At 59.5% G+C, this 57,671-nt stretch carries 47 protein-coding genes and 1 pseudogene (1 of these 48 running past the window's edge); 16 read left to right on the forward strand and 32 right to left on the reverse strand.

Going from position 1 to position 57,671, the window contains the following annotated elements:
- Positions 1-147 precede the first annotated feature (147 nt).
- Both OXE05_04920 and OXE05_04925 read right to left on the reverse strand, forming a co-directional pair.
- Positions 148-951 (reverse strand): hypothetical protein, encoded by an 804-nt coding sequence (locus OXE05_04920; GenBank protein MCY4436659.1) that lies wholly within the window; start codon positions 949-951, stop codon positions 148-150.
- Positions 948-2,723 carry an Ig-like domain-containing protein gene (locus OXE05_04925; protein ID MCY4436660.1) on the reverse strand — a complete coding sequence of 592 codons (1,776 nt, stop codon included), beginning with the start codon at positions 2,721-2,723 and terminating at the stop codon, positions 948-950. Before OXE05_04925 ends, OXE05_04920 begins: the two co-directional genes overlap by 4 nt.
- A gap of 832 nt (positions 2,724-3,555) precedes the next feature.
- Between OXE05_04925 and leuC the strand changes: the two genes are divergently transcribed.
- The 3 genes from leuC (at position 3,556) to leuD (ending at position 5,826) form a co-directional block, all read left to right on the forward strand.
- Positions 3,556-4,956 (forward strand): 3-isopropylmalate dehydratase large subunit, encoded by a 1,401-nt coding sequence (leuC, locus tag OXE05_04930; GenBank protein MCY4436661.1) that lies wholly within the window; start codon positions 3,556-3,558, stop codon positions 4,954-4,956.
- An 82-nt stretch (positions 4,957-5,038) separates the two neighbouring features.
- Positions 5,039-5,167 carry a hypothetical protein gene (locus OXE05_04935; GenBank protein ID MCY4436662.1) on the forward strand — a complete coding sequence of 43 codons (129 nt, stop codon included), beginning with the start codon at positions 5,039-5,041 and terminating at the stop codon, positions 5,165-5,167.
- 50 nt (positions 5,168-5,217) lie between these two features.
- On the forward strand, positions 5,218-5,826 hold the full coding sequence (gene leuD, locus OXE05_04940; protein MCY4436663.1) for a 3-isopropylmalate dehydratase small subunit: 609 nt from the start codon (positions 5,218-5,220) through the stop codon (positions 5,824-5,826).
- A gap of 433 nt (positions 5,827-6,259) precedes the next feature.
- Here leuD and OXE05_04945 read toward each other — a convergent pair whose 3' ends face one another.
- Positions 6,260-7,255, reverse strand: coding sequence for a TerC family protein (locus tag OXE05_04945; GenBank protein ID MCY4436664.1), 996 nt, complete (start codon positions 7,253-7,255; stop codon positions 6,260-6,262).
- Positions 7,256-7,571: 316 nt separating this feature from the next.
- On the opposite strand from OXE05_04945, the gene OXE05_04950 reads away from it, so the two are divergent.
- A complete protein-coding gene (locus tag OXE05_04950) occupies positions 7,572-8,768 on the forward strand; it encodes an ATP-binding protein (protein ID MCY4436665.1) in 1,197 nt (398 codons plus the stop codon).
- Between the two features lie 24 nt (positions 8,769-8,792).
- On the opposite strand, the gene panC is transcribed toward OXE05_04950, so the two are convergent.
- The 11 genes from panC to OXE05_05005 all read right to left on the reverse strand — a co-directional run bounded on the left by panC (position 8,793) and on the right by OXE05_05005 (position 21,488).
- The gene (gene panC, locus OXE05_04955; protein ID MCY4436666.1) at positions 8,793-9,635 is read right to left on the reverse strand and encodes a pantoate--beta-alanine ligase; all 843 of its coding nucleotides are present in this window, start codon (positions 9,633-9,635) and stop codon (positions 8,793-8,795) included.
- A 231-nt stretch (positions 9,636-9,866) separates the two neighbouring features.
- Positions 9,867-10,739 (reverse strand): 3-methyl-2-oxobutanoate hydroxymethyltransferase, encoded by an 873-nt coding sequence (gene panB / locus OXE05_04960; protein MCY4436667.1) that lies wholly within the window; start codon positions 10,737-10,739, stop codon positions 9,867-9,869.
- Positions 10,736-11,611, reverse strand: coding sequence for a DUF2520 domain-containing protein (locus OXE05_04965; protein ID MCY4436668.1), 876 nt, complete (start codon positions 11,609-11,611; stop codon positions 10,736-10,738). The genes panB and OXE05_04965 overlap by 4 nt, the downstream gene beginning before the upstream one ends.
- 98 nt (positions 11,612-11,709) lie before the next feature.
- Positions 11,710-12,240 (reverse strand): hypothetical protein, encoded by a 531-nt coding sequence (locus OXE05_04970; GenBank protein MCY4436669.1) that lies wholly within the window; start codon positions 12,238-12,240, stop codon positions 11,710-11,712.
- A 347-nt stretch (positions 12,241-12,587) separates the two neighbouring features.
- Complete coding sequence (locus OXE05_04975) at positions 12,588-13,070, reverse strand: GNAT family N-acetyltransferase (GenBank protein MCY4436670.1); 483 nt, start codon at positions 13,068-13,070, stop codon at positions 12,588-12,590.
- Positions 13,071-13,632: 562 nt separating this feature from the next.
- Positions 13,633-14,376: a 3-oxoacyl-ACP reductase FabG gene (locus OXE05_04980; GenBank protein MCY4436671.1), complete on the reverse strand. Its 744-nt coding sequence runs from the start codon at positions 14,374-14,376 to the stop codon at positions 13,633-13,635.
- A 13-nt stretch (positions 14,377-14,389) separates the two neighbouring features.
- Positions 14,390-14,767 (reverse strand): hypothetical protein, encoded by a 378-nt coding sequence (locus OXE05_04985; protein ID MCY4436672.1) that lies wholly within the window; start codon positions 14,765-14,767, stop codon positions 14,390-14,392.
- Between the two features lie 154 nt (positions 14,768-14,921).
- A complete protein-coding gene (locus OXE05_04990) occupies positions 14,922-15,887 on the reverse strand; it encodes a branched-chain amino acid transaminase (protein ID MCY4436673.1) in 966 nt (321 codons plus the stop codon).
- Between the two features lie 154 nt (positions 15,888-16,041).
- Positions 16,042-17,847 (reverse strand): ABC transporter ATP-binding protein, encoded by a 1,806-nt coding sequence (locus tag OXE05_04995; protein ID MCY4436674.1) that lies wholly within the window; start codon positions 17,845-17,847, stop codon positions 16,042-16,044.
- A complete protein-coding gene (locus OXE05_05000; protein ID MCY4436675.1) occupies positions 17,847-19,724 on the reverse strand; it encodes an ABC transporter ATP-binding protein in 1,878 nt (625 codons plus the stop codon). Before OXE05_05000 ends, OXE05_04995 begins: the two co-directional genes overlap by 1 nt.
- Before the next feature lie 303 nt (positions 19,725-20,027).
- Complete coding sequence (locus tag OXE05_05005) at positions 20,028-21,488, reverse strand: FxLYD domain-containing protein (GenBank protein ID MCY4436676.1); 1,461 nt, start codon at positions 21,486-21,488, stop codon at positions 20,028-20,030.
- A gap of 178 nt (positions 21,489-21,666) precedes the next feature.
- On the opposite strand from OXE05_05005, the gene OXE05_05010 reads away from it, so the two are divergent.
- Positions 21,667-22,383: a hypothetical protein gene (locus OXE05_05010; GenBank protein MCY4436677.1), complete on the forward strand. Its 717-nt coding sequence runs from the start codon at positions 21,667-21,669 to the stop codon at positions 22,381-22,383.
- Positions 22,384-22,433: 50 nt separating this feature from the next.
- On the opposite strand, the gene OXE05_05015 is transcribed toward OXE05_05010, so the two are convergent.
- Positions 22,434-23,591, reverse strand: a complete 1,158-nt coding sequence (locus OXE05_05015; GenBank protein ID MCY4436678.1) for an L-rhamnonate dehydratase — start codon at positions 23,589-23,591, stop codon at positions 22,434-22,436.
- A gap of 346 nt (positions 23,592-23,937) precedes the next feature.
- Positions 23,938-25,137 carry an L-rhamnonate dehydratase gene (locus OXE05_05020; protein ID MCY4436679.1) on the reverse strand — a complete coding sequence of 400 codons (1,200 nt, stop codon included), beginning with the start codon at positions 25,135-25,137 and terminating at the stop codon, positions 23,938-23,940.
- A gap of 500 nt (positions 25,138-25,637) precedes the next feature.
- Here OXE05_05020 and OXE05_05025 point away from each other — a divergent pair, with 500 nt between their 5' ends.
- Together OXE05_05025 and OXE05_05030 are read left to right on the forward strand one after the other, a co-directional pair.
- Complete coding sequence (locus OXE05_05025; GenBank protein MCY4436680.1) at positions 25,638-26,396, forward strand: isoprenylcysteine carboxylmethyltransferase family protein; 759 nt, start codon at positions 25,638-25,640, stop codon at positions 26,394-26,396.
- 351 nt (positions 26,397-26,747) lie between these two features.
- Entirely contained in the window at positions 26,748-27,194 is a 447-nt protein-coding gene (locus tag OXE05_05030) for a DUF192 domain-containing protein (protein MCY4436681.1), read from the forward strand.
- Positions 27,195-27,343: 149 nt separating this feature from the next.
- On the opposite strand, the gene OXE05_05035 is transcribed toward OXE05_05030, so the two are convergent.
- The 5 genes and pseudogenes from OXE05_05035 to OXE05_05055 form a co-directional block, all read right to left on the reverse strand.
- Positions 27,344-27,763: a DUF1640 domain-containing protein gene (locus OXE05_05035; protein ID MCY4436682.1), complete on the reverse strand. Its 420-nt coding sequence runs from the start codon at positions 27,761-27,763 to the stop codon at positions 27,344-27,346.
- Between the two features lie 162 nt (positions 27,764-27,925).
- Entirely contained in the window at positions 27,926-28,489 is a 564-nt protein-coding gene (locus OXE05_05040; GenBank protein MCY4436683.1) for a cob(I)yrinic acid a,c-diamide adenosyltransferase, read from the reverse strand.
- 527 nt (positions 28,490-29,016) lie between these two features.
- Positions 29,017-29,922: a fructose-bisphosphate aldolase gene (locus OXE05_05045; GenBank protein MCY4436684.1), complete on the reverse strand. Its 906-nt coding sequence runs from the start codon at positions 29,920-29,922 to the stop codon at positions 29,017-29,019.
- 219 nt (positions 29,923-30,141) lie between these two features.
- Positions 30,142-30,560 (reverse strand): annotated as a pseudogene (locus OXE05_05050) (DUF1801 domain-containing protein).
- Between the two features lie 102 nt (positions 30,561-30,662).
- On the reverse strand, positions 30,663-31,514 hold the full coding sequence (locus tag OXE05_05055) for a PHP domain-containing protein (protein MCY4436685.1): 852 nt from the start codon (positions 31,512-31,514) through the stop codon (positions 30,663-30,665).
- Positions 31,515-31,638: 124 nt separating this feature from the next.
- Here OXE05_05055 and OXE05_05060 point away from each other — a divergent pair, with 124 nt between their 5' ends.
- The gene (locus tag OXE05_05060; protein ID MCY4436686.1) at positions 31,639-32,271 is read left to right on the forward strand and encodes a class I SAM-dependent methyltransferase; all 633 of its coding nucleotides are present in this window, start codon (positions 31,639-31,641) and stop codon (positions 32,269-32,271) included.
- Positions 32,272-32,651: 380 nt separating this feature from the next.
- Here OXE05_05060 and OXE05_05065 read toward each other — a convergent pair whose 3' ends face one another.
- From OXE05_05065 to OXE05_05080, 4 genes are all read right to left on the reverse strand, one after another.
- Positions 32,652-33,422: a hypothetical protein gene (locus tag OXE05_05065; GenBank protein MCY4436687.1), complete on the reverse strand. Its 771-nt coding sequence runs from the start codon at positions 33,420-33,422 to the stop codon at positions 32,652-32,654.
- A gap of 177 nt (positions 33,423-33,599) precedes the next feature.
- Positions 33,600-34,616: a GDSL-type esterase/lipase family protein gene (locus OXE05_05070; protein MCY4436688.1), complete on the reverse strand. Its 1,017-nt coding sequence runs from the start codon at positions 34,614-34,616 to the stop codon at positions 33,600-33,602.
- Between the two features lie 628 nt (positions 34,617-35,244).
- On the reverse strand, positions 35,245-36,468 hold the full coding sequence (gene argJ / locus OXE05_05075; GenBank protein MCY4436689.1) for a bifunctional glutamate N-acetyltransferase/amino-acid acetyltransferase ArgJ: 1,224 nt from the start codon (positions 36,466-36,468) through the stop codon (positions 35,245-35,247).
- A gap of 231 nt (positions 36,469-36,699) precedes the next feature.
- The gene (locus tag OXE05_05080; protein MCY4436690.1) at positions 36,700-37,416 is read right to left on the reverse strand and encodes an MBL fold metallo-hydrolase; all 717 of its coding nucleotides are present in this window, start codon (positions 37,414-37,416) and stop codon (positions 36,700-36,702) included.
- 184 nt (positions 37,417-37,600) lie between these two features.
- Here OXE05_05080 and OXE05_05085 point away from each other — a divergent pair, with 184 nt between their 5' ends.
- Positions 37,601-40,078, forward strand: a complete 2,478-nt coding sequence (locus OXE05_05085) for an AMP-binding protein (protein MCY4436691.1) — start codon at positions 37,601-37,603, stop codon at positions 40,076-40,078.
- Positions 40,079-40,243: 165 nt separating this feature from the next.
- Here OXE05_05085 and argC read toward each other — a convergent pair whose 3' ends face one another.
- The 6 genes from argC to OXE05_05115 form a co-directional block, all read right to left on the reverse strand.
- The gene (gene argC, locus OXE05_05090) at positions 40,244-41,272 is read right to left on the reverse strand and encodes an N-acetyl-gamma-glutamyl-phosphate reductase (protein ID MCY4436692.1); all 1,029 of its coding nucleotides are present in this window, start codon (positions 41,270-41,272) and stop codon (positions 40,244-40,246) included.
- Positions 41,273-41,649: 377 nt separating this feature from the next.
- Complete coding sequence (gene uppP / locus OXE05_05095; protein ID MCY4436693.1) at positions 41,650-42,522, reverse strand: undecaprenyl-diphosphatase UppP; 873 nt, start codon at positions 42,520-42,522, stop codon at positions 41,650-41,652.
- Between the two features lie 19 nt (positions 42,523-42,541).
- Entirely contained in the window at positions 42,542-43,327 is a 786-nt protein-coding gene (locus tag OXE05_05100; GenBank protein MCY4436694.1) for an inositol monophosphatase family protein, read from the reverse strand.
- A gap of 185 nt (positions 43,328-43,512) precedes the next feature.
- On the reverse strand, positions 43,513-44,055 hold the full coding sequence (locus OXE05_05105; GenBank protein MCY4436695.1) for a transposase: 543 nt from the start codon (positions 44,053-44,055) through the stop codon (positions 43,513-43,515).
- Between the two features lie 113 nt (positions 44,056-44,168).
- On the reverse strand, positions 44,169-46,277 hold the full coding sequence (locus OXE05_05110; GenBank protein MCY4436696.1) for an acetylxylan esterase: 2,109 nt from the start codon (positions 46,275-46,277) through the stop codon (positions 44,169-44,171).
- A 396-nt stretch (positions 46,278-46,673) separates the two neighbouring features.
- Positions 46,674-47,378, reverse strand: a complete 705-nt coding sequence (locus OXE05_05115; GenBank protein ID MCY4436697.1) for an MFS transporter — start codon at positions 47,376-47,378, stop codon at positions 46,674-46,676.
- Between the two features lie 306 nt (positions 47,379-47,684).
- On the opposite strand from OXE05_05115, the gene OXE05_05120 reads away from it, so the two are divergent.
- Both OXE05_05120 and OXE05_05125 read left to right on the forward strand, forming a co-directional pair.
- Positions 47,685-48,659, forward strand: a complete 975-nt coding sequence (locus OXE05_05120) for a GNAT family N-acetyltransferase (protein ID MCY4436698.1) — start codon at positions 47,685-47,687, stop codon at positions 48,657-48,659.
- Between the two features lie 318 nt (positions 48,660-48,977).
- Positions 48,978-50,264 (forward strand): extracellular solute-binding protein, encoded by a 1,287-nt coding sequence (locus OXE05_05125; protein MCY4436699.1) that lies wholly within the window; start codon positions 48,978-48,980, stop codon positions 50,262-50,264.
- Between the two features lie 69 nt (positions 50,265-50,333).
- On the opposite strand, the gene OXE05_05130 is transcribed toward OXE05_05125, so the two are convergent.
- Positions 50,334-51,929, reverse strand: a complete 1,596-nt coding sequence (locus tag OXE05_05130) for a fused MFS/spermidine synthase (protein ID MCY4436700.1) — start codon at positions 51,927-51,929, stop codon at positions 50,334-50,336.
- Positions 51,930-52,107: 178 nt separating this feature from the next.
- On the opposite strand from OXE05_05130, the gene OXE05_05135 reads away from it, so the two are divergent.
- The 5 genes from OXE05_05135 to OXE05_05155 form a co-directional block, all read left to right on the forward strand.
- Entirely contained in the window at positions 52,108-53,451 is a 1,344-nt protein-coding gene (locus OXE05_05135; GenBank protein MCY4436701.1) for a glycerate kinase, read from the forward strand.
- A gap of 77 nt (positions 53,452-53,528) precedes the next feature.
- Positions 53,529-54,005 (forward strand): LysM peptidoglycan-binding domain-containing protein, encoded by a 477-nt coding sequence (locus OXE05_05140; protein MCY4436702.1) that lies wholly within the window; start codon positions 53,529-53,531, stop codon positions 54,003-54,005.
- Positions 53,950-55,542, forward strand: a complete 1,593-nt coding sequence (locus OXE05_05145; protein MCY4436703.1) for a hypothetical protein — start codon at positions 53,950-53,952, stop codon at positions 55,540-55,542. The genes OXE05_05140 and OXE05_05145 overlap by 56 nt, the downstream gene beginning before the upstream one ends.
- Positions 55,543-55,547: 5 nt before the next feature.
- Positions 55,548-57,044 carry a pyruvate kinase gene (gene pyk / locus OXE05_05150; GenBank protein MCY4436704.1) on the forward strand — a complete coding sequence of 499 codons (1,497 nt, stop codon included), beginning with the start codon at positions 55,548-55,550 and terminating at the stop codon, positions 57,042-57,044.
- 2 nt (positions 57,045-57,046) lie between these two features.
- Positions 57,047-57,671 carry the 5' end (the start) of a hypothetical protein gene (locus OXE05_05155; GenBank protein MCY4436705.1) on the forward strand. The gene runs 1,703 nt beyond the window's last position, so 625 of the gene's 2,328 nt are visible here — the first part of the coding sequence; it begins with the start codon at positions 57,047-57,049; its stop codon lies off the right edge, out of view.

Below are 57,671 nucleotides of genomic sequence, written 5' to 3' on the forward strand. Positions count from 1 at the left end.
CGGTCTTGCCCTGGCCGCCGGGCAAAAGAGGCGCCAATACCTCCCACGCCCGGTCGGAAATATCGTGGCGGCGGTGCGCCGGCGCTGCGGCTGTTGCTGACATAGCTCCCATCCTGCTACATTGGTTACTACCTCAGCTTACCACCACTACCTTACTTTGACGACACACCCTAAGAAGCCGGCCAGCAAGCGGTACATGGGTTTAAGCGGCGGATACGGGCTAAGGGCGTCCTGGAAAGTGAGGTCCAGCGGCAGAGCAGCCGGCACAACGCGCACATCTCGGGCGGCTGCGAAGGCTACCGACGCCGGTTGTCCGGCGGGGCCCGGCACGGATTGCAGCATCAGCGGCGGCGCATGCAGTGCCGACACGTAGCTGGCATGGGTGGTCACGCGGCGGTATTCGTCCTGATTAATCTTCAGTTTGCCGCTCACGGTGATCATGAGCGGAAGCGGCTCCGGCCACTGAAGGGTGAGAGGCTCGAGCCGGACGGTCTCGTTGCGTATGCCAAAGACCCTCCCGGCTGCCACTGCTGCCGGCTGCCAACGGATTTGCGCCGGACCGTAGACAAGCCGCAGAACCACGGTCTCGCCGGGGCTGAGCGTGCCGTCGTCGACAGCCTGGCGACCAATCCCCAGTGAAGGTGACTGCCAGTGCAGATTGGTCAGCAGCCAGTACCGGCTGGTGTTCGTGACGATGAGCGTGTAGTGGGCGTCCTGCCCGGCGGCTACCGGCTCTTCGCTGCCTCTCAGTTCGACCTGCAGCGGCGAGCCCCGCCCCGACATTGCTGAAGCGAGGACTTCGCCTTCAATGCTGTCTTCGCCCATGACGTTGCTTTGGTCCTGAGCCGCCGTCGGCTCGTGTCCACCCACGGAGGTTTCGGCTCCCGGGGCCCGCGCGTCTGCCAAGTGGTTCAAGGCCACCGCGCCGGTCTGCTCGCTGGCCACGATCACAGAGGGTATTGTCGGTTCCCGGCGAGACTTTGCCGACTGGGAGGGTATCTGCACAACAGCGGACTTGCTGGGGGGAGCCAACCGAGGTCGCCTACTTGGCGACGAATGCGCAACGAGGGAATCCGCCAGTGCAAGCCGGTCAGCCACCGATACCGGCTGGCATTCGTGATAACGAGCGTGTAATGGGACATTTGCCCATCGCTTGCGGGATCCTGGCTCCTTCTCAATTCGACGCGCAGCAGCGCTGTAGACGGCGGTCCCGCCGTCGCTTTGACGCTGACTTCGTCTCTGACGCCAACTTCGTCCTCAACGCTGGCCTCGTCTGCGGTCTCCGTCTCTGGTTCGCCGAGGGTCAAGAGCATTCCTGGCGCCAACGCCCGCACGTCCACTACGTGAGTAACGGTCGCCGCGACGGTCTCTTGGCTGTCGGCGATGACCGTGAGGGGCAGCGACGCCGGCCAGGGTACCGCCATGCGCGTCGGCTGGGTGGTAGTGCCGTCACCAAGGACCTGGGATAGCGCGAGTCCCGCCGCGTCGCGGCGGGGGCTGAGCGGTCCATAGGCGAGTTTCATGCGGATCGACCGGCCAGGCTCGAGCTCGCCGGGACGTTCCCACGGCCAGCCGGTGGGAAGCATCTGGGGACCTATCGCCAGCGTCGGCAACCGCCAGGTGATGTTGGTCAGAGTCTGTCCTCCCGCGTTCTTCAATGTCAGGGTACAGCGGAGGGTGTCTCCCTCGGTCAGCGGGCCGGGCGGGCACGTCAGCGTGACGGTCAAACGCGGTGGCCGGTTGCTCCGTGAATTATCAGTCGTGGTTCCGCCGGGCTGAGCGCCGGCGCAGGCAATCCCTTCATTGAGCTTGACCGGCAGCCCGGCCATGCTGGCCGGAATGCCGCCCGTGAGTTGGTTGCCCCGAAAATCCGCGCCACTCAGGGCCGTGAGCGCGCCGAGGGAGTACGGTATAGTACCCGTAAACTGATTGCAGTGGAGCCACAGATACTGCACATTGGTGAGCTTGCCCAACTCGGCAGGGATGCTGCCGCTCAGCCTGTTGTCGGGCATGAGGAGCCAAGTCAGAGCGGATAGGTTGCCCAACTGTGCGGGAATGGCGCCGTTGAGAGCCTTGTTGATTAGGGCAAGGTTAAGGACACGTTGCGGCGTGCTACCGACCGAAATGCCGTCCCAACTGAAGATGCTCGTGTTCGCGTCCCAGTTCAGGGTGGCGGTCCCCTTCAAGGTATCTTCCCCGGCCAGCAGTGCCGCACAATCGGCGACCAGCCCAGCGTTGTTCGTGGGGTCGGACACCGCGCTGCCGGTGGTGCAGGCGGAGGCGAAGGTTGCCGTGGTGGAGAACTGGGTGGCGGTGAGGTTATTTGCGTTGTCGCTGATGCTCTGCGCCACTCCGGCGGGCACGTCCACCGTCACGCTGCCGTTGTAGCCGGCTGTCGGCGCGATGGTCACGCGGTACACCGTGGCGCTGTCCGCCGTGAAGCCGGTGGCGCTGCCGTTCCCCACCGTGACATCGCTCTGGGCGAATCCGGTGACGCCTTCCGAGAAGATGACAGTCACCTCGAAGGCTGCGCCGGTGACCTCCGCCGGTCCGGTGATGGTCACCGGCGCAGCTGCGGCTTGCGCACTTTGAAATGGAATCGCGTTGCTGAGCAGCAACGCAAGTACCAAGGCTGCTTTCCTTATGGGCACTTTACCGGCACCCACCAAGCCGAAGCGTCGCGCGCCATAGAGAAGGCGCCAGCGCAATGAGTCTTGCCTCATGCGCTGCCACCCGCTTCACGCCTGACGCATCCCACTTTGCTACCCACAGCCATTAACAGTGCACTTTACCTAGATGGCTAGTAGTTGTTCGCAAAATGTCCATTATGTCGAAGCCCTAATATACTAGATATATTAGACATATGCAATAGTCAGAATATACTTACAGGATTGGGCTAGAGTACAGGGGCATAAGTAACAACATGCGAACCAAGACTTATGGTGGTTTTGCAATGTGTCACGCTAAGGTGGAAGCAATGAGGAATTTGGAGTGGGATGTTGGAAGAAATTCCTCCCCGTGTAAAACACGGGGCCGCTGCCTGCGCGGAATTGTAGAGGTCAGCTAATCCGTCGACAGACTTGAATACAAAGGACACTCAACGCAGTACTAAACATGACAAGCACACAAGTCTTTCCGATCGAGGCGTTATGGAAGGTCGAGCCTTCTTCACTGAATTTAGAGGACTGAGCCTAGTGGACAATATTCGACATTGATCCAATCCTCTGCAAACCTTGTGCGACGCTGTGATCAAGAAAACGTGCTCCGTGAACTCTTCAAAGTGGAAGGCGAATTCTGTAGACGAAGTACTCAACACGTACGGAGAATGACAAGAAACGCAATGCCGCACTAGTTTCGCGGCTAGACCTACCGATTGCACAGTCAGATTGATGCACAAGCGGCTCGTTTAAGAACACCTGCTTCACGCGGCACGCTGGGCGGTGGCAATCCACACCGGCGGCTGACTAGAGTACAATGATGAATGCAGGAAGCGTGCTGACATTGGGCGCACTTCCCCACGAAATGGGTTCGCCGCAGAAATAGTGAGAGACTGGTATGGCTGGAAAGACGCTATTCGAAAAGGTTTGGGAAAGTCATGTGGTGCATGAGGAGCCTGACGGGCCGGCGCTGCTTTACGTTGATTTGCACCTCGTGCATGAAGTTACGTCGGCGCAGGCATTTGAGGGGCTGCGGCTGGGCGGCCGCACCGTGCGGCGGCCCGCTCTGACGGTGGCAACGGTCGACCACAACGTGCCCACGACAGACCGGGGGCAGCATATTGAAGACGACATTTCCCGTCGTCAAATCGAGACTATGGAGCAGAATGCAACGGAGTTTGGCCTGACGTTCTACGGGTACCGCAGCCCGAACCAAGGCATCGTGCACATCATTGGGCCGGAATTGGGCTACACGCAGCCCGGCAAGTTAATCGTCTGCGGCGACAGCCACACCTCTACGCACGGCGCGTTTGGCGCGTTTGCCCTTGGTATCGGCACGTCTGAGGTGGAGCACGTGTTGGCCACCCAATGCCTGATACAAAAGAAGCCCAAGACCATGGAAGTGCGGGTGGATGGGACGCTGCCGCAGGGCGTGACGGCCAAGGACGTGATTCTCGGCATCATCGGGCGCATTGGGGTGGACGGGGGCGTGGGCCACGTCATTGAGTACACCGGTGAGGTAATTCGCTCGCTGTCCATGGAAGGCCGCATGACGATTTGCAACATGTCCATCGAGGGCGGCGCGCGTGCGGGCATGATCGCGCCTGACGAGAAGACGTTTGCCTATCTCAAGGGGCGCAAGCATGCGCCGCAAGGCAAAGACTGGGAAGAGGCGCTCGCACATTGGCGGACGCTGTCCACCGATGCCGACGCCACCTACGATAGCGTCATTGAGATTGATGCCGCCACCCTCGTGCCCCACGTTACCTGGGGCACGAATCCAGGCCAGGTGGTTCCCGTAACCGGCTCTGTGCCCAGTCCCGGCGAGATGGCAACGCCGGACGAGCAGGCCACTGCCGAGCGGGCGCTGACGTACATGGGGCTGGAGGGCGGCACGGCTATTCAGGATATCGCCGTTGATCGCGTCTTTCTGGGATCGTGCACCAACGCTCGGTTGGAAGACCTGCGCGCGGCGGCCGGCATCGTGCGCGGCAAGCGGGTGCATCCCAACGTGAGAGCGATGGTGGTGCCGGGCTCGACGATGCTCAAGCAGAAAGCGGAATCAGAAGGTCTAAACGAGGTCTTTCAAGCTGCCGGATTCGAATGGCGCGAGGCCGGCTGCTCCATGTGCCTGGGCATGAACCCGGACATTTTGGCCCCCGGCGAGCGTTGCGCTTCCACCTCCAACCGCAACTTCGAGGGCCGCCAGGGCAAGGGCGGTCGCACCCATCTCGTCAGTCCGCAAATGGCCGCCGCCGCCGCGATAGCGGGGCGTTTTGTAGACGTTCGGGAGTGGTAGGCAACGGGAAACCAAACAGCACTTGAATTGGCACGCGAATAGTCGATTAGTCTGCGAGCAAGAGTGATGTCAGGGAACGAGCATGATGGTCAAAGCCGACCTGCGCGAATTTGAACGACGCCTGACGCTACGCTGGGGCGCGATGCTAATTGCATCTGCCGTCTTGCAGGTAACAATTGTCGCGGTCATGTTGGTCATAATCGCGCGCTAGTAACCGCCCACCCTTGATGCGGGTAAACTCCATTTTATAGGGAAAGAACGATGGAACCATTTGTTAGACTCACTGGCAAAGTAGCCGCTCTCGACCGGGCCAGTGTCGATACCGACCAGATAATTCCGAAGCAGTTTCTCAAGCGCATCGAGCGCACGGGATACGGTCCGTTTGCCTTCTTCGACTGGCGCTACTTCGAGGACGGCACGACGCTGAACCCGGATTTTGAATTGAATGACGCGCGTTACGAGGGCGCGAGCATTCTCGTGACCGGCAGGAACTTTGGCTGCGGCTCATCGCGGGAACATGCGGCATGGGCACTGAAAGAATTTGGATTTCTAACGATCATTGCCCCGAGTTTTGCCGATATCTTTGCCAACAACGCCGTGGAGAACGGCATGCTCACGGTGGTCCTGCCACCGAAAGACGTAGCCACGCTCACAGAACGGGCCCAGACCCTAGATGGCTACCGGATGACGGTGGATTTGGCAAACACCACAGTACAAGACGACCATGGCTTTGCGGCATCGTTCCCGATTGATGCTACCGTTCAACACCGCCTGCTCAACGGTCTGGACGCGGTAGGGCTTACGCTGCAGCGGGAAGACGCCATTAGCGCGTTTGAGGAACAGCGGCCGGCATGGCTGGGGGCATCCTAAGCGGGAATATCAGCTAGTTTGGCAATAGTGAAGGACGCACCGGATTCCCGGTGCGTCCTTTCGATTCACATGTGACCGACGACGGTTAATGCTCTTTCTGAGCGGCTGATTCTGTGTCTCTGATGAGGATTCTAGATTCCTCACTCCGCTGCGCTCCGTTCGGAATGACATGCAGGCAAGCAGAGAGCTCTGCTGCGATGTTTCTTCTACCAAATCTGCCAACGAAGTAGTCAACACCTACAGGGAGGACACACCAACCTCAACAGCGGAAACTGAGCGTTGTAAATGTGCACAGCCAGCTCAATGAGTCGAAGTAAGGGGTTCTCCGGCTCTCACTGTCATGCCCAGTGTTGCTCAGCAGAGCTGGGAAGCCGCTAGTGCATCTCTTGGGCGCAATGTAGCGCGGGGGCTTGTCCCCCGCTCGGCGGCAGGATCACTCACTCTCGCGCGGGCGTAGCAGGGACGCGACTACAGAACCCCCCAAGAGCACACCAACCACCGCCAGTGAGTAGACCGGCTGCCCATGGAATGCGGATGCTACCACTTCGATTCCTTCTAGCACGGGTGTAAAGAAATGGTCGCCCTTGGGTACGCCGTGAAAGTCCCCTACGACCATCTTGATGCCCACGAAAACGAGCACGAGACCAAGACCCACACCGAGATAGTGGAACCGGTCCATCAGGTTGGCGAGGAGGAAATACAGCGCGCGCAGGCCGAGAATGGCAAAGATGTTCGCCGAATAGACGATGAAGGGTTCGCGCGTGATGGCGAAGATTGCGGGCACGGAATCCAGGGCAAAGACCACGTCGGTAACGTTCACAACGAGCAACACGAGCAGCAGGGGCGTTGCCAGCCAGCGGCCGTCGATCTTTACGATGTAGCTGCCGCCGTGGTAGTTTTCGGTGCTCGGGAGAATCTTGCGAAAGATGCGGACAGCGAAGTTGCGCTCGGGATCGGTGTCTTCGTCGCCCTTGATCAAAATGCGAATACCGGTATAGATGAGGAAGCCGCCAAAGACGAAGATCATCCAATGGAAGGTAGCCAAGAGGGCGGCGCCGACCAGGATGAACGCGCCGCGCAGGATGATGGCGGCGAGAATTCCCCAAAAGAGCACGTTGTAGCGATACTCATTGGGTACCGCAAAGTACGTGAAAATGATCAAGAAGACGAAGAGGTTATCGACACTCAGGGTCCACTCGATGAGATAACCGGTGATAAACTCAGTGCCGCGCTCGGGCCCGGCAAAGATGAACATGCCAACGGCAAAGGCCAAAGCAAGGCTGACCCAAATGGCAACCCAGGTCGCGGCCTCACGCGGTTTGATGACATGCGCGCCGCGATGAAACACCACGAGGTCAAGGATGAGGAGGGTGACAACAACAGCGGTAAAGCCGATCCAGAGTAGCGGTGAGTTGAACGTTCCGAGCATCATTGCTTCCTTCGAAAGAGTAGGAAAGAGCTAAGGTCTATTCTCCGCGTGCACGACACAATTAAGGCACCGGAGGTACGGTGCCAGTCTCCCATCTTCGGGAGAGAAGTGACGCGGAGGAGTACGTCTCCTATAGTAGCGCAACGACTATGTAAGCGTCACTTTCAGGCAGGACGGGTGCATTCGCAAGCAGCCTTGCTTGTTGGGGGCACCTGAAAGACTGCTTTAGAGGTTGGGACAAGACCGTCAGTGGGGAAGAGTGTATAATTGAAGGTAGTACTTGCAATGTGACACAATACTGAAGTATGCTCTGTCCATGGTCAGACGTGAAATCACTCCCCGCCTTATTAGCTTGTTCAAGCAATACCCTTTTGTGACTGTGACCGGCCCGCGTCAATCTGGGAAGACGACGCTGTGCCGCACTGTATTCCCTAACTTGGCATACGTTAATCTCGAAGCGCCCGACCAACGTGAGTTTGCAGAGTCAGATCCGAGAGCATTTCTCGCGCGGCTTGACGGCGGCGCGATACTCGACGAGATTCAGCGCGTGCCAAGTCTCCTGTCGTACCTGCAAGTAATCGCAGATGAGAAGAGGCGCAACAGCCTCTTTGTGCTGACTGGCAGCGAGCAATTCCGGCTCTCAGATGCCATAAACCAGTCGTTGGCAGGACGGACGGCATTGCTGCGGCTCTTGCCGTTCTCTTTGGCCGAGCGACAACAGACAGGGGCAAGCAACGAGGTGGATGACATCCTCTTATCGGGGTTCTATCCGCGCATTCACGACCAGGGACTGGACCCGCATCAGGCCCTTGGCGACTATTTCGAGACCTATGTTGAGCGTGACGTGCGGCAAATAGGTGAGATTCGCAACCTATCCAGTTTTCGACGATTTGTGCGCCTGTGCGCCGGACGTGTGGGACAATTGGTCAATCTCTCATCACTGGGGGCTGACGCGGGGGTCTCCCACACGACCGCACGCGAATGGCTCACGGTGTTGGAAGCTAGTTACATTGTATTCCAGTTGCAGCCGTTTCACTCCAACGCGCAGAAACGACTAATCAAGTCACCGAAGCTCTATTTCTACGACGTTGGGCTGGCGAGCTATCTCATTGGCATCGAAAACTCTAAGCAGATTGCGACGCACCCCTTGCGTGGACCTCTCTTCGAGAATGCAGTCGTCTTGGAAGCCCTCAAGCACCGGTTCAATCGCGGCCGGCAATCCAATCTATCGTTTTTCCGCAACGTCCAGGGTCTGGAATGTGACCTTTTCTACGAGACCGGGCAGGGCATCGGAGCCATTGAGATAAAGTCCGGTGCTACCGTCGCTTCAGACTATTTCGATTCGCTCAATCGCGTTGCCAAGCGGATGCCGGACGTTACTGCTAAGTTTGTCGTATTCGGCGGCACGGATCGCCAATCGCGCACCAATGGGGAGGTTATTCCATTGGGTGACTTCGGTGGTGTTCTTGAACGCTTAGAAGTCGCGCAAGCGTCTGGCGGCACTGTGGAATAGAACTTGGGATTGACGCCGACTACACTATGTGTCGCTGCCTAGCTCCATGGCGTCGATGAGCCGCGTGGCGCCGATGCGGACGGCGAGTGAGGCGAGCGCCGAGCGCTCGATGGTGGTCAGTTCTTCCAGATCTTCGTCGTCGGCGATGCTGACGTAGTCCGCGTTTATAAGAGGCTCTTGTGCCAGCACGGCTTGCATGGCGGCGCGCAAGGTGTCAGCGTTGCGCTCACCGGCGGCGTACCGCTGCTGCGCTGCTTGGAGCGCCTGATACAGAACTCTCGCAGCGTGGCGCTCGTCCGGTTTGAGGTAGACGTGACGGCTTGAGAGGGCGAGGCCGTCCGGTTCTCGCACGGTTTCCACCGGTACGATGGTGGTGGGGATGTCGAGATCGCGCACCATGCGGCGGATGACGCGGAGTTGTTGGGCGTCTTTGCGGCCCAAGTAAGCGCGGTGGGGCTGCGTGATGTTGAGCAGCTTGCAGACAACCGTGGTGACGCCCCGGAAGTGGCCGGGCCGCGCTGTCCCCTCCAAGCGATCAGTGAGGTTTTCGACCTCAACGAATGAACTGAAGTCGCCCGCGTACATCGTCCCCGCTTCCGGCGCGAATACGACGTCTACGCCCCATGATTCGAACATGGCAAGGTCGCGCGACAGGTCGCGGGGGTAGGTAGCAAAGTCCTCATTCGAGCCAAATTGCAGAGAGTTTACGAATAGCGTCGCCCAGCAGTGGTCGTTTTGGGTCCGGGCGGCGTGCACCAACGCCATGTGGCCGGCGTGCAAATACCCCATGGTAGGTACAAGTCCGACGCTGCCTAGCGCTTCCTGGCGGGCGGCGCGTACTGCTGGGATCGTGCGCAGAATCTGCATGTGAGCGTGCTTCGTGGTTTTGGGGCGGCTGGGAGCGCCTTTGGTCTCGTGCGCAGAGTGCGTAACTCGCCCTTCGACAGGCTCAGGGCGAACGGGACTCAACGATTTCGTGCGCGGAGCGCGTAACTCGCCCTTCGACAGGCTCAGAGCCTGCCCCGTACTCGATACAGCGTATCGACACGATACGGGGGTGAACGGGTTTCTACTCTTGCGCGCAGAGGGGACACCCCATTAGTCTTCGTCAGAGGCTGTTACCAGTGTCTCTTTGCGTAAGGCTCGCGCGACTTCAGTGGGCAGCATAAAACTGTGTTCACGCGTGGGAAACGTCCCGCTTTCAACGTCTTGCACGTAGCGGCTCACCGCTGCGCGCATTTCGTCTCCCAATTTCGCGTATGCCTTGGCATGCCGCGGGTGCACGGCGTGTGGATTCAGCCCGAGGAGGTCGTGCAAGACCTGTATTTGACCGTCGCAGTGGACGCCCGCGCCGATGCCGATCGTGGGGATGGAAATAGACTCCGTAATCTTCTGCGCTAGCGTCGCTGGAATGCTCTCGAGAACAAGAGCAAAGGCGCCCGCGCGTTCAAGGGCAAGTGCATCGCTCTGGAGTTCCTCCGCCTCAGCCAGCGTGCGCCCTTGCGCCCGATAGCCGCCGAGCTGATGGACAGACTGCGGCGTAAGACCCAGGTGTCCCATCACCGGAATGCCGGCATCTACCAAATGCGCCGTTACGGTGACGGTTTGCTTGCCGCCTTCCAGCTTTACGCCCTGTGCGCCGCCCTCCTGGATCAATTGCCCGGCATTGAGCAACGCTCGCTCGTTGGACACCTGGTAGGACAGGAAGGGCATATCGGCGATCACAATGGCGCGGCGCGTACCGCGCACCACGGCCTGGGTGTGGCGCAGAATATCGTCCACGGTAACCGGCAGAGTATTCTCATAGCCCAACACCGTGTTGCCCAAACTGTCACCCACAAGAATTGCGGGCACACCGGCAGCTTCGACAAAGTGCGCCATCGGGGCGTCGTATGCCGTCAGCATCACGATTTTGCGCCCTTCCGCCTTCATCTGTCTAAGGTCGGCGGTGGTAACACGCTGGGTACTCATGGTGTTCCTCGGTTCTTGAGCATCGCGCTGAGATGTGACTGTAACTCTCGTGCGACAGCATCTTTGCCAGCGGTTGATGCGAGATTATTGTATATCATCGCGAGTGCCATTGCAGCGTAGGTGAACGAATGTTGCGGTGCAGTGGCGGCTATGGCTTCAAGGTTCTTCTCTACAGTCGCCCAATCCCCACGTGCCACGGGGCCTGTGAGCGCCTCCGCAGGGCCGAGGCGGCGGAGGTTATGCACGGTGCCTTGCAGCAACGGCGTCAAAGCCTGGAGGGCTTCCGCCTCGGGCTTACCCATCGCCTGCCAAAGCGCGACACCGGCATGAGTCAGGGCTACCGAGTAATTTGAAACCAGCACCGCAGCGGCGTGATAGGCGGGCCGCGCATCAGGAGGCACGTAGCCCCACGTGCACGCAAGGTCGGCAGCTATGGCCGCCAGCCGCCCGAGAAGCGGCTCTTCCGCCTCAATAGCCACGTATGAGCCGGGCAGGTTTGTGAAGGCCGCTTGGGCGTCCGGGAGCGTCTGCAGGGGATGGAACGCGCCGGGCATGGCGCCGTTGCGTGCGACTGCGCCGAGAGCGGAAGCCGGTAACGCGCCGCTGCAATGGACCACGCCTTGTCCCTCCCGCCAGTCTGCGGCGCAGGCAACTTCGCCAATGGCGTCGTCAGGGGTGGTGATGAAAACTAATTCACAGGAGTCCGCAACACCTTGTGCGGTGGTCGACTCACATGCCGGCAGGGCAGCGGCGAGCAGTTCGGCATGAACAGGGGTCTTGCCGGCTACGGCGCGAACGGCGTAGCCTCGTTCGGCAAGAAGTCGTGCTAGCCCTGTACCTACGCGTCCGGGCCCGATCACGCCAATGTTCATCGCTGTCAACCTTGGGAAGCGATGCGCTGCATCAAATGGGGAAAGTCTAACGCCATCGCCGAATTCATACCTGGTACGTGGAGGACTGCTCCCGGCGGTCACCGGATCATGGCATCGATGCGGTCGCCGATGACTTCCAGCGTTTGTATGGGAAAGGTGCCCGTTTCCACGATGTTCTTGAGATCAGCCAGGAGGGTCTTGACTTCCTCGATCTGCTCAATCTGACCGAGAGAGCCCAATTTGGCAGCGGCGTTGAGCGATCGCTCCACTTCGGCCAGTTCGCGCACTGCGAGCCCGCTCTGGCGCTCCCGCAGATGCACGCGCGCGCGGCTGATGCGTACCGACGCCCGCAACAAGTGATTCTGGAATTGCAGCACATTCACTTCTTGACTCAGAGTCTCCGCGTGTTGCTCAACGTCCGAGACGCGGGTATCCATCGCGCTGGTGATTTGCGCTGCGCTTTGCGACTGATCGGCAGCGGTCTGAATCGTGGGACGGTCGCGCCAAAGGAGAATGCCGAGCGCCAGGGCCGCTACGCCTGCGGCAACGCCGATCAAGGCGAGCGCTAGTGTGATTACTCTGATCCAGCTTCCGAGCCGGGCTGCCAAAGATGTTTTCGCATTTGCCATGCTGTGGTTCTGCTCCTAAGAGGGAGAATCGGAATGTGGCGACACCTACCCTTTAAGCATACCAAAGTGCGGCTCGCGCAAGTGTGAAGCGGAGGGACAGCGCGGGCTAGAAGCGACTGCCGGATGCTCCGTCACTCCGGCGTAGAGTCTGCCCCGTGCTCGAAACAGCGTATCGCACGATACTGGGGCGAACGGATCTGCCGCGCCTGCTCCCATTCCATCCCCCATTCTCAAGATAGGAGGACGAACGGCATGCGCTAAGAGCTAATGCGACAACATTGGGGACAAGCCCCCGCGTGCGACACCGCTCGCTGCATACGCCATTGACGGACTCGCTGAGACCGGCCTTACTCGTCCTTCGGCTCCAAGGGCATGGCGTAGAAGATCTGCCGTGCGACTTCCTCGAAGCCCAGGTCAGGGTAGAGATGACGTCCGATGGGATTCTGGTCCAGGGTCTCGATCCGAGCGAGCGTGAGCTTCTGGGCACGGAAGTACTGGATGCAGTGCTCCAGCATTTTACGGCCGATCCCCTTGCCGCGAAACTGCTCGTCTACTGCCATATCAGGAATCTGCCCGGCGCTGTTTCTGCGATTGATGCGCGTCGTGGCAAAGGCTATCACTTCACCGTCGTGTTCGGCCACAAAGCAGTCTTCGGGGTGACCAGTGAGATCCACGGCTACCATGGGCCATTTGCGTTCGCCCCATGGGAGCGGCAAGAGGCCGGGCCAGGACTTCTCGATGTTGTGCTCGATGCTCACGCCGGAAAAGGCGGCGATGGTGAGTTCCTTTACGCGCGCTTCGTCTTCCGGACGATACGTTCGTATGCTCATTTCATCTAGGAATTTCTCGTCAACTGGCATTATTCACCGTCCAGATGTACTTGTCTTGCAACGGAATCTTGATTTTCATGAGTTGGAGCAGCGGTCGGGAGAGTTGTCCGATTGTCTCTCTTTCTGGCGTCGCAATTGACTTATAACATAGCGAGAGGAAAAGTGCATTTGAAGTGCCGTGCGTACCAACCCGCCAGGCGGGGGACAAGCCCCCGCGCTACTGAAGAACGCGTCAACCCTCAAGTCCGCATTGCCACAATCCGTCATTCCCGTGAAAACGGGAATCTATCTGCTCGGCCTGCCTTCATTCATACAGTCTCTGCAAGGTGGCCATACCATGCTACGGCAACGATACAGACTGGAGGTGCACCCTGACAAGGAACCACAGGGCAAAACGGCTTAGCTGTCTGCGAGGTTAGACCTCTCTCCCCGACTCTCGTCATGGTAGTTTCTTTACGGCGCGCATCTCCGTGAATTCGCATCTTCATCGAATCACAGCCAAGAGTGTGGGACTGCGAATCATTGTGCGCGACACCCATCAAGGGAAGCGCAGACCTCCCTGTCAGACGCCTCGGCCGCCGTCGATGACGAGTGTTTGGCCGGTTACCCACTCGGCGTTGCAGATGAGGTAGTGCGTTGCGCTGGCGATGTCCTCCGGCGTGCCCAGGCGCTGCGTAATGGTGGACTGGCGAATCTCCTCATTGCGTTCGGGGTGACCTTCCGTCCAGCGCGTATAGATAAGACCGGGCGCTACGCTATTCACAAGAATCTCCGGGCCGAGGGCGGCGGCCATCGACTTGGTAAGAGCAATCATTGCGGCTTTGGATGCGGCATACGGCACGGAACTGCCGCCACCGGTAATGCCGGCTACTGAGGAGATGTTGACAATGCGGCCGCTGCCCTGCGCCTTCATGATGGGCGCGACCGCGCGAATGCCGTAGAACGCGCCTTTCACGTTGACGGCAAAGATGCGGTCCCAGAGTTCGTCCGTCAGCTTGTCGAGTTCAGTATGTTTGATGAACTGCGTATACCCGGCGTTGTTCACGAGTGCGTCCACGCTTCCAAAAGAATCATTGGCGAACGCCACCATCTCTTTGACCTTGTCTTCGTCGGCCACGTCGGCCTTGAAGGTTACGCTCCGGCCGCCTGCCGCGGTAGCGTCGCGGGCAGTCTGTTCGGCCTCTTTCTCCGACCTCGAGTAATTTACTACGACACTCGCCCCTTCGCGCGCGAGCGATAGGCAGACGGCACGGCCGATGCCGGTTGCGCCGCCGGTAACAATAGCGCTTTTTCCCTCTAATTGCATAGACACATTCTCCTTAGCGAATGATGAACCAGAGTCCGGCCAAAAGCAGCAACCCGATCCAGCAGGTTGCCACCATGAGCATGCGGGCGGCAAAGGAACTGTCCTTCACGAGGAATGCAATCACCGCACCGTTGAAGATCGTCAGTAACGTCACACCGAGCGGCAAACGATAGAGATAGACCTTGTTGGCCACCAGATCGGCTTGTCCCTGCGCGTTGAAGAGAATGGGCAGCCGTTCCGGGAGCTCCGGGAAGATGGTCAAAATGGCCCCGAGCAAGGCGAGGTTGATCAGCACGGCAAGGACTAGCAGAAAGTAGAACGCCTTGTCCTTCCAAAACCGGTAGGTAGGGGCAAGCTCAGTCTCTAGGTTGCCGTGTGTCTGCTCTGCCATCCTGCCTCCTCGGCGGCGTCTCCCGAGACGCGTGTGCCACTCTGTTTCAGCGTGCAATCCGATGTGCGGCGGGATGGGTAAATACGGAGGGATTGGGCTTGTGGTGAGGCTGGGCGCTTAACTACCGTAGGGAGCTAGCGGACTTCACCTTTTCCTACCCTACGCTGGCGCCAACAGGATAGACGGCAGCGCACCAGTCGCTGTATTTCGGACTGCGGTTGCGCACCGCTTCAAAGAAGACCTCTTGGAGGCGGGCTGCTACCGGGCCGATCTCGCCGTTGCCAATTGTCCTGCCGTCCACCTCGCCAATGGCCGAAATCTGCGCGGCCGTGCCGGTAAAGAAGAGTTCATCGGCAATGTAGAGCTCGGTGCGTGCGATGCGCCGTTCCACCACTTCTATGCCGAGTTCTTCCCGCGCCAGGGTCATTACCGCGTGGCGGGTGATGCCTTCCAGGATGTTTGAATCCGGTCCGGTGGTAATGAGCTTGCCGTCGCGCAGCATGAAGATATTTTCGCCGGGGCCCTCCGAAACCGAGCCGTCGCCGTTCAACATGATGGCTTCGTCGAAGCCCAATTCCTTGGCTTGAGAGGTAGCGAGGGCGGAATTGATGTAGAGACCCGTCACCTTGGCGCGGGGCGGAATCACGTTGTCGTCGATGCGCCGCCACGGTGAGATGGTGACGCGGATCGGCTTGTCCAAGTCTAAGTATGCCCCAAAAGGCACGGTAAACATGAAGAAGTCGTCGGGGACGTGCTCCAACTCGCCGTCAGGAGCCGTGCGCACCAGCGAAAGTCCCACTTGCTCGGCGCTCTTGTAAACGAGCGGACGCACGTACACGTCTTCTCTGTAGCCGGACTTTGCCACGAGGTCGCACGCAAGCTGCGTGAGCTCTTCCGGGCTGAGACGCACCTTCATGCGCAAGATGTGCGCCGAACGATGCAGGCGTTCGAAGTGCTCACGCGCGCGAAAGAGATAGACTTGCTCGTCTTCCGGCACCCAATAGCCCCGAATGCCCTCAAAGCAGCCGGTGCCGTAGTTGAGCGCGTGAGTCATGATGCCTACTTTGGCGTCACCAAGCGGCACCACATTACCTTCAAAATACGCGAACGGTTCTCCCACGACCGACCTCCTAACTGGCCCTTGAGCGCAAATGCTTACGCTTTATCATGCCCCATTTATGAGGGCCGTGCAAACTCTGTGTCCCACTTGCCAGCGGTGGCGCCTCTTGGCAAGTGGTGCGTCCTCTGGGGCGGACGAGACACGCATATGCGTGCTAACGGTAAGCAGCAGCTTGGAGCCGGTAAAGCTCGGCATACTCGCCACCAGATGACAACAGCGCGTCATGTGTGCCCTGCTCGACCAAGCGGCCCTCCCGCAGCACCAGGATCCGGTCCGCAATCTGGCATGACGCCGAACGATGGGATATGAGAACAGCGGTGCGCTCTTGCGCCAGGTCGGCAAAATGGGCATAGACCGCCGCTTCCGCCTTGGCGTCGAGGGCCGAAGTGGGTTCGTCCAAAATGAGAATTTCGGCCGGCCGGAAGTAGGCCCGGGCTATCGCGAGCTTCTGCCACTGCCCCACCGATAGCTCCGCGCCGGCGTGAAACTCCTTGCCCAACGGTGTGTCAAGTCCTTCCGGCAGTGCTGCCGCCACCTCTTGCGCGCCGCTGCGTGCGAGCACTGATTCTAGATGCTCTCTGTCATCGGCTCCATCCAGCCAGCCGAAGGTGATGTTCTCCTGCACAGAAGTCTGGTAGCGGAGGAAATCCTGAAAAACAGTCCCGAACTTCTTGTACCAATCAGCAAGTGCAATATTAGTAAGGTCAACTCCATCTACGAGTATACGGCCCGACGTCGGACTATACAGGCCCATCAGGAGCTTGACGAGCGTGGTCTTGCCCGCGCCGTTTTCGCCCACGAGCGCGATCCGCTCGCCGGGCCGGAGCGAGAGATTGAGGCCGGAAAGGGCAGGTCGTTCCGCCCCCGGATAGGTGAAGGAGACGTTGTCCAATTCGATGGGTGCGGTCAGCGGCTGACGCAGCCTGCGGCCTGCTTTCAAGTCAATACATGGGCTGTCTATCAGCGTGAAGAAATCTTGCAGATAGCGGAGATCGTTATACACCAGGGACACGCCCCAGATCAGATCCGAGTAAGTCATTTGGAAGCTCTCAATCGCCGCAAAAAGTGCGACCGCCGTACCGACACTGATGTGACCGTTGACCAATAGGCCCACACTCAATCCCAGCGCCAAGACATGTACCACGCCATTCAGCCCGTCGGATACCACGGTGCGTCTCTCCTCGCGGGCCGCAAGTTGTAGCCGCTCTTGGTTAAGAGCTTGGCGGAGTTCCCCAGCCTGATTGAGCAACCACCGCCCTAAACTAAATAGCCGCACCTCGGCGGCTGCCTCCCGACCGGTCATTAGTCCCGTATAGACCGCGAGGCGGCGTTCTCGTGGAGTCTGTGCGCGCTGCATGAGGTACTTTTGGCGGAGCAGGCGCTCGCGCAGCAGCACGCCTGGCGTCGTTCCGATTGCCAGCAACACCGGCAGTCCCCAGTGGAATTGCCCGAGGTACACGAGCAGGGACGTCAGCGTTACCACTTGTGAAAGACTCTCCCAAGAGAAGTGCATGGTCGAACCCAGACGTTCGACCGTTCTGCGCCGCACTCGGTGCAAGAGGTCGTAATGCTCGTCGTGTTCGAACCACTCCAGCGGCATGGCCTGCGCCTGTTGGATGCAGCGCTCGTCAATAGAGGCAGCCAACACCTCCTGGTGGTATAGGGCCAGCGTATCCCTGCCGTAAAGCACGGCAGCGTGCGCGAGGGCAAGCAAGGCGAGGGCGAGCCCCCAGTAGAGAGCGGTACTAACCGGCGCGTTGCCTTCTAATACTTGCTGGGCCGTCTCTACGAGCCGGCGCAAGACATGCACGTCTGCCACGATAAACAGCCCCATGCCGGCGCTTATGACGGTCAGAAGCGCTGCGCCTCTGGCATCGGCGGCCAGTACCAAGCCAAGCGTACGCGGTAGGTACGTGAGGCGCTGCCAGGGGCGAGCACTGGTGTTCTGTGAATCGCTCATCAGCCGCGCTCCGTGTTTGCGGCGGCGTTATACCAGTGCGCTTGCAGACGGAACATCTGAGCATACACGCCGCCGAGGGATAGCAAGGCCGTGTGGTCGCCTTCCTCAACAATGCGGCCGCTGGCGAGTACCACGATCCTGTCGGCCAGCCGGGCCGCCCCGAGGCGATGCGAGACGAGGACCGCGGTGCGACCGGCGGCCACTTCAACAAACTGTCGATAGAACTCGACCTCGGCTCGTGGGTCCAAGGCGGCGGTGGGTTCATCGAGTGCAACGATCTGAGCGTCACGCAGATAGGCCCGCGCGAGCGCCAGGCGCTGCCATTGACCGGCGGAGAGTTCCATACCGCCCGGCCACTCTTTGCCGAGGTACGTCCAGTAGCCGGACGGCAGTTCCGAGACAAACCCGTGTAAACCGCTCTTTGCTGCAGCGGCGGTGATGCGCGGATGAATGACATCACTCGCTTGGTCACCTTGCGCAAGCAAAGATGAATCGCCATAGGCGATGTTCTCAAACACCGTTGTGGGATAGCGGACGAAGTCCTGGAAGATGGCGGTTGCTTCGCGCCGCCACGTTGCGGGATGAATGGTCGTCAGGTCCGCGCCATCTACGGTGATAGTCCCCTGGGTAGGTTGGTAGAGTCCTAAGAGCAAGCGCACCAGCGTGGTCTTGCCCGCGCCGTTCTCGCCCACGAGCGCGATCCGCTCACCGGGCCGCAGCGACAACTCAAGGTCAGTCAGGGCCGGTCGAACTGCGCCCGGGTAGGTGAAGCTCACACGGTGAAACTGCATAGCCTGGCGTAGCGGTCGTTGAAGTTCTTGCTCTTCACCCTGTGTTGCCGGGGGTTCTGACTCTATGGCAAGAAAGTCTTGCAGATACTCCGCATACTGTAGATCCGAGTACACATTCCCCAGAGCGGCAGAGACGTTGTCAGCGAGGGTGCGAAAGCGGCTCAATCCGTACAAGAGCGCAACCACGCTGCCCAGCGTAATGTTGCCGCTGAGGGCGACCAGCAGGACGAGCACGACAATCAGCGCTACGCCCTCTTGCGCGGCTACACTCGCCAATCCTGGCAGCGCCATCTTGCGTTGGGCGGCCATCACCTCCCCCAAGAAGCGCTGAAAGACACCACGGCGGCGGCGGAGAAGATAGTCGGCAAGACCGGACAACCGCAGTTCGGGGACCGCTTCGCGGCTGGTGAGCAAGCGCGACCAGTAGGACATTTCGCGCCACCGAGGCGAGTTCCGGTACGTGACTTCAACCATATGTCGTTCGATCACGGATTGCACGATAGATCGCAACGCCATCACGGCTACCAAGGCCACACCAGCGAGCCAATGGGCACTGAAGAATATCACCATTAACCCGGTAGCGCCGACCAGCGAAGTCAGCAGCCACGACAGGTTCTCCAGAAGATCGCTGAGGGCGCTGCCTGCTTCTTTTCCGGCTACCTGCAGTTTGGTGTAGTATTCTTCCCGTTCGAAGGTGCTTAGAGGGAGTGAGATTGCCTTCTCACACACCATGTGCTGTACGGCGGCGCCGAGGCGCAAGCCTGTCAGTTGACTGAGGTAGTCTCCAAGAGCGCCGTCGAGGCTCCGGATGACAAAGGCTACCAGCAGCACCAGCAACCAGGGGACCACGGCGGGCCATACATCGGACTGGTCGGAGCTTGAGCGGGGTAGAGCGTCGATGAGGCCACTGATGGCCCATACGATGAATGGCGTGGTGGCTCCGGAAGCAAGGCTCTGCACGACGAGCAGAGATCCGGCAAAAGGAGCCTCTTTGCAGACAAGACTGGTGATGTAAGTAATCCGCGCCGTGGTGTTCCCCAGGAGCACTACGGGCTCCCGCAGCCAGGACGGGTATGCGAGATTCATGATCGTTCCAGTGTGGGTTGCTTAGGTTTATCGAATTGCAGGAATCGGTAGGCGGACTTGCGTTTTAGGTCGCGCCATGCCTTTTCCGTTTGCCCTATGCGCAGCAAACGCTCAATTGCGGATAGATTCTGGTGAACGTCAGTTCAGCCAGAAGGCTGTAGCAAGCGCGAGCACCGCAAGGAAGAGAAAGAAGGGCAGTTTTCACTCCATGGTGTCAAGAGGAGTGGCTGCAGCTGGGCAGTGGGAGACAGCGTGAATCGCCCTACGTGTCGCAGGGCGATATCGCTTGAAAGGGGAGAGGACTTATCTCGGAACGATCATGTTTATGGCTACCGTGTGGGCGGCTACACCCTGCACGTTCTCGTCAGTAGTTAGCTCGAGTTCTTGTGTCTCTCCTGGGAGGAGGTTTCTCACCAGTCCGGTGGTCATGCCGAGCACGTTGCCGTTGGCATCGAAAAGAGCGCCGCCGAGATCGAGGCTATAGGTGCGTGGGCCGTTATTCGTGACCGACCCGTGGAGGACGTGGAGACTTCCTTCGCGCTCGTAATGCACACCGCTAAAGCTGATATCGTGCTCGTAATTCTCGCGAACGGCCATCGTGCCGGAAAAGCCGAGTTCTACCGCTGCGGGAACAGCAGCGTATGGGTCAACGGATAAGAAACGAACCGCGCGCGTTGACCCTGGCAGCAGGGCTGTGATACTGCCGGTGGCATGCGTTAAGTCGGCGCCTCTAGCATCGAGCAAGTGCACCTCGGCAGCGGTGGAAATGGTCAAACTGGAGTCATTGCGCAGTTGTACGTAGATACGGTAGTTGCCGTGGGGCGATGCAATGACAGATGGCGACCCTACGATGGACAACAGATCGGCAAGTCCGCCAGTGGCAATACGCACGATGTCAAGAGAATCCGATGTGCCTGCCGGCGCTCGGGGTGAAGTTAGGTCTCCGGTAGGAGGTTTCAATGCGCTCAAGATAGCGAGAGTCGCATCCAGTGGATACGTAGCCGCTGCCGGTATGAGGCCGGACTCTTTGGCAAGGTCCCCACCGTGCACTACCGTCACGTCACCGGGACTCGCTCCCCAGTCCGTATGTACATTCCAATACTGCAGAGCCACGCGCTGTGCGCGTATGACGACCATCGATCCGAAGTCCTGGATGGCCAAAGGCAAACCGTAGTGGAGCAGCCAGTGGGGATTGCTGAGAAACCGCTCTTTCAATGCGGCACGCGCGGCGTTTAGCTGCGGCGTGTCGCCGGGCTGCGGCTCAAAGATGGCAGTAAGATGATTCTGTACCGTGCCTTCCCAGTCGTTCACGGGATCGTCTGCCGACCAATCGAAACTCCTGGGAATCTGACGAAAGGCTTCAAGCCAAGCGTCATAGCCGGCGTCAGAGAGCATATCGAACGTGTTCGCGATATTTACGCTGTTCGATGCCGGGTCCCACTGCAGGAGGACATTTTGAGTTGCCTGGTACACAAAGCCATCTAGAATGAAGCGTCCAGATACCGGGTACCCCACTGCCGGCACGCCGCCGAGTTGCTGAAAGCTACTCCAAAAGACTATGTCACCGTAGTTCGTGATAGCGTAGCCCTTGCCGGTGCCGCTGCCGGTTTGTGTGTAGTACCAGCCGTCACCCGTGGCAAAGTCGGGTGCATTGGGCGCGTGAGTATGGTCGGCTTCATCGCCGTGCGCCTGCACGGCACTAGCCGCAGAGAGCCACACGAGAAGTATCACTATGAGGCTACTAAGAAGACGAAGTCGTTGCATATGCGTCACTCTTGATTTGGTACATTAGAACTAACGGCAGTTGTAGGCGCTACCTATACTAGCCGAAGCGGTGCGTCGCGACAAGAGAGTGTGCTACGCTCAGTGCTGGGGAAGCAGTGTACGGAATGCGCCGGCCTGGCGCGACAGCGTACCGTGAACAACCAGCGTAGGAGAATTCATGAGTCGCGTACCGCGAGCGTGGATGAAGCCGCTCGACGAAGACTACAAGGCAAAGCCGCTGCCCGAACGCAAGCGGCGGCCCTGGAGCGAGACGTTATTCGGTCGTGTCGCGATGGTGCCTATTCGCCGTCTCGACCCCTACGTACGCTGGGTTGAGCTCATCGAGCGTATGCTGCACGGCGTGATGTTGAACACTGATGTGTTCAAAGAAGTGCACGAGGATGAATCGGCAAATCTGCAAGCGCTGTCGGCGGTCTTGATCGTCGTCGTGGTGCAGAACATCAGCTTGTTCCTCATTGGGTTGTTCTGGTTCGGATTCTTCGGCTCTATCAGTTTCGTCGCCAGGGCCATGAGCGACGCGATGGTATCGTGGGCAATCTGGTTGATCGTGGCCTACGCGCTCTGCAAGGTACTCTTCCGCAGCCGTGCAGGCTTCATGCAGGTCTTCAGAACCCTCGCTTTTGCCTATGTTCCTGCCATATTCTTATTCTTCCAAGTGATTCCGCTCTACGGTGTCACGCTTGCCGCACTTACCTACCTTGCGCTGATCGAGTATGGCGTATTGGCGCTGCGCCCGGCATTGAACGGTTCGATTGCCAAGGCGCTGCTTGCCAGCTTCGTGGGGTGGACGGGCTTGCTCGTGGTGAGCCTGATACTCAGCGAAAGCCAGCTCTTCACCTTGATCCAAGAGTGGATCGCGGAGCAATGGCTGTGAGCGAAGACTATGCTCGTAGCAGAGACTATGCTTATAGCTCTTAGCCGAGACTACGCTGGATGAGGGCGCGTGAACGCGGTCTCCGGCGAAAGCTCCACTCCCCATCCCGGCGCATCACCTAACTGCACCTCACCGTTTGCAGGTAGCGGCTCTCCTGTGAGGAACGGATGAATAGGTGCGATCTCCGTACCGTCGCCACTGCCGAAAATGAACTCGGCCATAGGACACACGCCGTGCGCCGCGACGAAGTTGTAGCTCATCACGCCGCCGATGTGAGGAATGACCTGCAGGCCGTGGGTATCGGCCATAGCCGCCACACGGCGGGCAACGGTAATGCCGCCGCACCAGGCGAGATCGGGCTGCAAGACGTCGGCGCAACCCTGCTTGATGAGATCATGGAAGCCAAAGTGGGTGTACTCATGCTCGCCGCAGGCAATATGCAGCCAGGGTAGACGCTTGCGGAGCGTGGCATAGCCGTCATAGTCGTCGGGAAAGAGGGGTTCCTCCAGCCAGTAAATGTCGAACTGGCGCAGGCGCTCGGCCATGGCGATGGCATATGGCACGTCCCAGCCCATCCAGGCATCAACCATAAGAAGCCGATCCGGCCCAAGCGCGTCGCGGGCTTCAGCCACTTGCGTCTCATTGCGGCGCATGCCCTCGGGGCCGTCATGCGGCCCATAGCGCATGAAGACTTTGTTGCGGGTGAAACCCAAAGACGGGTAGGCCTCGGAGCGGTTGCCGCTGGCGTAGAGGGACACGCGAGGCGGCTGTTGCCCTGATTCTTGCGATTTGCCACCAAGCAGCACATAGACCGGCACAGCGGCGGCCTTGCCTTTAATGTCCCAGAGGGCGTTGTCTATCGCACTGATCGCCATGATGGGCAGACCCTTGCGCCCATAGGGGAGCGTGGCGCGGTACATGAGGTCCCAGAGCAGATCGGTATCGCGGGGATCCCTGCCTGTGAGCAAAGGCTTGAGATGGTGTTCGATGATGTGGCAACTGGGCGCGCCGCCGCCCACGCCGATGCCCGCGATGCCTTGATCAGTGGTGACACGGGCGATGGTGCGCGGCACCATGCCCTGCCACGAACTGCGCGTCTCGGCGTATTCGGGGTAGCCAGACATCGGACTGGCCATGCGCTCCGCCACGAGCCAGCTACGCCGCTTGGGTGTCTCAGGGATGAGGGCTTCGATGTCGATGATCTTCATGGCAAGCGCGGCTATCTCATTTCTTCGTAACTTTCACAAACCATCAGCGACATGCTGATTGGGACCCATATTAACTGAATCACAGAAGAACTCACCCATGACGGTGTTTGTTCCAATGGTACCAAGAAGCGGGGAAAAGCCCCCGCGCTACGATTTGTTCGTCATTCCGGCGAACGCTGGAACCCAGGAGATGTCAGCTTGCCGCGCAACCCGAATGTCCTCCATTTCGCCTTTACTGCAAAAAAAGGAGAACGGCATCCCAAAAAATACCGGACTTCCGTCCTTAGTTCCAGTTCCGTTGGTCTGTCTCACCCTGCGGTAACAGCTGCCCCAGTGCTCCTGGAGACTACTCTCCTGTGCCGAGACCCGCCGATCCGGCCGCGGCTTCCTCTTTACTCTCGGACGTGGGGTGCGGGCGTTCCAGCGTAACCTCCGGCGCAATCTCATAGCCCCAGCCGGGCGCTTCCGGCGGGCGCACCCGGCCGTTCTCCGGCAGCGGCTCGCCGCTGAAGAAGGGCTGTACCGGCACAAGTTCGCTGCCGTCACCTGCGCGGAAGATGAACTCTACGAGAGGCGCATTGCCGTGGGCAATACAAAAGTGATAGCTGGCAGTAGCGCCGACGTGGGGAATGACGTCGATCCCGTGAGGTTCAGCCATCTGCGCGGCGCGATGGGCCTCGGTAATGCCGCCGCACCAGGCGAGATCTGGCTGCAGGATGTCGGCACAGCCCCGCTGGATGAGCTCGTGAAAGCCATAGCGCGTGTACTCGTGCTCGCCGGTGGTGATGCGCGTCCAGGTAATGCGACGCCGGATTTCAGCGTAACCCTCGTAGTCGTCGGGCGGCAGGGCTTCCTCGATCCAGTAGACGTTGTACGGGCGCAGGCGCTCGGCCATGCGCAGCGTGTACGTGACGTCCCAGGCCATGTAGCAATCCAGCATCAGCAGCATGTCAGGACCTAGCGCCTCACGTGCGTCCGCTACGTGCTTCTCGTTCAGCTTCATGCCCTCGACGCCGTCCCATGGGCCGTAGGGCATGGCGACTTTATTGCCTACAAAGCCCAGCGACTTGTACACGGCGGACTGATTGCCGGTGGCGTAGACCGGTATGGCAGGCTTGGTGGCGCCGCCCAGGAGTTTGTAGACCGGCTGGTCGGCGGCCTTGCCCTTGATGTCCCATAACGCGTTATCGATGCCGCTAATGGCCATGAGCGGCAACCCCTTGCGCCCATATGGAAGCGAAGCGCGAAACATCTGGTCCCAGAGGCGTTCGGTATCACGGGGGTCTTGGCCGACGAGCAAGCGCTTGAGGTGCTGCTCCACGATAAAGCACGCCGGATTGCCGCCGCCTCCAAGTCCGAGGCCCTCTAGTCCCTCATCCGTTCTGATGCGCACGATGATTGGCCCCAAAGGCCCTTGCCACAGCGCTCGCCGTTCGCCGTATTCAGGATAGCGCGACATGGGATTGGCCACCCGAATGTGCGAGAGCCAACTGGGCGGCTCCGGCGGCAAGTGAGGAATGAAGGCCTCAACATCAATGATCTTCACGTGTCCGGTCCTCTATTGGTGGTGTGTGACAAACCTGGATGGTATGGCAGAATCAGGCGAGCGGGGACACTCTCGGCAATTTGGCCAAGTGCATGTCATTCTCCCCTTAAGTAGATCCTTGCCAAACACACTTTGAAGGCGATGAGCGCCCTTTCCTCGCATGGGAAGGCTTGGGTGAGGGCTTATCGCTGCCAACCTACCCTAACCGTTCCGAAGAGGCGGTGTTCAGTAAGGAATCCATATTGTACCGTCTTATGATAACCGGCAGGACTTGTGTGTGTTAGTGCTTGGGATGTGCCCTGGCCCTTCAGCATCCCGCACAGCGGCCGGATCCAATGCCCATAGGCGCTCAATCCACGTAGAATCTACGGTGAGCGCGAGTGAAGTGCCTTGAGTCGACCACCGGATGCGAATCTGATTGCGCGCTGGGGAGCGGGGGACAAGCCCCCGCGCTACGTCAGAGCAGACTGCCGGTCCGATCCGGCAAAGGAGAATCGTAGTTGGGATCCGAACAACCACGTCGGCAACCTGAAGAGTCGAACGAGCGCATTTACGTGGGCGTAAAGCCCGGAGTGATCGTGCTCTACCTCGTGGCGCTGGTGGTGACAACGGCGCTGCTCGTGTGGTTTCTCTACCTCGATCAGCGGCCGTGGTACGGCAACTGGCCGGCGGTCATCCTGTCAGTTACCTTCTTCTCTCTCTTTGTCGTGGGGTTTCTCGTGGCACTGCCGCGTCGCGACTGGCGGCAGACGGCGCTGGGGCCTGCGTTTCTCATCGCGCTCTTTACCGAGATGTTCGGCATTCCTTTTACCATCTACTTGCTGAGCAGCGTCTTTGGCTTCTCTATCGGGTTGGACGGCAGCGAAGGTCACCTCTGGGCCGTGGCCCTGGACTGGCTGGGCTGGGTACGGTTGAGCGTGGGTGTGCCCATGCTGAAATGGGGCGGCAGTGCCGTCGTCTTGACCGGGCTCGTTCTCATGGGATGGGGTTGGTGGCGCGTGTACCGCGCTCGCGGCGCGTTGGTGACCGATGGCCTATACCGCCACGTACGCCACCCGCAATACGTGGGGTTTGTGCTGGTCATGGCCGGCTTTCTCATCCAATGGCCGACGCTCATCACGCTGCTGATGTTCCCGGTGCTGCTTGCGGCCTATATCCGCTTAGCGGCGAATGAAGACGTTTACCTGGAACGTACCCACGGTGACGCCTTTCGCAGCTACAGGAAGAACGTGCCCGGCTGGCTGCCGCGCTTGCGGTGACGCCCAAGAGGAAATTCGCCTGAGTTCGGTGTAGTTGTGCGCAGTAAAATCTGCCAATCGCAATTTTCCGCATCCGCTCTTCATTGATCGAAATGGCACAAAGCGGCTATCCAAGACCAGAACAGGGGAGTTGCTCACAGTGCGCAAGCGCCCATGCTGAGCTTGTCGAACCGGGATGGGTTTCGATGGCCTAATGTGCGCGCAGGTCAGCAAAGGATATTCACGTGATATGATTCTGACATGAAGAGCACAAGGCAAATTGTAAGATGTATCGCAGCCGGGGCCGTGCTTGCAATCGCAGTTCTTTGTTTAGTCTCCTGTGGAGACCCCAATACGGAGTTGCTAGAAGGCATGGCCACGCGCGTCGCGTCAGATGAGCAGGTGCCGCTGGCGTTCGAGGATGAACTGTGCGTCAACGAGGCGCGCATCCGTGTGCAGGTCGCCGATACGCCGTCAGAGCGGGCGGCCGGGCTGAGCGGCTATGCCGGACTGCCGGAAGACGCCGGCATGTTGTTCGTCTTACCAGAGCCGCAACAGCCGACGTTCTGGATGAAGGGCATGCTGTTTGCTCTAGACATAATCTGGATACGCGACGGTACCGTGGTGCAGATACATGCCTCTGTCCCACCCCAGCCGCCAGACACGCCGGACGACCAACTGCCGCGCTACCGTCCCGATGAACCAATCACCCACGTGTTGGAACTGAACGCCGGCTCGGCAGAACGTTTTGGCATCACCATCGGCAGCCGCATAGCGTCGTGCGCCGACGAGACCCCCACACCGCAAGACGCTGGTTGAAAAGCGAGGGAGGCACGGAGGAAGGTTCCTATGCCGCGCTTCCAAAGGAGAAATCGGTTACGAGGACTGCCTCTGTGCTACGTGGGCGCAGGTTTTCAACCTGCGCTACCGGGCTGATGCCACGAATTGTTCCATGTGATACTGCCCCGTTACGGGAACAGCTTCAGCACAGCTATCACAATGCCGGACACCACGCCGGCAAGCGCGGAAATCGCCACAAGAAGCTGGAACGTCTGCTTCCCCAGTTGCTCCGCAATGTGCTTTCTCAGCCGCTCTTCCATCACCTGCATATCCGCCCGAATGGCCTGATCCGAAGCTTGCAGGTCGGCTCTGAGGGTTTGCAGGTCGGCTCTGAGAGCCTGTTCCGAGGCTTGCAGGTCGGCTCTGAGAGCCTGTTCCGAGGCTTGCAGGTCGGCTCTGAGAGCCTGTTCCGAGGCTTGCAGGTCATCATTGGTCGCCGCGTCCCCGCGCGCTTCGCTAACAGCATCGATCAGGGCTTCTGCTTGATTCTCACTGAAGCCCGCGCCCGTCAGCGTCTTTACCGCTTTGTGGGTGTCGAACAATGCCATGTATCGATCCCTTTGCTCAAGGCTTGCCTCTTTCAATGCCCTGCACGTTGTATGAACATTGTCGGCACGGTACGCATCCTCTACCTTCGTTGTCTATTCTGCCGACCTGCGCCCTCGTTAGTTTCGCAATTCTGTGCTTTCTGCTCCTCTAGCATACCATGCCTATGCCATAGGATCGGCACTCTTGGACAGCACGTCCTCGACACCGGCTTGGTGGTTGGCGAGGCGGGCGAGGGTGAAGAGCAGGTCGGAGAGGCGATTGAGGTAGATCAGAATGGGTTTGGAGAGGTCTTCTTCTTGGGCCAGAGCCACAGCGATCCGTTCGGCGCGGCGGCAGACGGCGCGGGCCAAGTGGAGCGCGGCGGCTGCGGGCGTGCCGCCCGGGAGCACGAAGTCAGTCAAGGGAGGGAGTTGCGCGTCCGCTGCATCGATGGCTGTTTCTAAGGCTTTCCCATGTGCCGGTGTGATGCGGGGGATGGTGTAGGCCCGTGGCTCCTGCGGCGTGGCGACGTCCGCGCCCATGATGAAGAGCTCGCTCTGGATGCGCTGGAGCAGGCCGGAAAACTCGGCCTGTGCACTCGGCAGGTGTACTATCGCCACTCCCAGCACGGCGCTGAGTTCGTCGATGGTGCCGATGAGATCCATGCGCAGCGCGTGTTTTTGCACACGCTCGCCGCCAAAGAGGGATGTGGTGCCGTCGTCACCGCCGCCGGTGTAGATGGGCATTGAACTGCCGGCCTCCTGTGCCGGTCCCCGCTAACGCGCTTAGGCCGGATGGTGTTTCCACCTGGTTCGTGCAAGTTCCCGTTCGTGCTGAGCTTGCCTGTCCTGAGCCTGCCGAAGGGTCAAAGTATTGACAGCGAGACGCGTCGGCACGTCAAGATTCGCTTCTGGCAACACATCTCCTCGCCAGTCGTGAACGGGACTATAGTGCTCTGTAAGAGCGCTTTCTTACCATCGTTGGCCCTGCGACGGGCCTGTACTGAGCTTGCCGAAGTGCTCAGGGCGAACGGTTGTGGGTTGTGCCATTTGCCCTGCGACAGGCCTGCACTGAGCTTGCCGAAGTGCTTAGGGCGAACGGTTGTGGGTTGTGCTACTTGCCCTTCGACAGGCCTGTACTGAGCTTGCCGAAGTGCTCACGGCGAACGGCTATGAGCTTTTGCAGACAGAGAGCCTCATTAGGCGGATAGGTCTACGCTGCTTCTGCCAGTCAGTTGTTCCCGCAAGAGTTCATTGCCCCAACCGATTGATCGTTATTCCGTCGTGGCTGCGCGCAGCATGTCGCGCATGCGATGCACCAGGGCGAGTCCCTCGTCCCACGGCCGTTGGAAGCAATTGCGGCCGAAAATGAAGCCGGTAGCACCGGACTGCACGGCGAGGCGGGCCTTTGCCAAGGCTTCCTCATCACTGGCGCGCGAGCTGCCTGAGATCAGCACCAGTGTCTTTCCCGCCGACTGCACCGCCTTGGCCAGCGCCTCGTCGGGCGTGACTTCCATCGTGTTGTAGGGAGCAGGTGAGAGTTTGTCCCTTTCAAGATCTATCTTGGGAATGTTGATCTTCACCACGTCCGCGCCAAGCTCGCACGCCACGCGCGCCGCGTAATCGATGGCGTAGAAGCTGTCGCGGCCGCCTTTGGCCTCCATGTGCTGGCCGCGGGGATACGCCCACATGATGGTCGGCATGCCGAAGCGGTCGGCGTCCTGCCGCACCTGCCGCCACTGGGCGAAGTCCTCATCCTGGCGCGACGAGCCCATGTAGAGGGTGTAGCCAATGGCGTCAGCGCCGATGCGCACGGCATCTTCGACCGTGGCATTGAGCGGATTGAGCGGGTCATCGTCGGGCGGAATGTTAGTCTTGCCGTTGAGTTTCACCACCAACGGCACCCGACCGGCATATGGACGCATGTACTTCAATGCGTTGCCGTACTGCAAGGCCACGCCCGAGAACCCGCCTTCCACCGCCAGCCGCCAGATGTAGTCGGGATCGAGCGCATCCGGATTGTCGAAGAAGTCCACCGGCCCGTGCTCCATGCCGTGGTCTACCGGCAGGAGCATCATGGTGCCGTTGCCGGGACCGTAGCCGTAGAGCAGGCGCTGCAGGCGCACGTACTTTCCAGGACTTAGCTCTAGGTCGTCCAGCGTGACCCGCTGCTTTGTCATTTCATTTGCCAAGACAGCCCCCTTAGGTTTCGCCGTGAAGGCTCTTAAAGTTTACCAATTGCCCAACTCACCGAATTTGAGTCTTTCCTCGCCATCGTTATGCGACCCTTGGAAATTGTACCGCTTTTGCTGGAAATTGCGAGGCATTACTGCTGTAAATTCCGGCTGGACTTTCCCATTAGAGCCCATGCGCAGCGCCAAGCGGGACCCGGAGTGAAGCTATGCGCCCAGAAGCGGCAGGTGTTTCAAGCGATGATACCTCAAAGCGAGTGAGACACAGTGCTTCAATGCATCCGCCGGTAGCTCGTCGGTTTCGCAAAACACGATAGCCCTGTTCCCTCGAACGTAAAGAGGTCGTTGTAGAGTGCTTTGAACGTATCAACCAACGACGTGCTGCAGTTGAAGTACAGCGCGTACTGGTGTGGCGACTTCTGCTTCCAGTCCATTCTAATTGTGCTGCCGCCTGTGGTGAGGTGGCTCGGCTCGCCCCACTTTAGGGTTTCTTCCACGGCAGCAACGCCCTCTGTTTCTGCTGCCGCTTCAAAGACGATCTGCCTAAGCCGCAGCATTTTCTTGCGCATAGCCTCCGGGTAACGGTCGAATACTTGCGCTACATTGGGGTTTTCGATTCTGTCCATGCCCGACGGCAAAGTCCTTTTTCGCATCCCGCTTTCACTCATGCGGAGTGAGGACAAAGAAGCCGTACCCTCCGGCAATGAAGGAATGGCCGTCGCAAACTCTTAGAGCGTTGCGTGTTGCCTCACTGCTGCTTCCAACCGCGCCAGAGACTCTGCAGGCACGCTAACAGCGCCCAATTCCGCTTGGGTTAGAATGCCGCCGCCGTGAAAGTCGCTGCCGCCGGTGGGGATCAAGTCGAAGCGCGCCGCCATGTTCAGGATGTCGGCACGCTGCTCCGCCTCATATCCGGTGTAGTACGTTTCGATGGCGTCGAGGCCGGCCTCTGCAAGCTCGGGTACGAGTTTATCCAAGTCCACCTGGTCCGCCCCTTCCACGTTAAACGGATGCGCTAGCCCGGCGGCGGCCCCGGCGCGGTGCAGGAGCGCGACGGCTTCAACCGGCGTGAGCTTCGGTTGCTCCACGTAGGCCGGCATGCCGTGTCCAAGAAATTTGTCAAAGGCTTCGTTAGCATCGTTCACGTAGCCCTGAGCGAGCATGGCTTTGGCTATGTGTGGGCGTCCCACGGCGCCCCCGTCCGCATCTGCGAGGATGTCTTCCCATACGAGCGGCATATCGAGCGCGGCCAGTTTTTCAACTATTTTCTGCGCGCGGTAGAGCCGCCCGTCGCGTTGCCGGGCAACGACTGCCTGCAACTCCGGGTGCTCCGTGTCCACGAAATAGCCGAGAATGTGCACGGACTGGCCGTGCCACATGGTGTTAAACTCTATCCCCGCGATCACGCGCACGCCGCAATTCTGTCCGGCCTCCTGCGCGGCGGCGACGCCATCAGTGCTGTCGTGGTCGGTGATGGCGATGCAGTCGAGCCCGGCTTCATGCGCCATGCCCACGAGATCAGCAGGCGCGAACGCGCCGTCGGAGGCGGTAGTGTGCAGGTGGAGATCAATGCCGGGCATGAGCCGCAACTAAGCTGCTTGGTAGGTGTGAAGTCATTGTGTGGCGCTGCTCAGTCATACTTCCCCTATGATACACTACGGCCTGCCGCCAAAGTATGTGCATGTGCAAAGAGGTTTCCGCGCGATGTCGGTGTTTTGGGAGGAGCGTTACGCTGCTGAAGGCGCCATTTGGGGTGACCGGCCTAGTAAGTCGGTAGAGCGTGCCCACGCGCTTTTTAGGCAGCATGGCAGCCAAACCCTTCTGATCCCCGGTAGCGGCTATGGGCGTAACGCCCAATTCTTCGCGGACACTGGCTATGACGTGACGGGCATTGAGGTATCCGAGACCGCCCTCGCTATCGCACAGTCCCAAAGTCCCGGCAGCCGCTACATTCACGCCTCCGTTTTGGATGATGTCCTGACTGGCAAGACTTTTGACGCCATTTACTGCTTCAACGTCCTCCACCTCTTTCTGGCTGCGGAACGGCGAGATATGATCCGCCGCTGCCAGCGCTGGTTGCGTCCGGGAGGCTTGGCTTTCTTTGTGGTCTTCTCAGAGAAAGAGGCAACGTACGGAAAAGGCAAAGCAGTCGAACCGGAGACTTTCGAGACCCGTCCCGGACGGCCCGCGCACTATTTCACCGACGCCGATCTCCGTGCGCACTTTGCCGATTACATGATCCTCGAAACTGATTTGATTGCGGACCCGGAAGACCACAGCCCGGAAGGTTCGCATGTGCACGAACTGCGCTACATTTGTGGTATGAAGCCGCAGTAGAGCTTTGACTAGAGTTCGTCTCATAAATGCGTCGCTCTGCGTAAACCTGTCCTTCGACAGGCTCAGGGCGAACGAAAATGGTAAGAATCTGTTCGTGCTGGGTATTGCGCGAAACCTGCTGCGCGAAGCGCTTGTCGAAGCGCGAGTCGGCTTGTCGAGCCGATCTATGAAATAGCTTCTAGAGGCGTTCAAAACGCTAGAGTCTGCGTCCGCTGAAGACTCGCTGCCTAGGTACGACGCCATCATAGAGCCAAAGAGCGGGGGGCAAGCCCCCGCGCTACAGGAGATCTAGGGGACTTGGGTTGCATGCGGCTGGATTACGTCCCTCTTGCCCTGACCTTGCATGTGCGGTCTCGCACCCCATCAACCCAGGTAGAGAGCTAATCGAGTCGAACGGGGACACCTTCCAGCTGGCCGGCTTGGTGCATAGACTTCCACTCAGCCATGAAGGTCTCGTTCCACGTGTCGGTGAGGGGGTGGTCCAGCATCTCCTGGAAGATAGGCCAGAAGATGATGATGCCGTCGGCGCCGTCGCGGAGGGCGGCGTAGGCGGTCTCGACGCTCCTGACAAGAGCGGCGGTGACGTAGGGGCGGTTTTCCCAGCCTGCGAACATGCGCACGCACTCACGGACGAGTTTGGTCGGATCGCCGCCCATCTGCTTCACCGGCTCGCAAAAGGGGAGGATGTGGGTCGCGCCCGCCTGGGCGACGGCGGCGGCTTGGGGCAACGAGAATACGGTCGTGCAGTAGGTCTCGATGCCCTCCTCCGCCAAGCGCCGAAAGGCCCCCAACCCATGTACAGTACAGGGAATCTTGATGATGATCTGATCTGACAGGCTTGTGAAGACGTGGCTGACATCGAGCAGTGCGTCCGTCGAGTGGCCGTCCACCTCGACGACCACGGGCTTGTCGGTGATGTCGAGATAGCGCTGCACGACGTCCCTAATCTGACCGTATTTCTTCACCATGTCGTTGAGTACGACCGTGTTCGTAACGATACCGGCGGCGCCGCGATCCATCCAGGGCTTGAGATCCGCGGGATCTCCCGCCAGCCAGATGGCGGGACCTCTGCCGGCGCGCCGGGCTTGCATCACGGGCCCGGTTACCACCGGCTCCACAGCGAACGAACTGGTCTTGGAATCGGTTCCCATGCTGCGCCTCCAGCGTGTCCTAGTGCGATTGTGCTCAGTTTTCCCAAAGTATGACACATTTGGGCTTCAACCGATCGCGTTTGCGTGTTTCCACATAGATCTGCCAAACGGCCATTGAACGGTGCGCTCTAAACCTGCTGAGTGTCTACGTGAGAGACAAGAACGCGTAATTCTCAGCTACAGCCCCAGCATTTCGCGCAGCACAGGAGCGATATGCGCGGCGATGCGGTGCATGCCGGTGTCGTTGGGGTGCGTGCCGTCGGGAACAAGGGCCGCATCGTTGGGACCGATGATGCAGGAGCCATCGATGAGGCGGATGTGCATATCGCCCGCCGCGATGCGCTCGGCGACCACCTCGTGCTCTGCCTCACGAAGCGCGGTCACTGTGACCCCCCGCGCGTCGGGCGTCGTATCCGTGAAGTCGCCGTGGCAACTAAGGATACTGATGACCAGGATCGGCGTGGTTGGATGCCCAATCCGCACGAGGTCGATGAAGTTGCGGAAGGTCTCGCGCCAGGCAGCGGCGTCGAGCCAGGACGAAACGCGCACGTTCACGCCCATGAGCAAGCTAAGCACGTCGAATTCCATGTCGGCGAGCAGCTTTGCCGCCGCCGGTTCGCCCCGCGCCCAACCGCGAAAGCCGAGATTGAGAGGCTCGACTCCCGCCAGACGCGCCGCCTGCGCCACGTACGTAAGGCCCGGGTCGGTCGCCGTGCGGCCTTGCGTAATTGAGTCTCCGTAGGCGGCCCAGACGTATGGCGCGGGAACAACGGGAGAGAGCTTCGCACCGTCCGTCACACCGAGCGCGATCGGTTCAAGGCGGGTAACGTAGGGCAAGTAAAGGGCATACGCCTGTGACCCCTCTCTTGGCAGCGGAAACTCGGCGCGTACCTCGCCGCCCGGATTGCGTTGACTGTGGGTGGCAACAGGCGCGTCGTCCCGCCAAAGGCTGGTGAGGCCCTCTTCCTCCGGCTGATGGCCGGAATCCCAGGCGCGGAGCGTGACACTCGCTGCGGAAGTGGAAAAGACGAGACGCACGCCGGCCGTGGAGAGAGCATGCTGCCACGCGCCCACAGGATAGCTGAGGGAATCCGCCGGATCCAGTCGCGCGACTCTCACCCGCCCGTTGGCCACGTCCACGAACGGCGCGCCGCGCAGAAAGGGGAGCAGTTCTTCACCGGTATACCAGCGCATTTGGTTGTGTCCTTCTGATTGCTCGGGGTGCGTTGCTCACTGGAGGATTTTACATTCGACTACACTCGCAATGCGCTGCGAAGCGGGTTGGGAGTAGAGGGCAGCCGGATGAATCCCTCGCCCTTGCCCTCTCCCTAAGGAGAACTTTGCATAACCCTTCATCTTTGGGGGAGGGGAAGGTTGGGATGTGGGTGAAATGACTTAACGTCATGCTATCTCTAGTTACGAAGGCGCACTGGATTCCGGCTTTCGCCGGAATTGTAAGTGTTGAGTAAATCGTTGACAGAATCCGCTTTCCATTCTGAGGAGTTGACGGTGCATGTCATTCCGAGCGGAGCGTCGAACAGGGTTCGCGGAATCTAGGGCCCATGCAACGTGTCGCCCAATAGTCTCAACATCTTAGATTCCTCTCTTCGCTGCGCTCCGTTCGGAATGACATGTGCACTGTTCATGTAGAGTACTGCGTTCAGCTGCTTTTGTTCTCAAATCTGTCAACGAATTACCTGACATTTACAGGGGAATGACGGAGTTACGCAAAAGTCTCTGCCGTGAGAGGGAGAAGTTCTTGCGCCTCCGGCCGGGGTTTCGCAAAATTCTCCCAAGGAGAGGAAATTCTCGCTTCAGCGTCTCACGTGCGGTAGTCGCTGTTGAAGATGACGTATTCGGTAGTGAGATCGCAGCCCCAGGCGGTGGAGGTGGCGTCGCCGTCCGCCAGGTCGAGGATGAACATCGACTGTTTCTTATCTAAAAGTGCGGAGGCAGCGTCCTCGTCGAAGTCCGTGGGCGTGCCGTTGTGGAAGAGGAGAATGTCTTCCAGCCAGAGCGATGACTTGTCAGGGTCGAAGTCCACGCCGCTGTAGCCTGCCGCGCACATGATACGCCCCCAATTCGGGTCGGAGCCGAGCACCGCGGTCTTTACCAAGCTGGAGCTCGCCACACTGCGGCCTATAGTGCGGGCGGCGTCCAAAGAGGCCGCACCGCGCACCTCAACGCCGAAGACCTTGGTGGCGCCTTCTGCATTGCGTACGATTTCCTTAGCCAGGAAAACTGCAACCGCGCGCAAGGCGCTCTCAAGAGCTGCGCCGGCCGCGCCGCCGTCGATTTCCGGTCCCCCGGCAGCCCCGTTTGCCAGGACCAGCACCGTATCGTTGGTGGAAGTATCGCCATCCACGCTAATCATATGGAAAGAATCATCCACGACCCGCTTCAACGTCGCATGCAGAAAGTCTCTGGCGACCGGGGCGTCTGTGGTGAGGTACGCGAGCATGGTCGCCATGTTGGGATGTATCATGGCCGCGCCTTTGCACATGCCGCCCACCGCATAGGTGGTGCCGTTGGCTTCAAACTGGGCCGCGGCTTCTTTGGGCCACTCATCAGTGGTCAACATAGCCGTTGCCGCTTCATGGTGGCGCTTTTTGGCCGGCGCAAGCCGACTGATACCCTCCCGAACAATTTCCATGGGCAGTTGGTGGCCGATCAGGCCGGTTGAGCAGACGAGAATGTCTTCGGCGTCCACCCCGACCTGAGCTGCCAGCAGTGCCGTCATTTCCCGAGCGTTCGCCATGCCCTGGTCGCCGGTGCAGGCGTTGGCATTGCCGCTGCAGTACACAATGCCGCGGGTTGTCCCGCGCTGCATGCGCTCCTGGTCGAGGAGTACTGGCGCGGCCTTCACCTTGTTTTTCGTGTAAACCCCGGCCACGGTCGCAGGCCGTTCGGAGACCAGGCACCCCACGTCGCGTTTCTCAAGACTTGCATCGTACTCTTTGATGCCACAGAAGACACCGTCTGCGAGGAATCCGGCAGGGCGTGTTGCGCCCCCGGCAACCAGTCCTTCCGCGAGTTCTTCAGCCATTGAATTCTTTCCTTAGCTGTGTTTGCACGCCCATCCGGTCGTTTGCGCGAGGCGTTCTGGCCAGAGCCGGCTCGTGCACCGATTCACTCGTGCAGCGCATGCCGCTCTTGACTGCTTACGGCGTGGCGCCAGCACATGCTGCGTACTGTGAGATTCCCTATGATGATACACGAGACCGCCCAGGGCTGCGCGGCCGCTGGGTCTGCGAGCTGAATTCAGAGAAGTGGGATCTCACTCTTTCCCATCGTCGAGGAATGCCGCAAGCATTTCCCGCGCGTTTTCCCTGATTGGCGGGAAGTGGCTAAAGCAGATGGTGGTAAAGTCCACGTCGAGCAGTTTGGCGAGCGATTCGCGAGCGAGTTCGGGGTCGCGGGTAAAGAGCCACGAAGGGTATTGCAGCTTGCGGAATCGATATTGCAGCGCATCGCCGACTATGAGCAATTTCGCCGGCTCCACGTAGAAGCAGATGCTCCCTTGTGTGTGGCCGGGCGTATGGATGACGCGAACCTGCTCGATTTCAGGTAGATACTCGCAGTCTTCGAGGGGGTATTGTACCATTACCGGAGCACTGTTTATGAAAGAGACGGCGGAAGGCACTTGTGGGAGCGCTTCGCGGCGCAAGAAGCTGGGCGCAGGTTCGTCGCCGCAAATAATCCCGGCTTCAGTGCGGTGGATCGCCACTGGCGCGCTGGTTGCTTCAGCAAGTTCCGCCAGGCCCCCGGCATGATCGGGGTGACTGTGAGTCAAGGCAATGAGCCGCACTTGTTCCAGCGCAATGCCGAGCGCTCTCAAGCCAGCCTTGATGGCTTGCAGGCTGCCGCGACTGCCTGCGTCTACCAGCACAACCCCGTCATGGGCTTGCAGCACGGTGACGCGCGCTCCCAGTGCGCGCAATTGATGCACACCGGGCGCGATTGCGAATGGTCCTAACAGTGGGATGTCCCGCACCGCTTGCTTGCACTCCATCAGCGTAGTGGTAGGTACGCATTCTAAACTGGGTGAACTTGTGCCGCCGTGAAGCCGCCAAAGCACTTACTAATTCCACGGTACCACGTGCGGCTGGTTTTCAGAAACCTGAGCGGCGCGTATAATACGCTTTAGATTCTCCCAATTCAACCTCTAGGAAAGCCGCATGCAAACGCTCAACGATCTCTTGGAGAATTCGGCAAACCGCTTTGGCGACTCGCCCGCGTTGCTCATCAAGCCGGGCATCCGCGTGCGTTGCTGGCGGTACGGCGAGCTCTGGGAAGCTTCCGGCCGGGTCGCAGCATTCCTACACCGTCAGGGCATAGCGAAGGGCGACCGAGTGGTCATCTGGGCGCCGAACCGGCCCGAGTGGGTATTGGCTCTCTTTGGCTGCCTGCGGCTCGGGGCGATTGCCGTGCCGTTCGACATTCGCAGCGCGCCGGATTTTGTCGCCGCAGTGCTTGGGCAGACGGAGCCGAAGTTCGCCTTTGTCTCCCAATTTACGCCGGAGAATGCAGAAATCGAAGCCTTGCCGCATGTGAACATTGAAGACCTGGAGGACGCGCTGGAGGGTAACGATGCGGAGATTCCCCGTGTCGAAGTGGCGGCAGACGACATCGCGGAGATAATGTTCACGTCCGGTACGACGGGTGCGCCCAAGGGGGTGATTCTGACCCATGGCAACATCGTTTCGAATGTGGTTGCCGGATGCCGGGAAGTGATGCCGCAGCCGCAGTGGCGCTTGCTTTCGCTGCTACCACTGAGCCACATGTTGGAGCAGACGGTGGGTCTCCTCGCGGTGCTCTTTGGGGGTGGACGCATTGTCTATCCCGTCAGCCGCCAGCCGAGCATCCTGGTGCGCACTATGCAAGAGAACGGCATCACCAGCATCGTGCTCGTGCCCCAGGCGCTGGAACTCTTCATGAACGCCATCGAGCGGCAGGCGGAACTCACCGGAAAGAAGGAGACACTTGCGAAGTTGCTCCGCATGGCGCCGCGCCTTCCCGTGTGGGCGCGCCGGAAGCTCTTCGGTCAGGTGCATCGCCGCTTTGGCGGCAAACTGCGGTTTGTCATGTGCGGCGGCGCGCGCTTAGACCCGGCGTTGGCGGAGAAGTGGGAAGCGCTGGGCGTCATAGTGCTGCAGGGCTACGGCACGACCGAAGCAGCGCCGATCATTGCCTGCAACAGCTTTCAATACAAGAAGCTGGACGCATTGGGCAAGGTACTGCCGGGCCAGGAAGTAAGGATCGCGTCAGATGGCGAGATTCATACCCGGGGGCCCAACGTCACACCGGGCTATTGGCGTCAACCGGAGATTACGGAGGCATCCTTTGAGGATGGCTGGTACAAGACCGGCGACTTGGGCTCTATCGACGAGGATGGGTTCCTCTATTTCAAGGGCCGCAAGAAAGACCTGATCGTGCTGGCCAACGGTCAGAACGTCTATCCGGAAGACATAGAACCGCTCTTGCAGAACCATGAGGCAGTGGAGGACGCGGTAGTCGTGGGCATGCCGAGTCCGAACGGCGGCGAAGACGTGCACGCCGTGATTGTGCCAAGCGACGGATTCGATGGCGGCACGGTGGTAGCGGAAGTAAATCCGCAGCTCGCCGCCCATCAGCAGATCAGAGGGTTCAGCACTTGGCCTGACGAGGAATTTCCTCGCACGCACACCCTCAAGGTAAAGAAAAACCTGGTGCTGGAGCGCCTCATTGCCGATGCGCAAGGGGAGGCAACTGCTGTGGAAACTCCGGCAGAGACTCCCAAAGAAGCCCAAACTCCATTGGAACAATTGATCGTCCGCATTTGCGATGTCTCACCCGCAGACGTACATGCCGACTGCATTCTGGGCGTCGACATCGGCCTGGATTCCCTCGGTCGGGTGGAATTGCTCTCGGCAATCGAACAGGAACTCGGTGTCTACATCGATGAGACCGAGGTGCATCCGGAAACGACGGTTGGGGACCTGGAAGCGCTGCTGGCACAGGGCAGCGCGAGTGAAGAGGAACGATTTCCAAGTTGGAGCCGCTCTGCGTGGTGTCGAGTGCTCCGTTCTGTACTGCACTACACATTCGTCAAGCCCGGTATAGCGCTGCTCTACAAGGTGCAGGTCGGAGGCAAGGAAAACTTGGAGGGTCTATCGGGGCCGGTGCTCTATGCGGCGAACCACAATTTGAAAGTGGATGCCGGTATGATTCTGTCAGCGCTCCCGGCGTCAATGCGCGGCCGGCTCGGGATCGCGGCGGCAGCCGACAACTATTTCTCGTCACTTTGGTGGCGGGTCTTTAGCCCGCTCTTGGGAAACACTTTTCCGTTTGCCCGCCAGGGCCCCGTGCGCCGCAGCCTGGAAAACCTGGGAAACCTGCTAGACAGCGATTGGTCGGTGCTCATTTTCCCGGAGGGTGATCGGACGGATGGAGAAGTAAAGGCCTTCAAGCCCGGCACCGGCTTTGTCGCCATGGAATCACGGACGCCAATCGTCCCGATTCGCGTCACGCTTGTGAAAGAAGGGCTGTACGAGGGGGCTACCTTCCCATCGCGCGGCCACGTGAAGGTGCAGATTGGCAAGCCCCTGATCTTTTCGCCCGGTACGGACTATCTGGAAGCCACGGAAAAGCTCGAGCAGGCGGTACGGGAGCTCTAGCCCTGCAACCAACCGTTCCTACTTCGACAGGCTCAGCACAAACGGTTGGGTGACAAGCTCAGCACAAACGGTTGGGTGGGCCGCAATAGAAGTGGCATGGAACGGTGTTTGAGGATCGTAGCAACCGTTCGTCCTGAGCTTGTCGAAGGATGGAAGGTTGTCCTGCTATGGATACAGCGGCTTGGTCTCCAAACCCATAGTCTCAGGTAAACCGAGCATGGCGTTGGCGTTCTGCAGTGCCTGGCCGGACGCACCCTTCACCAAGTTGTCGATGGCGGTAGTGACAATGAGATGCCCCGTCCGCTCGTGCACGACCGGATGAATAAGACAGTGGTTACTGCCGTAGGTCCACTTGGTCTTGGGCGAGACGGCAAGTACCTCTACGAATGGCTCATCGGCGTAGCGGGCCTGGTAGAGACTCGCCACTGCTTGCTGGGAAATGGGGCTGGCAAGCGACGCATAGCATGTAGCCAGGATGCCGCGGGTCATGGGAATGAGGTGCGGAACAAAGGTGACCTGCACGTCGGTATCCGCCACCGCGCTCAGTTCCTGCACGATCTCCGGCATGTGCCGGTGGCCCTGCAGCGCGTAGGCTTCCACGCTCTCATTGACTTCCGAATAGTGATTGGTCAGCGTCAGACTGCGTCCGCCGCCGGAAATGCCGGACTTGGCGTCCACGATCACGTGCGGGGGAATGAGACCTTCTGCAAGGGCAGGCGCCAGACCCAGAATTGCGCCGGTAGGATAGCAGCCGGGGTTGGCTACGATCTTGGCCTGCCGCACTTCATCCCGGTGCAACTCTGTGAGACCATAGACGGCGCTCTCCAGAAATTCTGCGCAGGGGTGTTCTTGATACCACTCCTGGTACGTTTGCGGATCATGCAGGCGAAAGTCTGCGGCGATGTCGACGACCGGCACACCGTCCTGAATGAAGGGCAGCAATGCCTCCGCCGATGCCTTGTGCGGCAATCCGGAAAAGACGAGATCTACGTTGGCATTGATTTCTTCCGTGATCACCTTGTCTCCCAGATGGCCTTTGGGAAAGAGGCTAGTGAATGGAAAGACTTCAGCCAGGCGCTTACCGGCTTGGCTGCGGCCGGTGACGGCTACGATTTGCATTTCCGGATGGCCGGCCAATAGCCTGATGAGCTCCAGCCCGGCATAGCCGGTTACGTTCAATATGCCGATGTTCATCGCAGTACTCCGCGTGCATGCTTAGTTGCGTCTGCGGACAATTCACCTCGTCCAAGCAAGACGACTAATCTCAATTTTAGGCCAAGAACTCTCAGTCTTTTCGCACTCTAACATAACGAATGTGCCTCAATGCGGGCGTTTGTTCCCGCCATCTTGGCCAAGATGTTTAGCCGTAGCGCGGGCGCTTGTTCCCCGCAACCTGACACCAATGTGCTCCGCCGTAGCGCGGGGGCTTGTCCCCCGCCTCTCAATTGTAAACACAAGCGCTAGGTCGACTAATTGACGAGAATCCCTACTGCACAGACTCGAATGACAGATAGAGAAACACAGTGGGGAATAGAAGTCTAGTGTAGCGAAACGCAGCAGAGTCGTAAAGCTCACCGCATCACGAGCATCAAGACGATAACTGCCGCCAGCCCAATACGATACAGCGCCAGCGGCCAGAGGCGGCCGCGCTGTAAGTAGCGCAAGAATACTCGAATGCAGAGATACCCCACCACCAGTGCGCTCAAGAACCCGACAACGAATATGGTACCGCCGTCACCGCTCAGGGCTGCGCCATCGAGATGGCGCGCTTCCCACACCCCCGCGCCAAAGATGACCGGCGCCATGAGTAGGAATGAAAACCGTGCCGCTTGCACTCGGCTCAAGCCTAGCAACATACCCATTGTGATGGTGCTGCCCGAGCGCGAGACCCCGGGCACGATGGCCAAAGCCTGGGCAAGACCGATAAGCAAGGCTCCCCGCCAATTAAGGTGATCGCAACCGCGCTCGCCGGTGTGTCGGGCGTCCACAATCCAAAGTATGACCCCAACCCCGGCGAGCGTAGCTGCAATGATCCATGGTGAGCGCAGCACTGTCGCCGCAGCCTCTTCGAGCAGCAGACCGGCGACTACCGCGGGCAGCGTGGCGAGCACGAGCAGCCACGCCAGCCGGCGGTTGGGTTCGGCCTGGATGTCCCGCTCGCGGATGGAAGTGAGAAACGCAAGCGCAAGCGCCAGGACGTCACGCCAGAAAACCATAAGCACGGCAAGGAGCGTGCCGACGTGAAGCGCCACCGCGAAGGGCAGACTATTCAATACTGGCGAAGACCATTGGAAGGCCCAGGGCAGAATGGCGAGATGGCCTGAACTAGAGATCGGCAGGAACTCGGTTATTCCTTGCACGACCCCCAAAATTGCGGCTGCAGCGACATCGTTTCTCCACCACGCCGTCGCTTGGGCGGCATTCGCAATGCCCTGATATGACATTAATGACCTTGGTTCCTGTCTAGGTGTTGCGGCGTGTTTGTTCTACGTGCTTAATGCTGCTGACGATTGCGGCATTTCCTGCGACGACGGAGCCAATCTGCGGTTGGAGCACAGGGGAACCGTCCATTGTGATAATCTCTCCGCCGGCTTCTCGGACGACTAACACTGCTGCGGCCATATCCCAGGCTTCCAACCGGTGGTGAAAGAAGCCGCTGAGACGTCCAGCCGCTACATAGCACAAAGCCAGCGCTGCCGATCCGGTGATGCGCAGCCCCGCTACCTGGGGCCGCAGCGCTGCCGCGAGTGCCATGCTCTCCGAGGAGGCCGGTTCGTTGTGTCCCAAGTCAAAGCCGAGCAGTGCATCATGCCAAGCAACATCTTGGCGCACGGCAATTGGTTCGCCGTTCCACGTCGCGCCCTTTCCTGCCTCGGCCACGAAGAGGTCGTCCAGCAAGGGATCGTACACCACGCCCACGACAGGCCGCTTTTGCTCGACAAACGCAATGCTCACAGTGAAGAGCGGAAAGCGATTAGCAATGTTGAGGGTGCCGTCGATAGGGTCGATGATCCACGTCGGCTCATCGGACAGCGGACGGTTGACCGTCTCTTCGGTGAGAAAGCGATGATTGGGAAGCGCAGAGCGTATCTGCTCTTGGATGAGGTCGTTTGCGGCCAGGTCGAGGCCGGTGACGAAGTCACCGCGCCCTTTGGTCTGCACTATGGCAGCGCTGGCAGCGTTGTCACGTAGGTACGCCCCGGATTCCTGAGCTGTGTCAATGGCGACCGCAATAGGTGACGGAGGCATGATTAAAGGTTACCTTTGCGCGTTGTTGGGAGCGGACCTCTGGGAGCACGGTCGTCTCCGGGAGCGCGGGCGTCCCGCCCGCACCCTACCATACACGAGCCACCGTCGAACCGGAACAGCTACTATTGAGGCACCTGGGCTTCTCGCGCTGCGTGGAGCGCTGGCGCAGCCTCGCAACGTTCACGTTAAGTCTCTAGTTCACAACCACTAAGCCCATTCTCCGCCCGAGCATACGCGCTGCTAAAGCGCCAGTCTACGTTTCGTTGGCAGAGACCGGCCTTCACGGGATTGGCTTCTATGTAAGCGATGGCTGCTGTGAAATGACGCTCATTCCGAATATAGCGATCAAAGTAATCCTGGCTCCAAAATGGCGCGGAGCAGCCGAATCGCTTGACCGCTTGATGGGCTGTAAATGACTTCCAGCTATGTATGATCGCGGATAGGGCAAGCCCTGCCAATGGCGTAAAGAGCACGTGAACGTGTGTCGGCATCACAACCCATGCGTGCAAATGGTAGCGTGTGTTAGCGAAATAGAGCAAGGCAGCTTCTACCATCGCTGCAAGCTGTGGGTTGCGTAAGGGCGTGTCTTTGGTCTCTTGATCAAGGTACGCCTCAAGCCGGCGGCGCAAGGCGGTCTTCTTGTGCGTTGCGCTGAGATGGCTAAGCTCTTGGCGCCAGCTTTCGAGTACGTCCGGCGGCAACGTTCCGGCAAGCCGGAAGGTAACCATCTGCGGGATCGCGCCGCCGTCGAAGTGTGGCAGGTAGCCACGAGAGTGCCAACCGCGTGGCTCAAGGGTGGGAGACGGCAGTGATGCGGGCGGGACGCCCGCGTTCCTGGGTCTTAGATACCCAACTCACGCGCAAGCCTATCGGACGTGAGGGCATCTTCACGGTAGCGCAGTGACTGAGGCGCGGCATAGGCGCGGTAGGCGGCAGTTGTGCGTCCATACGCGGCCAGCAAGGATGCCATGCTAGCCGGTTGCCGCTGGTGGTCGTGGGGTGTCCACACCACCAGACGACGTGGCGCGACCAGCGCAGCGGCATCGCAGATATCGAATTCGCGTAATACGCCAAAGAGAAACCAGGACGCATCGTAGGCGTAGAGTTCGTTCTCCACCAGCCAGCGGTACGAAGCCAAGCACTCGTAGGCGATAACTCCTGCGGCGCGCTGGTCCAGGGCGGCTGCAAACAGGGCTATCAGGGCTCCACCGCCACGGCCCCCCAGCATAATCTGCTTCGCGGTTGTCGCTGGAATTGTCGCGAGCGCGTCCAACCCACGCAAGACGTCTTGCACACGCATTCCCAGCAGTGGACGAGCCTGCAAGAATCCCATATAGGCTACTTTGTGGCTAATGTGCCCGTTGTCGCTCGTGCGAGGGTCATCAGAAACGGAGAAGCCGGTCTCTCCCATACCTCTCGGGTCAAGCGCCAAGGAGGCTATCCCGCGAACCGCCAAGGCATCGAGCAAAACGGCAGTATCCTCTGAGTCTTTACCTGCCTCATCAATCCAGAGCAGCATCGTGTCTTCCTGGGCGTCGACCGGAGTGCGCAGTACGCAGGGAACCATGATGCCAGGTTCCGATTCGAACACGATGCGTTCACGCTGCACGCGTTCACTGGATTCAAGTGGCACTTGCGTGACATCCAATTCGCCGGTCAACGGGGAGGAGGAGAGTACACGGCGCACGCGCTCACGCACAACCTGCTGGTAATTTGCAGCTTCGCTCTCGGTGCCGATTTCAGGCAAAGCCGGGTCTATGTCCGCCAATTCTTTGCGGTTGAGCGAGAACACGGTCTCGCTACCCAACTCGTAGACGTTTCCCGTTTCCGTGCACCAAAGGTCTTCGTCGGGCTCGAGTGTAATCTCCGTCTCGTCGATACCTTCTTCTTCTTTATCGAATAAGCGGTTGAACCACGCATACGCAGCTTGGCGCATCGGCAGATGGTAGCCGTGGTTCTGTTCCGCCACGGCCAGCGAGAGGAGGTCGGGTACGTCAAGTGCGGCGTAGACGCGCTTTGCGCTTGCCACAGAGTCGCGCGCGCCCGCCAACGGGAAGTAGTCTCCCGTAGCGGCGCCCACGCATAGTGGGCGCGGCGCGACGAGCGAAACATAGTCTTCGTGGTCAAGGCCTACGGCAAGTTGACCAAAGAGGTTCTGCTCAGCATCCTGGGGCCCGACGCTGTCCAAGAGGGCGGGGAAACCGGCTATGTAGCAGGTAGGCATAGCTGCTGTCACCCGGTCGTCGAAGGGCACGTATTGGGCAGTATTCGTACCGCCGCCGGAAACTCCCGTACAGCCGATGCGGGACGGGTCCACGTCTTCCCGGGAGAGGAGGTAGTCGAGAGCGCGAATACTATCCCAGATCATGAATTGAGCCAGGTTGGTTCCCAGCAACATACACTGCGCCCCAACGTTGCTGTGCTCGCGAGTCGACGAAGTGAAAGCGGAATCTTTCTTAATCGGATCCCAGTTCTGCCAGCGCTCGCCCTGGCCGAGGGGATCGTAGGCCAATACGAGATAGCCTTTCTCGGCAAAACCTGCGGGTGTGCGTTGATAGCCGTCCGCGGCCTTGCCGTTGCGGCTGTGGCCGAGCGGGAACAGAATCCCTGGGAAAGGCGCTGTGTGCTGTTTTGGCACATAGACAAGCGCGGTCACGTAGAATCGGGGACGGCTTTCGAAGATGATCTTGTGGATCGTGTAGCGTTCACGTTCCAACTTCCCTATCACGCGCGTATTGAGGGAACACCTTTCTTCCGGAAACGGCCCAATGGCCTGCTCGAATGCGGTCATGAGGCGAGCCCGCCGCAGCTTCCATTGTGCCGATGTCTGGATTGCAGCGCGCTCCTTCTCCGCATGGTCGAATAGCACGTGGGCCTGCTGAATCAAGTAATTTTGGAGCATGTCTCCTGGGATTGTGTCAGTGGCGAAGAGTGCGCTCGAAGTTGCCATCGGGGATCATCCCTTCCTGCGGTTCACACGAGAGTGTCACTTGGAGGCGAGTATAGGTGCAATCCACTCGCCACGTCAATTGGCCGCCGCGCTTTTCCTATGATTGCAGGCGAGCATATCGTCATATGAGAACAGGCGGTCACACCGGTCGCCCTCGTTTCGTGTCGATACGCTGAATCAAGTACGGGGCAAGCTCTGAGCATCATCGAAGGCTGAACGCTGGAGGAATCGGTTTACAGTTTTCACCGTTTTTCTCTCCGTTCGTGCTGAGCCTGTCGAAGTGCTCAGCACGAACGGAGAGATCCGAGATCACTTTTCATTCGCTTGTGCGACCTTGCGCTTGTGCGACCTTACCGCAATTCCCTACGGTCGCCAATGCTGTAACAGCAATGCGCCCTAGCGCTGACGAAAGATGCGCTCTAGCTCTATGCCGGTGAGACTCCGAATACCTACCGCAGTATAGATGATGGCAATGGAAAGGATGATAATTGCCGGCACAGAGATAACAGGAAAACTCAAGGCCGTCATCTTGCCCAGTTCTTCGTTGAATGCCGTAGTCCCCGGCTGGCTTACCACCACAAGACGCGCCAGGATGTAATTCAAGACTGAGGAAAGAAAGAACGACGCCGCTACGATGTAGGTGGCATGTACCAGGCGCTTTTCGTAGGCTGCTCGTGTGCCGCGATCATCGAGGGCGGTGTCCACCGCCTCGCTATCGATGACCTGATTCAGCAGCATGGAGAGGAGTGAAAACCGGGTCTTGAGCGAACCGAGCACAGCAATGCCGATGAGAAGCGGAATGGCCCCTTCTTTGACGGCAATCCACATGGGATCGAGTTTGAGCAGCCCAATGCCACCGGTGAGCAGAATGCCCACGATGCCCACAACTGGGAGAAAGTTGAAAGTGCGCCGCAGCGAAAAATCAATAATCCCGTATGCCAGTGGGAAGGCCAGCGCGACCAATAGTCCGTTGACCGGGCCCAACCATTCGTCATTGCTGAAGCGCATGAGAATGATAGCGGGAACCACGATATTCAGCAGCAGACTGAGCAAGGGATTCTCGCGTCTTGCAACCGTGTTGTTCTGCGCGGAGTCACTCATCGAAAGTTTGCCTTCTTCGTGCGGCTACAATTCTGACTTTGATTGTACAACGTAGGGGGTTGGGAGGGCACGCGACGAGGCGCCCCGCAATCCATCGATAAGTCTAACGGGAACACAAGATTGGTGCTACGCCAATTGTGATGTCCGGCTGCGTCGTCCTTAGGAGGTGTATTTAGGGAGATGGTATTTAGACCGGGGTGATGGTTGACTTGCTGGATAGGCCAAGCACAGGATTTGACCCAAGGTGATTTAGTGTGTTCTGCTTGCTGTGCGTAGAAAATCTGCCCGAGGAGTAGTGATTTACATATGGTGCGCCAACTGGCGAGAGTCTCGCTCAAGAGCGGGGAGCGGATGCATTGTCTGCTGATAGAAGAACCGGAGGCAAGCTGGGCCGAAGACGTGCAGCGTTTGCTTGTGCATAAGCGCGACCACGTGCACTGGCATATCGCGCGTGCTATTGAGGGGCCGCTCGATGAACTGGAAACACGTTTCTACCTGGGTGTGGTAAATGGTCAGGCGGTTGGCAACATCATGACGGTAGAACACGACGGCATCGGCATACTTGGTCACGTGTTCACGAGTCCCGAGCAGCGGCGCAAAGGCATCGCGAGCCATATCATGGCAGCGCAAATGCGGGACTTCCAGGAGCGCGGCGGGCGGGTGCTCACGCTCGGGACGGGTTTTGATTCGCCGCCGTACTGGATATATCACGGCTATGGCTTTCGCAGCATCGTCGAAGGCAGCGGTGCTATGTGGTACTGGCGGCAGCCGGAGCAGGCGGCAGAACTCTGGCGCGCCCCGATCACCGGCGTTGCGTCTCCGCTTTGGCAGCATTGGCCGCTGGTCAATTTGCTGTGCATTCAGCCGGGTGGCGACCGCCTGCGGCTCGCCGCGCGCCGCCTGTGGGGACCCCGCAATTTCGAAGGTGACTTCACCCAGTATAAGCGCGACTTAGAATCTGAGGATTCAACTATTGTGTCGCGCGTGCTGGAGAATGAGGCCGGGCTGGTCGTGGGTTTCGCCAGTCTGGAGGACGATCCGTTGTGGGGCGGCACGGCGGCCTTGCTCGATCTTGTCATGCATCCTACGGCATGGCACGCGGCGGGAGACTTGCTCGATGCTCTGCCTCTAGCGTCAAGACCAATCTTCGCCTACGCCGATCACGATTCTTCCAAGAATGACGTGCTACGCGCCCACGGCTTTACCCAAGTAGCCTCCTGGCCGGAGTGGCTGCCGGTCGGCGGCGAATTGCACGGCGTGAACTGCTGGCTGCGGCGGTGAGATAATGCCCCAGAGCGGGAACCACGCGGCAGCCCTCTGTTGAATTCCCTTGCTAGGCCCTGTCCTCGCCTCGCTCTCCGCGCAAACGCGAATCGCGTCTTGCGAACTCTCACCGCGCCGAGACGGTACTGGGAATGGACTAGTGCCAATGAAGGGCATCTTGCGAATCTGGGAATAGAGCTTGCCATGGATTCTGCCTTGAGTGATTGCCATCGTACGTTATTATAGAAAATGGAAGATGAGGGTCTCCAACGCGTGCTGATTGGATATGAGGTGAGGGGATGGGAACAGAGAAGCGTTCTTACTAAGGAGTGCGTGATGCTCTCGCGACGGACATTCATAGCGAGCACAGCGGCGCTGGCGGCGGCCGCCTGTGGCGCCCCCGGGTCTGCGACGTCGCTGCCGACCCGAAGTGGCGAGGGAGATCTCATCTGGGCATCCACGTGGTTTAGCGAACTGCGTGTATCGACCGGTTTTGCCCGGCGTATGATCAATACGCTTGAAGCGGTAATGGCGGCATTGGAGGCGGACACGGAAAACCCCAATGGTCCCGCTAAAGGGGGCTACACCCTGAAGTCGGGCCTCGTTTCTCCAGAGCAAGCTAATCCCCGCCCCAGAAATCAGGATGAGTTTCTGGCGTGGTACCAGAATCTCGACGCAGACCTATTCACCGTGAATCCGACTCTAGCGCAAGGGCTGGGAGAACAAGGCGTATTAGCGCCCTTGGACGAGTTCATCGCCGCCGACGACGCGACTCTCATCCAAGGTCACTACCCGTACCTGGTCGACCAGTTTCGATCGGCGAGCGGGCTGTTCGCTTTGCCGGTCGATGCAAACCCCTTGATGGTCCACTATGATCCTGAGTATTTCGCGGAGCGGGGCGTGCCGCCGGTGGACGACAGTTGGAGTTGGGATGACGTAGTGGAGAACGCGGTCCAATTGACGCAACGCAATGAAAGCGGCGACGTGCAGCGCTGGGGACTGTTTACACAAGAGAGCGGATACTGGTGGGCGTTGTGGCAAAACGAGGCAGAGCTGGCCGACCCGGCGACACTGAGGTGCCGGCTACAGGATGCGGCGGCCGCGGAGGCCCTGCACTTCTGTAGCGACCTATTGCACACCCACCGCGTTTCCCCGCCTGCGACGAATGTGTTGGAATGGCAAGTTTCTGAACCGGCGTCACGTCTGTGGCCAGCAATGCTCTACCTGCCGCAGCAGCACTTCTCGCGAGCCGGCTATCGCTGGGCGGCGTTGCCACAGGGCAACGTGCGCAGCGTGCCCGTGGCCGGCAATATGGGCATTGCCATTGCCGCGCGATCGCAGCACAAGGAGACGGCCTATACGGCGCTCAAGGGTCTCGTCGACGTCATGCAGCCGCTCGCAAAAGTGCCCGCGCGGCAGGATGCGGTCGCGCGCCTGAGCGATTTCGATGAGGACCTTCTCCCCGCAGAGATCGCGGCAATTCAGCAATCCATGGAGCATGGACGCGGCCTGCCCCCGAACCCCCTCATGCAGCGCGCCATGGATGCTATGGTGGAAGGCCTCGCGCGCGGGGATAGCGTGGCGACCGTAGTGAACGCTACCTGCTCAGCGCTGTCCGAATAGCGGCAGATCGGGTTTGACGCGCCTATCTCACGATGCCTCTGAACACGTAGGGATTCAATCCGCGAGATTCTACCCGCGTTCGGCGAAGACCGGCGCGAGCATGTTGTCCACCGGCGCGTAGCTGTCGGTGAGTATGACGGCGGGGCGGCTGTCCACGTACTCCCGTAGGCGTGCGGGGTCGAGTATCGTGCTCACCGGCCCATCCGGCAGCAAATCTCCCACAGTGGTATGCAGCGTTGCTTCTGTGAGCGGCTGCTTGCCGGCGACCAACACAAAGGTATTGCGTCCTTCTTGTTCCCAGCCGGGACCTTCTGCCAGCAGATAGACATGGGGGAACACCTGCTCCAGGGTCAGAATCAGCGAGGGCAGAAAGACTCCGTGCTCGAAGGTGTCCACCACGTTTAGCATGTAGTACCCGTCGGGGGTCAGGAGATCGCGCACGATCTCCGCGAACTCCCTCGTCGTCAAATGGTAGGGCACAGAGAGATCGTTAAAGGCGTCGCCGATGATGGCGTGGTATTGCTCGGTTTCCAAACGCTTTACGACAAGGCGAGCATCTTCGTTGTACGTGATGACGCTCGTATCGCGGGGGAGTCCCATCCTCGCATGCGCGATTTCGGTAACCGCCGGATCGATCTCCGCCACCTCGATCACAGCATCGGGATAGACCACTTCCAAGTAGCGGGGGAAGGTGTAACCGCCACCGCCAATGGAAAAGGTACGTATGTCTGTGCGGTCACCGGCGATGAACCGCACAAGTTCAGCATATATCTTGACATAATCGTAGTCTAAGCGCGTGGGGTCTTCCAGGATGCTGTAGCTGTGGATGAGGTGGTCGAGCACGAGGCGGCGCTGGGTGACGTTTTCTTCGAGCTTCTTTTCAGTGACGCGGATGCAAAAGTAGTTGGTTTCAACGTGGCAGGGGGCGGCGAAGGCGCCGCGGGGTTGCAGCGTAATGGCGTCCTGCGCCATTTGCCGGACATAATTCCAGCCGAAGGGCAGACGGTAGGCTTCGCGGCCATAGCTGTAAATGCTCAGCCCGATGAGGAGCAGGGCCCCGCCCCCAAGGAGCAGGCGGCGGTTCCAAAGGTTGCCGAAAATCACCGCCACGAGCAGGAGCAGCAGCGCTACCAGCAAGATGATTGTGCGCGTGCCGAACCACGACACCAGGAAAAATCCGGTGGCAAATGTTCCGGCAATGGCCCCGACCGTGGAGAGGGCATAGATGCGTCCCACGACGCCGCCGGTGCGACTGAGGTCTTCCAACGTCAGCTTAACGACGACCGGTGTGATGGTGCCCATGAACACGCTGGGCAAGAAGAAGACGACGGCAGTGAAGAAGAGAATCTTCAGCATGAGGTGCACGGGGAGGTCTTGCGCGATGCCGGAGATTATGGCTGTCAGGGGCAGGATGGTCAGCGTAAGGATACTGGAGAGGAGAAAGAGCGCGCCCAGCGTAGAGACCGCTGGAAAGCGATCGCCGATGCGCCCGCCCAAGTAGTTCCCGAGGCTGATACCCGCCAGCATTACGCCAATGACGCTGGTCCAGGTGTACAGCGAGACTCCCAGGTAGGGGGCAACCATGCGCCCCGCGGTAAGCTCGACGACCAGAGTGCAAAAACTCGCTATGAAAACAATTGTGCCCGCCCGCCAAGTTCCGCGCATAGGGTTGCCCTTTCGTAGCAGTGCTCGGTAATTTACTTGCTGGGTCGCCGCCCGGCGTACTACCTAATTGAAGTCGGTATCGTTTCTATTGTAGCTGTCACCTTGCCTAGCTCGCATCCTCTACGGTGCTCCGCTAGACTAAGATGAAACGCACGAAGAGAGATTGGAATTCCGTGATATGTCGATGAAGGGTATCACAGCGCGACAGCGTGAAGACATGATGGCGGTGCTGGCGGCTGCTTTGAAGGCGGTGGATCCGGCGCAGGCGGTACGCAACTGCGTGCGCCGAGAGGGTACGCGCTTGGTAGTCGGAGACAACGCATATGATCTCGATTCTTTCAAACGAATTCTCGTCGTTGGCGCCGGCAAAGCCAGCGGGCCGATGGCGCAGGCGCTGGAAGAGATTCTTGAAAGCCGCTTAGAGGGCGGCGTGGTTAACGTCAAGGAGGGCTACGCCGTTGACACGCGACGGATCGAGCTGATCGAGGCCGCACATCCCGTGCCGGATGAGAGTGGCTTGCGCGGTACCGACCGCATTCTGCGGCTGGCGGCGGAGGCGAATGCAGACGACTTGGTTTTCTGCTTGATTTCCGGTGGTGGTTCGGCGCTCATGGAGTTGCCGGCGGGCGAAATCACGCTGGACGATCTTCAGCAACTTACCGACCTGCTGCTGCGCAGCGGCGCCACCATCAACGAGGTAAATACGGTCCGGAAACACATCTCCCAGGTGAAGGGCGGGGGGCTGGCGCGGGCGGCTGCCCCTGCCACGCTGATCGCCCTCATTCTCTCCGACGTGGTAGGGAATCCGCTCGACTTCATTGCTTCGGGTCCTACCGTCCCTGACACGACCACGTTCCAAGATGCGTGGAATCTGCTAGGGAAGTTCAACTTGCAGGACGCAATACCGCAGAGCGTGCGCGCGCAACTTGAGCGCGGCCTGAACCAATCCATACCGGAAACGCCCAAGGAAGGCGACCCAATCTTTGCGCGCACGGCAAGTGTGCTCGTTGGCAGTAACGAGATCGCGGCCCGTGCGGCATTGGACGCTGCACAGAAACTGGGGTATAATGCACTCCTAGTCACCACCTGGGTGGAAGGTGAGGCGCGTGAGGTGGCCAAGGTGATGGCTGGAGTTGCCAAGGGTCTGATTCGTCACCACTCTCCTCTCCTTCCGCCGGCGTGTCTTATCTTCGGTGGTGAAACCACGGTTACGGTGGGCGGTGAGGGCAAAGGCGGGCGCAGCCAAGAAATGGCGCTTGCCGTATCCCTTGCGCTCGACGGCTGGGAAAACGTGGCGGTGATGGCAGTGGGGACAGACGGCACCGACGGTCCCACCGACGCGGCCGGTGGCATTGCGGACGGGACGGTAGCTGCAAGGGCGCGAGCGCTCAACCTGGACCCACTTGCATACCTCGATTCCAACGACTCCTACCATTTCTTGCGGCAGACCGACGCCCTCTTGGTCACCGGGCCAACCAACACCAATGTGAATGACCTGATCTTTGTCTACGCCTTTAGCTAGGAAGATCTTCTAGCTGCCTCGTTCGTTTCCTTCGTTCGGCCGAGTCTCTCGTTCAGTCGTTGGCAGGTATTCTCCACATGGAACTAAGAAACGAGTCCTACCCTCCACTTGATTCGTCAATTCTTCCCCGTGCTCCCGCGCAGCGCTGGCACTCGGTAAGCAGGCGCAGCGACCTGCGGCCCTTATCTCAAGGCCGCAGCAACAGGATATTTCTTGCTCTCGGTATCGGCGTCGTTGTGTTGCTGCTAGGGGTTGGCGCAGTGTGGCTCGTCAGTCAGGTCCTGGCGTCCAATGGTCCTGCGCCGGCCATACAAGACACCGAAGTTGCTCCCGTTACACCTGTTGCACCCACTACCAACGCCCCTACCAATGCGGCTACGGCGGAAGTACCTGCCGCGCCTGAATTCCATGTCGTGCAGCCGGGCGAGGTGCTGACTGCCATTGCGAGGAAGTATAATACGACTGTGGAATACTTAGCCGAATTGAATAACATTGAAAATGTTGACTCGATCCGGGTTGGTCAACGACTGCGACTCGTGCCGGAAGAGCAATAATGCTCGGACGAAGCGTGCATGTGCCAAGTGGAGCATTTGCCACAGCCTGCTCGCACTCTTCCTAGCATTCGTGCTCTGGCTGAGTCTTACCAGTGTTGCCGGCGCGGCGTCGGGCCCGCCGTGGCATTCGGCGCCCGGTGTACTGTCGGGAGAAGTGCTGGCTACCTGGCAGCTTTGGGAAAAGGCGCTTGAGGCCGAGGCATGGACGCAGGATGATCAGTCGTGGGTCCCAAGCAGCCTGCCCTGGCTAATTACCGCGCATCCCACCACCCCTAATGCGGCACTGGCTGCCGGTTCCATGGGACTGCACCGCACCGTGGACGGCGGAATGACGTGGAGCCAACTGCCAGGAATCGTCGCCCCGGTCATCGCAATTGCTTACAAGGCGGGTAATCCTCAGATAATCTTCGCCGGGACAGAATTGGACGGCAACTACCGTAGCGAAGACGGTGGAGTTTACTGGCGCCGCATTAACGCCGGTCTCCCCCGGGACCAACTCGGCAACGTGGTGGGCGCAGTGGCGCTGGCTGCCGACCCAGCCTTGCCGAATACGCTCTTTGCCGCGACGGCGTCGGCGGGAGGCGTTTACCGCTCGCAAGACGAGGGTACCACCTGGCACCTGGCGAATAGCGGGTTGCCGGAGGAGACGATCTCTAGCATTGCAATTTCTGAGAGCGGCTCACCTGCGCTCTATGCGGCTACGCCGAGTGGTCTGTACCTCTCAAGTGATCGTGCGGGCGCGTGGTCGCTAGTCGGCACGCTGCCAATTGAGACGTCCTTAGAACTGCTCCTGGAACCCGGTGCTCCGGGGTTGCTGCTGTTGGTGGCCGAGGACACGATCTATCGCTCGACAAACGGTGGGCTTACCTGGATTGACCTCGACCTGCCGGCTGATATGCCGCCCATTCGCGATGCAGTTCTTGTGAGCGGCGCAGAATTTGCCTACCTCTTCGTCGTCAGCGCGAACGGTCCACATTGGTTACGGCTTACGCCCGCTTCGCCGCAATCGCCCCCACAGACGGAATCGGACACGGCTTCATATATCGATGTTACCGGGCATACCATTCGCGAACCTTTTCTCTCATTCTTCAATTCCCACGGCGGCGTAGCGCGGTTCGGCTATCCGCGAACCGATGCCATCAGCGAAGACGGCAGCACCGTACAATACTTTCAACGGGCTCGGTTGGAGATCACGGAGGAGGAAGCCGGCGAGCGAGTGGTGCAGTCTCAGCTAGGCAGGGCCCGGAGCACGGGTGTGGACCTATCTGTTGCCTCCACACAGTCGGACTCGAATGGAACACAAACGCAGTATGCGGTGGACCAGGTGTTTGCAAACTTCTATGCGAACAACAATGGACGTGAAGCGTTTGGCGTCCCGATTGCTCCGGCGGCGGACGAAGCGCAAATCAACGGCGCTATCCTGTATACACAATACTTTGAATTTGCTCGACTCGAACACCATCCCGGCGCCGCAGCACCAATTCTGTTGGGGCTGATTGGCGATGAATACTTGCTGCAGAAGGGCTGGCTGGAGTAACGCACATGCGCCGCACTCGGATCGTTGCCACAATCGGACCCTCGACGGCGAATGAAGACACGCTCCGCGCCTTGCTGCGGGCCGGCTTGGATGTTGCGCGCATCAACTTTTCACATGGCGACCATCAGACTCAGGCGCGTTCCATTGGTTTGTTGCGCCAGATAGCGGCAGCGGAAGGCGCCAACCTACCTATCATTGGCGATCTTCAAGGCCCCAAGGTACGTGTAGGTGTCGTTGCTGACGAACCCTTGCTGCTTTCCCCGGGTGGTCTGCTTATTCTCGTGGTAGATGGTGACTCAGCCGGTGCGACCGCAAGTGATGGGCTCCACGAATATGCCAGGTCTGTCGATCCCGATGCGCCACGTGTGGATGTCGCGCCGGTGCGATTTGCAGGCCTTGCAGCCGAAACGCGTCCGGGCGATACTGTCCTGTTTGACGATGGACTGATCGCGGTTGAGGTAGTGACCACACGCGTCCAAGCAGGGCAGACCGCAGTCGTTACACGGGTGGTGCGTGGTGGCGAATTGGTGAGCGGCAAGGCGGTTGTAGTGAGGGGTCGGAGCCTCAACCTGCCGAGCCTGACCGCCAAGGACTGGGAGGACGTGCGCTTTGCCGTGGAACAAGAGGTGGACTGGGTTGCCCTCTCCTACGTCCGGTCGGCAACGGATGTAGAGATTCTGCGGCAACTGATGCTGAACTACGGCGCGACGATACCCATAATTGCAAAGATCGAAACCCAGGAGGCGATTGCGCACTTTGACGAGATTCTCGCGGCCGCGGACGGCATCATGGTGGCGCGGGGCGATCTTGGGGTGCAGGTGCCGCCGGAGGAAGTACCGTTGCACCAGAAGGCGATCATTGCAAAGACGCGCGTGCAAGGAAAACTAGTGATAACGGCGACCCAGATGCTCGAATCGATGATGCAGCACCCGGTGCCGACCCGGGCAGAAGCCAGTGACGTGGCAAATGCAATCCTGGACGGCAGTGACGCCGTGATGCTCTCCGGGGAAACCGCCGTCGGCCCGTATCCGGTGGAGGCTGTGGCGGTCATGGCGCGCATTGCGACCAGCGTCGACCCGCACGTGGAGAGTTCTGCCGCAATTGACGACGCGAGCGATGCTACCGACGCTATTGCGGCGGCGACCCACCGCATTGCGGATAAGCTATGCGCTACCGCGATCTTTGCGCTTACGCAATCGGGCTATACGGCGCGTATGCTGGCCCGCTTGCGGCCGCACGTACAACTGCTCGCGGTGACGCCGGACAAGTCGATTTGGCGCCAGCTTGCCCTGAGTTGGGGTACGGAACCCTTGCTGGCAACAGTGGAAACGGACACCGACATGGCGATGCGCGAGGCGGTAGAACTGGCAAAGCAAGCGGGACACGTGAAGGATGGCGATACGGTGGTCTTTACGGCCGGCATGCCGTTCGGCGTAGGCGGCACGACGAATCTCATCCGCATCCACGAGATCGGCAAACCGCTCAGCCTCAAAGGGGACTAGCGTTGCCTAGGCGTTTCCCCAACCCGTCCGGCGGCCGGTGGGGATGGTTGTGGGACATCGTTATACTTGCGGTTCTCATGTACGGTAACGTGCTACTCTGGGGCAATCTTGGCGTTGGGTGGGATGACGTTGGTTCGGTCATTGCTGAGGCGCGAATTGCGGCTGTCTCAATTGCGCAAGACGTTGCTAGTTTTGCCCTCCCGCATGCATCACCCACCCCTTCAGTTGGGCCGGCCGCCACGGCCGCTCCTTCTGTTGCGTCAACTGATTCCGTTTCTCCCACTAAATCAGTTCTATCCGTCTCTCTGCGGGACTTCAAGAACGGCCCCTGGCTGGAGCAACAAAACCCTCGGTTGGCTTTCGCCATAAAAGGGCTTGGCTGGATAGGTGACGGTATCGACGGCACGGAGGCCGAGGTAATCCAGGACCTACTCTACATCGCGTTCGTAAGCCTTCCTGTCACTGCATCTCTCGTCTCCTTGGGCTGGGTACAGGACGGTATCGATGAAGTAGAGGCTGGAGCATTTCGCTGGTTGAGCAATATGAATGCCGCGGAGGTTGTAGAGTCTGTCGTTGCTTTGGGCTGGGTTCAAGACGGCATCGATAACATAGAACTGAAGACTATTG

Source organism: Chloroflexota bacterium (assembly GCA_026710945.1).
Taxonomy (GTDB): domain Bacteria; phylum Chloroflexota; class UBA11872; order VXOZ01; family VXOZ01; genus VXOZ01.

Excerpts from the sequence above, each read along its gene's own strand:
- OXE05_04980 (MCY4436671.1), bottom strand. The coding sequence starts at position 14,376 with ATGCAATTAGAGGGAAAAAGCGCTATTGTTACCGGCGGCGCAACCGGC.
- pyk (MCY4436704.1), top strand. The coding sequence starts at position 55,548 with ATGCGCCGCACTCGGATCGTTGCCACAATCGGACCCTCGACGGCGAAT.
- leuC (MCY4436661.1), top strand. The coding sequence starts at position 3,556 with ATGGCTGGAAAGACGCTATTCGAAAAGGTTTGGGAAAGTCATGTGGTG.
- OXE05_04985 (MCY4436672.1), bottom strand. The coding sequence starts at position 14,767 with ATGGCAGAGCAGACACACGGCAACCTAGAGACTGAGCTTGCCCCTACC.
- OXE05_05135 (MCY4436701.1), top strand. The coding sequence starts at position 52,108 with ATGTCGATGAAGGGTATCACAGCGCGACAGCGTGAAGACATGATGGCG.
- argC (MCY4436692.1), bottom strand. The coding sequence starts at position 41,272 with ATGAACATCGGCATATTGAACGTAACCGGCTATGCCGGGCTGGAGCTC.
- OXE05_04995 (MCY4436674.1), bottom strand. The coding sequence starts at position 17,847 with ATGAGCGATTCACAGAACACCAGTGCTCGCCCCTGGCAGCGCCTCACG.
- argJ (MCY4436689.1), bottom strand. The coding sequence starts at position 36,468 with ATGGCTGAAGAACTCGCGGAAGGACTGGTTGCCGGGGGCGCAACACGC.
- OXE05_05005 (MCY4436676.1), bottom strand. The coding sequence starts at position 21,488 with ATGCAACGACTTCGTCTTCTTAGTAGCCTCATAGTGATACTTCTCGTG.
- OXE05_05010 (MCY4436677.1), top strand. The coding sequence starts at position 21,667 with ATGAGTCGCGTACCGCGAGCGTGGATGAAGCCGCTCGACGAAGACTAC.
- panB (MCY4436667.1), bottom strand. The coding sequence starts at position 10,739 with ATGAGTACCCAGCGTGTTACCACCGCCGACCTTAGACAGATGAAGGCG.
- OXE05_05000 (MCY4436675.1), bottom strand. The coding sequence starts at position 19,724 with ATGAATCTCGCATACCCGTCCTGGCTGCGGGAGCCCGTAGTGCTCCTG.
- OXE05_04950 (MCY4436665.1), top strand. The coding sequence starts at position 7,572 with ATGGTCAGACGTGAAATCACTCCCCGCCTTATTAGCTTGTTCAAGCAA.
- OXE05_05145 (MCY4436703.1), top strand. The coding sequence starts at position 53,950 with ATGTTGACTCGATCCGGGTTGGTCAACGACTGCGACTCGTGCCGGAAG.
- OXE05_05130 (MCY4436700.1), bottom strand. The coding sequence starts at position 51,929 with ATGCGCGGAACTTGGCGGGCGGGCACAATTGTTTTCATAGCGAGTTTT.
- OXE05_05065 (MCY4436687.1), bottom strand. The coding sequence starts at position 33,422 with ATGGGAACCGATTCCAAGACCAGTTCGTTCGCTGTGGAGCCGGTGGTA.
- OXE05_05060 (MCY4436686.1), top strand. The coding sequence starts at position 31,639 with ATGTCGGTGTTTTGGGAGGAGCGTTACGCTGCTGAAGGCGCCATTTGG.
- OXE05_04965 (MCY4436668.1), bottom strand. The coding sequence starts at position 11,611 with ATGAACATTGGCGTGATCGGGCCCGGACGCGTAGGTACAGGGCTAGCA.
- OXE05_05085 (MCY4436691.1), top strand. The coding sequence starts at position 37,601 with ATGCAAACGCTCAACGATCTCTTGGAGAATTCGGCAAACCGCTTTGGC.
- OXE05_05045 (MCY4436684.1), bottom strand. The coding sequence starts at position 29,922 with ATGACAAAGCAGCGGGTCACGCTGGACGACCTAGAGCTAAGTCCTGGA.
- OXE05_05105 (MCY4436695.1), bottom strand. The coding sequence starts at position 44,055 with ATGGTTACCTTCCGGCTTGCCGGAACGTTGCCGCCGGACGTACTCGAA.
- OXE05_05115 (MCY4436697.1), bottom strand. The coding sequence starts at position 47,378 with ATGAGTGACTCCGCGCAGAACAACACGGTTGCAAGACGCGAGAATCCC.
- OXE05_05120 (MCY4436698.1), top strand. The coding sequence starts at position 47,685 with ATGGTGCGCCAACTGGCGAGAGTCTCGCTCAAGAGCGGGGAGCGGATG.
- OXE05_05100 (MCY4436694.1), bottom strand. The coding sequence starts at position 43,327 with ATGCCTCCGTCACCTATTGCGGTCGCCATTGACACAGCTCAGGAATCC.
- OXE05_04970 (MCY4436669.1), bottom strand. The coding sequence starts at position 12,240 with ATGGCAAATGCGAAAACATCTTTGGCAGCCCGGCTCGGAAGCTGGATC.
- OXE05_04935 (MCY4436662.1), top strand. The coding sequence starts at position 5,039 with ATGATGGTCAAAGCCGACCTGCGCGAATTTGAACGACGCCTGACGCTA.
- OXE05_05125 (MCY4436699.1), top strand. The coding sequence starts at position 48,978 with ATGCTCTCGCGACGGACATTCATAGCGAGCACAGCGGCGCTGGCGGCG.
- leuD (MCY4436663.1), top strand. The coding sequence starts at position 5,218 with ATGGAACCATTTGTTAGACTCACTGGCAAAGTAGCCGCTCTCGACCGG.
- panC (MCY4436666.1), bottom strand. The coding sequence starts at position 9,635 with ATGCAGATTCTGCGCACGATCCCAGCAGTACGCGCCGCCCGCCAGGAA.
- OXE05_04945 (MCY4436664.1), bottom strand. The coding sequence starts at position 7,255 with ATGCTCGGAACGTTCAACTCACCGCTACTCTGGATCGGCTTTACCGCT.
- OXE05_05035 (MCY4436682.1), bottom strand. The coding sequence starts at position 27,763 with ATGGCATTGTTCGACACCCACAAAGCGGTAAAGACGCTGACGGGCGCG.
- OXE05_04925 (MCY4436660.1), bottom strand. The coding sequence starts at position 2,723 with ATGAGGCAAGACTCATTGCGCTGGCGCCTTCTCTATGGCGCGCGACGC.
- OXE05_05040 (MCY4436683.1), bottom strand. The coding sequence starts at position 28,489 with ATGCCCATCTACACCGGCGGCGGTGACGACGGCACCACATCCCTCTTT.
- OXE05_05030 (MCY4436681.1), top strand. The coding sequence starts at position 26,748 with ATGGCCACGCGCGTCGCGTCAGATGAGCAGGTGCCGCTGGCGTTCGAG.
- OXE05_05110 (MCY4436696.1), bottom strand. The coding sequence starts at position 46,277 with ATGGCAACTTCGAGCGCACTCTTCGCCACTGACACAATCCCAGGAGAC.
- OXE05_05140 (MCY4436702.1), top strand. The coding sequence starts at position 53,529 with ATGGAACTAAGAAACGAGTCCTACCCTCCACTTGATTCGTCAATTCTT.
- uppP (MCY4436693.1), bottom strand. The coding sequence starts at position 42,522 with ATGTCATATCAGGGCATTGCGAATGCCGCCCAAGCGACGGCGTGGTGG.
- OXE05_04975 (MCY4436670.1), bottom strand. The coding sequence starts at position 13,070 with ATGAGCATACGAACGTATCGTCCGGAAGACGAAGCGCGCGTAAAGGAA.
- OXE05_05055 (MCY4436685.1), bottom strand. The coding sequence starts at position 31,514 with ATGCCCGGCATTGATCTCCACCTGCACACTACCGCCTCCGACGGCGCG.
- OXE05_05070 (MCY4436688.1), bottom strand. The coding sequence starts at position 34,616 with ATGCGCTGGTATACCGGTGAAGAACTGCTCCCCTTTCTGCGCGGCGCG.
- OXE05_05015 (MCY4436678.1), bottom strand. The coding sequence starts at position 23,591 with ATGAAGATCATCGACATCGAAGCCCTCATCCCTGAGACACCCAAGCGG.